Source organism: Zunongwangia sp. HRR-M8, from assembly GCF_027594405.1.
GTDB lineage: Bacteria > Bacteroidota > Bacteroidia > Flavobacteriales > Flavobacteriaceae > Zunongwangia.
Genome location: NZ_CP115161.1, coordinates 634,384 through 692,054, shown reverse-complemented (window position 1 = coordinate 692,054; position 57,671 = coordinate 634,384). Strand labels below are relative to the sequence as shown.

Below are 57,671 nucleotides of genomic sequence, written 5' to 3'. Positions count from 1 at the left end.
TTAAGTTTTTCTCTAGAAGTTGATTCATATTCAAAAAATCGTTCTCAAAATCTAGATAATATTCTACATTTTCCAACAGTTCTGTTTTCATTTTGGTGAGCACACCTTCGTATCTCATATCTTTTTCATTATTTTTAACTGATGCGTTTTTGCAGGCTTCAAAGTTTCGGTTATTTTTAACCTACCAACCAAAAAGCTCTGTAAAGAGTTGATAAATATATAATAAATAAATGCCAATTCCATTAGTAAATTCCATTGCTTCATGGTTTCTTAAGAAGCGTATTCACCAGATGGAATTATTTATAAAATACCCTCACGATGTACAGGATGAGCTTTTAAAAGGACTTATTTATAAAGCTAAAAACACAGAGATTGGTAGAAAATATGCCTTTTCTGAAATCAAATCCTATAAGGATTTCGCTTCTCGTGTTCCTTTACATTCTTACGAAAATTATTATGAAGCTATTGAAAGAAGTCGGTTAGGAGAAAATAACATTTTTTGGCCAACACCTATAAAATGGTTTGCAAAATCTAGTGGAACTACAAACGCTAAAAGTAAATTTATCCCAGTAAGCGAGGATTCTTTAGAACATTGCCATTATGCCGCTGGTAAAGATTTGCTTTGCATGTATTTAAACAATAATCCCGGCTCTCAATTTTTCACAGGAAAAAGTTTACGCTTAGGCGGAAGTAAAGAAATCTATAAAGAAAACGGAACAAGTTTTGGAGATCTTTCGGCCATTCTTATCGATAATATGCCATTTTGGGCCGAGTTTAGTAGCACGCCAAGCAACGAAGTTTCTTTGATGCACGATTGGGAAACTAAAATGGATGCGATTGTGCGAGAAACTATCAAAGAAAATGTAACCAGTCTTGCCGGAGTTCCTTCCTGGATGCTGGTTTTACTAAATAATGTTTTAGAACATACCGGTAAAGAAAGCATTTTTGAAGTTTGGCGCAATATTGAAGTTTATTTTCATGGTGGTGTTAGCTTTGATCCTTATGCAGCTCAGTATCAAAAAATCTTACCTAACGAAGATTTTAGATATTACGAAATTTATAATGCTTCAGAAGGTTTTTTTGCCTGCCAGGATCAAAATGATAACAAAGATTTGCTGTTAATGTTAGACTACGGAATATTCTATGAATTTATTCCTATGCATACCTACGGAAGCAATGAGGAAGAAATTATACCACTTTCTGAAGTTGAAATTGGTAAAAATTACGCCATCGTTATTACAACCAATGCAGGTCTATGGCGCTATAAAATTGGCGACACGGTTCGTTTTACCTCTACCAGTCCCTATCGCATAAAAGTATCTGGAAGAACAAAACATCACATTAACGTTTTTGGTGAAGAATTGATTATAGAAAATGCTGAAACTGCACTAAAAAAAGCATCGCTTACCAACAATTGCGAGATCGTAGATTACACTGCCGCCCCGGTTTTTATGGATGGTAAAGAAAAAGGAGCGCACGAGTGGATTATCGAGTTTAAGCATCCGCCAAAATCGATGTCGGAATTTAATGAAGATCTAGACCAGGCATTACAACAAGTAAATAGTGATTACGAGGCGAAGCGCTATTTAAATATGACACTTAATGCGCCTAAGATTCATGTAGCAAGAGAAAAGTTATTTCACGATTGGTTGAAGAAAAACGGTAAACTAGGTGGACAACATAAAATCCCGCGATTATCGAACTCTAGAGATTATGTGGAGGAATTGTTAGGGATGATGTAGGCGATTATTTAATAGTTCACGTTTTACAGTTATCAGTAAGCAGTGGCAGTAGGCAGTTTTCTTCAATATTCAATAAACAATTAGCGATTATTAGAAGAGTTTTTAGCTTTTCGTTCTCAGAGAGCGGCCTTCAACTAATTTTAAATTGTCGTCGTTCCGGACTTGATCCGGAATCTCATATTATATTGTAAAGCAAATTAAAGTGATAAGACCCTGAATGAAGCTCATATTAACCATACCTCATTATGACTTATTGCAAACATTCAATTTTGGATTTACAAGTCGAAGCAAAGAATAAATCTACCGGCGAAGTTCGAATATATAATATTCTAGGTTTTTTCTTTGATAATGGCTTTCTAAAATTCAAAATGATGATTTTCAAATAAAAACCTTTAAGTAATTCAGCAATAAAAAGCTTTAAAACTCACGTATTTTCTATATTTTAGTTTTAAATATTAGCTTTAACCGTGAATTATCTAAAACAACAAAATATGCGAAAATCCTTACTATTTCTTATTCCAGTTTTAATTTGCCTAATATCAGTTGGATGCGGTAAAGATTCTAAAGAAATATCACTTACTGAATTTAAAGAAGAAATTTTACCTTCCGAAGAAATCGAGAAAGTGGTAATCGAAGATCGCGAAGATATATTCATTTATACTTCAGAAAAGGCACCTTATAAACTTAAGGCTAGCGAAATAGGTAATATCGAAGAATTTATAGATAATTTACACTCTCAGCAAGAAAATATAGATATCACCTATAATACAAATGTTACTAATACAGGAATATTATTATGGCAACTTTTTAATCTTCTTGTTCCCATCCTCTTACTTATTCACATTATATTATTGTGGATTTCATTAAGAAAGGTCATTAAATCTACAGCTGGAGATTTAGAAAAAATCCTATATGCTATGATTTCAATACTCGTTCCTTTTTTTGGACCTATTATTTATCTTACTACGAAACGAAGATGACAATCTAAAAACAAAAAACCGGCATTCTGAAAAATCAAAATGCCGGTTGAATTTATATAAAATCGATATTAATCGAAATCTTTAGTTACTTTATCTACCGCTGCTATCGTTTTATCAAGATCTTCATAGCTTAAAGCTTCACTTATAAACCAAGTTTCAAAAGCACTCGGTGCGATATAAATTCCGTTTTCTAACATTCCGTGGAAAAAAGTATTGAATTTTCCATTTTTTGCAGCTTCCGCAGAAGTAGCAAAATCGCTTACCGCATCTTCAGAGAAATGAACCGAAATCATCGAACCTACTCGGTTAATTGTATGTTTTACTCCGTTTTCTTTCAATACCTTCTCCATTCCTTTATGAAGATATTCAGTCTTTTTATCGATACTTTTAAATATCTCAGGATTCTCAGACAATTCAGTTAACATGGCTAATCCTGCAGCCATAGCAAGCGGATTTCCACTTAAAGTTCCTGCCTGATACACCGGCCCAACCGGAGCCAGATAATCCATAATTTCATTTCTGGCAGCAAAAGCACCTACTGGCAAACCACCGCCAATTACTTTCCCAAAACAGACAATATCTGCGTTGATCCCTAATCGTTCCTGAACACCTCCTGCAGCTAACCTAAAACCGGTCATCACTTCATCAAAAATCAGTAAAATTCCGGTTTCATCGCAAAGCTTTCTCAAACCTTCCAAAAATCCTTCAGCCGGAGGAATACAACCCATATTTCCTGGAACAGGTTCTATAATAATGCAGGCAATTTCATCTTTATTTTGTTCAGCAATCTTCTTTACACCATCCAAATCATTATAAGCGGCTAGCAAAGTATCTTTAGCTGTTCCCTGGGTAACTCCCGGACTATTTGGCGTACCAAAAGTCATCGCTCCACTCCCAGCCTGAATTAAAAAAGAATCGCTATGCCCGTGATAACAACCGGCAAATTTGATGATTTTCTCTTTCCCGGTAAAACCTCTGGCCAATCTAACCGCACTCATACAAGCTTCGGTACCCGAATTTACCATTCTAATTTTATCGATATTAGGAACCATTTTTACCGCTAATTCGGCTATTTTGGTTTCAATTTCGGTCGGAGTTCCAAAAGAAGTTCCTTTTTTGGCTTTTTCGATCACGGCATCAACTACAGGTTTGTGTGCATGGCCAAGAATCATTGGCCCCCAGGAATTGATATAATCGATTAATTTATTTCCGTCTTCATCATAAATATAAGCCCCTTCTGCTTTTTCAATAAAAACAGGATCTCCTCCTACTGCTTTAAAAGCTCTAACCGGCGAGTTTACTCCGCCCGGAATCACTTTTTTAGCTTCAGCAAATAAGGCACTACTTCTTTGATAAATCATATAATTGCAATTTTCTTATGGTCGTTATTTTACTAATAAAACTTGTCCAATTTCAATATTGGTGCCACTTAAATTATTTAAACTTTTAATTTCTTCTACAGTGGTATTATAGCGTCTTGAAATAGAATATAAAGTATCTCCTTTTTTAACGATATAGCTATCGCCTTTTGCTTCAAATTCGGTTGTATAATTAGGAGAAGGACGATCTAAAACTTCCGCATCGTAACGATATAGCTCGTAACGTTCTATTAAATCTACAAGCTTTTGCGGGTAACGACGATCTGTAGCATAACCGGCCTGGCGTAAACCTTTTGCCCAGCCTTTGTAATCGTCTTGATCAAGATCAAAAAGTTCGGCGTAGCGCCGACGCTCTGCTAAGAATAATGAATGATCTCTAAAAGAATATTTTGGATGTCTATATTTTCTAAAACATTCCTGATTGCGATCGTCGTCGTGATAAATTTTATCGCCTTGCCAATCGTGGCACTTAATCCCAAAATGGTTATTGGCTTGTTGTGCTAATCTCCCTTTCCCAGAACCCGATTCTAAAATCCCTTGCGCCAAAGTGATGCTTGCAGGTACTTTATATAAATGCATTTCCTGCTGTGCTATAGGTGCATAATCTGCAATATAATTTTCTACCGTAAAATCGTAGGTTCTCACGGGCATGGTTTCAGCATCCACAATTTCAGCCGGAGTTTCGGTATTTCTATTTCCCTGATTACGGTTATTAATCACCGCTTCATTTCTATCTTTTCGGTTTTTACGTGTAGTCACCTTTTTTTTACTTCCGCAGGAAGCCATAAAAAGTGCAAATACCACTAAAACTAAATAAGGTTTCAACCTCATATTATTCAATAATTAAACTCATTTTCTTTTTCTCCAATCGTCGGTTCATCCCTGCAATTCCCTGCAAACCGCCCGTATGGATCGCTAAAATACGGGAATTTTCAGGAAATTGATTTTTTTTGATCATCTCAAAAACACTAAACATCATCTTGCCGGTGTAAACGGGATCAAGCTGAATCCTAAACTCGGTCTTAAATTCATTAATAAAACTTACCAGCTCTTCATTTATTTTAGCATAACCACCAAAATACTCATCGCTAACGAGTGTCCAATTTTTTTTATTGCTGAAACGGCCAATTTCATCTTTTAAAAAATCTCCTTTTAATGCTGAAAAGGCCAGAACATTTTGATTTTCAGCTGAAGCGTTTATCAATCCTGAAGCCGTTCCACCGGTTCCTGCCGCAACACAAATAAAATCAAAATTCTTATCTTCTTTACTTAAAATCTCTTCGCAACCTTGTATAGCAAACTCGTTTGTTCCGCCTTCGGGAACCAAATAAAAATCTCCGAATTCAGCATAAAGAGATTCGATAAAATCAGGATCATTTTTTCTTCGGAAATCTTCTCTTGCAATAAAGTGAAATTGCATCCCATTTTGTGAAGCAAACTTTAAAGTAGGATTTGATTTTAGCGTTTTTTGAAGGTCTTTTCCCAGCTCTTCCCCACGAATCACTCCGAATGTAGGAATATTATGAATTCTTCCGGCTGCAGCCGTAGCGGCAATATGATTAGAAAATGCACCACCAAAAGTCAAAATTCGTTTTTTTTGAAGTCTTTTTGCTTCTAGAACATTATATTTCAGCTTTCTGAATTTATTCCCTGAAACCTCGGGATGCAGCAGATCTTCACGTTTTAACCAGACTTCAATATTCTTATCTTCAAACTTTGTAATAAAGTCGTTTCGAGAAAAAACAGGCTCTTCTCTATGGAATATCGATTCGATGTTTTCCGAAGCATTCATATTGCAAAGATGAGAAAGGCGAAAATTGGAACAAAGATTTTAGCGATAATATTTTAGGAAGGAAAAGGGCTTTCTGGTTTCAAGATAATCTTCATCTTTTTCATTTGTATATGCTTCAACCTCAAAACTGATATTTTGATAGGCTGTCATCGCATTTTTATATTTTATCCAGCCAAAAAGAAATTCCGCAGCATAAAAAATATAAAAGAAAACAACTAAAAGCTCCAATTGCTGGCGTAAGTGAATTTTCTCGTGATTCACTAATAAATCATCTTCTTTGTACTTCGCAGATTTTACAAAGATCACGGGCCAAATGGTGACCGCAATAAAGTTTTTACCCAGAATATGTTTATTAATCAAAATCATTTTCTTCAAGTTAAGAATTGTAATTTTGTTTTCATGAGTTTTTCAAGAAAAAAAATACCTTTAGAAGACGGTGACTATTATTTAACGCCAGAAGGTTACAAATGTTTCACAGAGCAATATCATCTTAAAAGAGGCTATTGCTGTGAGAGTGGTTGCCGGCATTGCCCTTACGGCTATGATAAAAAGACTAATTCTCAATAAAACATAAGTGATGGCTATTTTATATAATTGTAAGAGATGGAGGCTTATTCGTATAGATATAGTGATTTTCAGAATAGATAAAATAGATTAATTCGGCATGATATTTGAGATTACAAATCAGTCTAACAAGTGTTTAGCATACTTGCTTAGCATTTTATAAATTATAAAATATAACACCTATGAAAGTTCTAAAATTTACTCCTGTGTTGTTGCTTTTGGCCATTTTCTTCACTTCTTGTAGCAGTGTGAGAGTAGCCTCTGATTATGATCGTGAAGCCAATTTTAATTCTTACAGCTCTTTCGCTTTTTTTAAGCCGGGAGTCGATAAAGCTGAAATATCTGATCTTGATAAGAAACGTATTATGCGAGCTATTGAAGCTTCCATGAATGAAAAAGGCTTCGAAAAATCACAAAGTCCAGATCTTTTAGTAAGTATTTTCACTAAGACACATGAGAATATAAATATTTATCAAAATAATCCTGGATGGGGTTATGGTTGGGGATGGTCTCCATGGTATTGGAATACAGGATTCAATACAGTAAATAGAACTAGCGACGGAACTTTATATATTGATCTTATTGATGCTGAAACTAAAGAATTGGTTTGGCAGGGAATGGGTACTGCTGCTCTTGCTGAAAAAGTGAGTAAAAAACAGGAAAGAATAAACGAGATTGTTTCTAAAATCCTAGAAAAATACCCTCCTGGATCTGAGGAATAAAAGAACATTTTGCAACTTTCAAAAATTAAATTTAGCCTTTCCTACGAAAGGCTTTTTTTATTGCCATATTTTTTAAATTCAACTTATTTCTTTTAAAATTTCGTATATTCAATACTAAAATACGCTACAACTTTATGCATAATTCAATTGAGTCCAATGAAATTTTAGAACGTTTACCAAAGCATCTTCAGCAATACATTAAACCACAAAATTATGAAGACTATACACCAATCAATCAGGCGGTGTGGCGATATGTTATGCGCAAAAATGTAGCGTACCTTAGCAAAGTGGCGCATAAATCTTATTTAGACGGACTTGAGCAAACTGGAATTTCTATAGATCATATTCCAAACATGTACGGGATGAATCGAATCTTAAAAGAAATTGGCTGGGCAGCGGTGGCGGTAGATGGGTTTATACCGCCGGCTGCATTTATGGAATTTCAGGCGTTTAATGTTTTGGTAATTGCTAGCGACATCAGGCAACTGGAAAATATCGAATACACTCCTGCACCCGATATTATTCATGAAGGCGCCGGGCATGCACCAATTATAGCTAATCCAGAATATGCCGAATATTTGAGGCGTTTTGGAGAAATTGGATGCAAAGCAATTTCAAGCTCTCATGATTACGAAGTTTACGAAGCTATTAGAAAACTTTCTATTTTAAAAGAAGCTGAAGGAACTCCGCTTAAAGAAATAGCTGCTATTGAAAAACTTATTGGTGAACTGCAGGACAAAAATGTTGAGCCGAGTGAAATGGCGCTCATTAGAAACTTACACTGGTGGACAGTAGAATACGGATTGATAGGAACTCCTGAAAATCCAAAGATTTATGGTGCCGGTTTGTTATCGTCGATTGGGGAAAGCAAGTCCTGCATGACCGAGAATGTAAAAAAAATCCCTTATTCTATCGAAGCTATGCATCAGGAGTTTGATATTACAAAGCCACAACCGCAGTTGTATGTAACTCCCGATTTTGCACATTTAAGCCTGGTTTTAGAAGAATTCGCTAATAAAATGGCGCTTAGAAAAGGCGGCTTAAGCGGAATTAAAAAATTGATAGATTCAAAAGGCTTGGGCACTATCGAATTTAGTACCGGCTTGCAGGTTTCAGCGAATTTTGAAAATGTGATCGAATTTGAAGGAAAACCAATTTATATTCAAACGAAAGGAAAAACAGCACTTGCTTCTAGAGAAAAAGAATTGATTGGACATGGTACAAAATCACATCCCGAAGGTTTTGGCTCACCTATCGGAAAATTAAAAGGTATCAATTTAGCCATTGAAGATATGAGTCCGCGTGACTTAAAAGCCTATAAAATTTACGAAGGAGAAAATATTGAGCTAGAATTTGAAGGTGGTATTATTGTTAACGGCGAAATAATTACGGGAACCAGAAACCTACAAGGAAAAATAGTTCTTATAAGCTTTAGAAACTGTACTGTAAAATATGAAGATCAAGTTTTATTTAAACCGGAATGGGGAAGATACGATATGGCCGTAGGCAAAGAAATAGTATCGGCATTTGCAGGACCGGCAGATCATCATTCGTTCGATTTAGTTACCCATAAAACGAGCTCAAATTCAATTAAACCTGATAAGACTTCAAAACAAAAAGAACTCGAAGACTTATACGAAGCTGTACGCAATTTTAGAGAAGGAAAAAACACAAAATTTAGCATTCAGGCTGCATTCGATATTCTTAAAAAAGACCACCAGAACGATTGGCTATTAACTACTGAAATTTATGAATTGGCGCTAGCGCATGATCCAGAATTAGCCAAAATATGTAAAGATCATTTAGAAAAACTTCAGCAAAAAAAACCTAAAATCGCTCATCTGATAGAAGATGGAATTGCTATGGCTAAAGATAAACTGGCTCCTAAAATCTAAAGTTTGATATCCTGTAAATCATTTTGAGATGTTACCGGCATGTCATTATATTCTAAGGTCCAGCCCATGGTATTTGTTAAAATATAGATTTTGGACAATTCGCTTACCAACCTGTTTTGAGCGTTCGTCTTAATAGTGGAAGCCTCTATTTTTTTCTTTAAAGAAGCGGTAACTTTCTTTTTAATCTTATTGTGATCTGAAGCGTCAAACTGATTTAGATAATCTTGTGTAACATCATAATATTGAATATCCGGATAAATATTGAGTTCTTGCTTTGGGATACTTTTTATGATAACACGCTTATTTTCTTGGTCGATCTCGGTTTCCAACTGACTTAGATCATAGCTTACTGTTACTTTTGCATTCACAACAATTAGTGCTTTTTTTCTTGCTGAAAACACATCTAAATAAAACTTTTTTGAATCTTTATACGACCAAACCTGAGAGAAATTACCTTCGGTAACCACCAGTTTACCTACATTTTTAATTTGTTCCTGAATAAGCTGAGAGTTTTGTTCTAATACTTCACGCTCATTTTGTCGATTTTCATAATAGCGATATCCAAAAACGATAAGTAAAACCGCAACCGCTCCTAACAGGAACTTTTTCATTGTATAAAAATTAAAGTTGAATTTAAAGATAGGAATTTAAAAATAGGAAAGTGTTATAAAAAACTTATGGACGGCCCCACCCGTCCATAAGAGTAAAATTTCTAAAATCTACCCCAAACAAATTTTAGAAAAGAAAGTTTAATTAATCATCGTATTCTTAAATCGAATACTTCAATCAATAAATTAGAATTAATTTACAGTGCGTAATTTACAATTATTTTATAATATTCAAAATATATATCACATAATTTTATTACATAACTGCCAAATTAGCTTTTAAAATAATAAATTCAGAATTCAATAGAAGGCATTTTATGCTTTAATCTTTCGATTTTCAGCTTAAGTTTTTCAAGAAATTCGCGATGTTTCGGGCTGTTTTCGTCAAAAGGGCGATGACTTAGACTTTTCTGAATACTATCCACTTCTTTCATTATTGGATAAATTTCATAATCTATCCAGGCTTCTTTAAATTTCTCCCATATATAATCTATAGCGCTTTCAGAAAGATGAATCATATCTTTTCCATAAAATCGATAATCGCGTAATTCATCCATTACAAGTTCGTAACTGGGAAAATATGCTGTCATTTCGTTCAATTTCAGCTTCTCCTCTTCTCTATATTCATGAACTGCTGAAATTAGATTTGCTTTACTACGTTGATTCTCTACAAAACCATCCTTTAAATGCCGAACCGGTGAGACGGTAAAAATAATTTTAGCTTTGGGATTAAGCTTCCAGATGATATTGGAAATTTCGAAGAGACTTTTTTTTATCTCATCTATAGAATAGATCCTTTTAGTAAAATTAGATTGCGCCACTTTATGACAATTTGCTACCAGACGCTGTTCTGAATTTAAAACATAGCCCCAGGCAGTACCTAAAGTTATAACTACATGTGTACTTTTTTCCAAAAAAGATCGCGTGCTCTTCAAAGAATCGTTTAAATTCAAAATCATTTCTGCGCGATCGGGACGATTCATTTGTGAATGCACATCGAAACAGCAAAATTGATCATTACGCTCAAAAATATCATGCTCTGAATATGAATAATTTTCTTCTATTCTTCGGAATAAGTTGAGCAGTGCCACGGGATGAAATATAATTCCGAAGGGATTTTGCAGCACATTGAATTTAAAATACTGAAGTTTATCACCAATATTTTCTACAAAACAAGATCCAAACAAGGAAATATTAGCATTGTAGTCGATCTTCGGCGATTGATTTCTAACGGGTACAATTGTTCTGAAATCCATATCAAATAAATAAAAAGGCGTACAGAAATGTTCTTCCATACGCCTATAATTTTATAAAAGAAAGATACTAAATTTCTTAGAATCTTACTATTCTATATATTTTTTAGCTTCAGCTAAAGCTTCTGGAATTCCTGCTGGATTTTTACCACCTGCAGTGGCAAAAAACGGCTGACCGCCACCACCACCCTGAATATGCTTACCAAGCTCACGAACAATTGTTCCCGCATTTAGCGCTTTGCTGGCAACTAATTCTTTAGAAACATAGCAGGAAAGCAATGCTTTTCCTTTTTGCTCGGTTCCAAAAAGAAGGAATAAATTATCGATTTCTCCACCTAATTGAAAGGCTAAATCTTTAATTCCGCCGGCATCAAGATCTACTTGTTTTGCTAAAAAGTGAACACCGTTTATTTCCTGAATCTCATTTTTAACCTCAGATTTCAGGTTTTTGGCTTTTTCTTTTAGTAAAGCTTCTACTTGCTTTTTCAGTTCTGTATTTTCTTCTTGTAATACTGAAATTGCTTTTACAGGATCTTTGGCGTTTTTCAACAATCCCTGAACCTCTTCTAATATTTCGGTTTTAGTATTAAAATAGTATCTAGCTGCATCGCCGGTAATCGCTTCGATTCTACGAATCCCTGAAGCTACCGCACTTTCCCCGGTAATTTTAAAATACCAGATATCGGCGGTGTTATTTACATGCGTACCACCACAAAGTTCCATAGATTCTCCAAAACGAATCGCACGAACGCTATCTCCATACTTCTCCCCAAAAAGTGCAATCGCTCCTTGGTCTAAAGCTTCCTGATACGCTATGTTACGTTGCTCCTCCAGTTTTAAGTTTTGCTGAATACGCTCGTTTACAAACTGCTCTACCTGTTCTATTTCTTCGGAAGAAAGCTTGCTAAAATGACTAAAATCGAATCGCATATAATTGGGTTGCACCATAGAACCTTTTTGCTCTACATGCGTTCCCAGTATTTGTCGTAACGCCTGATGCAGTAAGTGTGTAGCAGTATGATTTGCCGCTGTTTTTGCACGTGCATCAGCATCTACCACAGCCGTAAACTCTGCTGAAACATCTTTAGGCAATTTTTTAGCAAAATGTATAATTTGGTTACTTTCTTTCTTGGTATCGATAATGTTTATCTTCTCTTCACCAAGTTTTAAATACCCTTTATCGCCAACCTGTCCGCCACCTTCTGGATAAAAAGGTGTTTTAGTAAATACGATTTGATAAAGTGCTCCCTGCTTTTTGGTTTCAACTTTACGGTATTTGGCGATTTTAACCTTCGTTTCTAATTGATCATATCCTACAAAAGCATTTTCTTCAACTTCAGTGATTTCTTCCCAATCGCCAGATGTTACTTGCGTAGCGGCTCTAGAGCGTTCTTTTTGCTTTTTAAGTTCAGCTTCAAATTCAGCAATATTTAGACTAAGTCCTTTTTCTTTTAAAATAAGTGCAGTTAGATCGATCGGAAATCCAAAAGTGTCATACAATTCAAAAGCTTTCACTCCTGAAATTTCTTTTCCTTTAGCTTCGGTTACAATATTCTCTAACATCACCAATCCCTGCTCTAAAGTTCGAAGAAAAGAAAGTTCTTCTTCTTTAATCACATTCTGGATAAGCTGTTGTTGTTTTACCAACTCTGGGAAAGCTTCTCCCATTTGGGATTTAAGTCTATCTACCAATTTGTAGATAAAAGGTTCTTTAGTATTTAAAAATGTAAAACCGTAACGAATAGCGCGACGTAAAATTCTACGAATTACATATCCCGCTCCCGTATTGCTGGGTAATTGTCCATCTGCAATACTAAAGGCAACGGCACGAACGTGATCTGCAATTACACGAACCGCGATATTAACCTCTTCAGATTTACCATATGTGGAATTTGTTATCTCTTCTATCTCGCCGATAAGTGGTGTAAAAACATCGGTATCATAGTTGGATTGTTTTCCTTGCATAACCATGCAAAGACGCTCAAATCCCATCCCGGTATCGATATGTTTCGCCGGAAGTTCTTCTAAAGAACCATCTGCTTTTCGATTAAATTGCATAAAAACCAGGTTCCATATTTCTACAACCTGAGGATGATCGGCATTTACCAATTCTCTACCCGATTTTTTAGCTTTCTCTTCAGCAGAACGTATATCTACATGAATTTCTGAACAAGGCCCACATGGTCCCTGGTCGCCCATTTCCCAAAAGTTATCTTTTTTGTTTCCGTAGATAATTCGGTCTTCAGGAACAATTTTTTTCCAAAATTCTAAAGCTTCAGTATCTAAACCAACACCGTCTTCTTTGCTTCCTTCAAAAACAGAAACGTACAAACTTTCTTTATCGATCTTAAAAACTTCAGTTAATAATTCCCAGGCCCAGTTAATGGCTTCTTCTTTAAAGTAATCTCCAAAGCTCCAGTTCCCTAACATCTCGAACATGGTGTGATGATAAGTATCATGCCCTACCTCTTCAAGATCATTATGCTTACCACTTACCCGAAGACACTTTTGCGAATCGGTTACTCTTGTATTTTTAGGCACCGAATTCCCAAGAAAAAATTCTTTAAACTGAACCATCCCGGCGTTTGTGAACATAAGGCTTGGATCATCTTTAAGCACCATTGGAGCTGAAGGTACAATGCTATGTTGTTTTGCTTTAAAAAATCCTAAAAAGCTTTTGCGAATTTCCTGAGATTTCATGTACTGTAATTTCTTCTAAAAATTATTAAATTATGCAGGCTATAAAACAATTGCTATCTTTGTTCGTTAGCGTTTAAACTTGCACGCTTTTTGTGCATACAACGGCAACAAAAATACTATAAATTTAACTCATGTCGAAGGTTAAATATTATTACGATAGCGATACACTTTCTTACAAAAAAATCGAGCGAAAAAAAGGTCGTCGATTTGGAATTGTTTTGCTTAGCATCTTCGGAAGTTTTCTTGCCGGTTTTCTACTATTGTTAGTCTACCTGAATATTCCGCAGATCGAAACGCCCAAAGAAAAGGCACTTAAGCGAGAACTGCAAAATATGCAGTTGCAATATGGCTTGTTGAATAAAAAAATGGATCAAATTCAAAATGTGCTCGGCAATATCGAAGATCGAGATAACAATATTTACCGTTTATATTTTGAGGCCAACCCTATCCCTGAAGAAACTCGTAAAGCCGGTTTTGGTGGGATAAACAGATATAAAGATCTGGAAGGTTTCGACAACTCGAAGCTAATTAAAGAAACTACAAAAAGAATGGACGTACTTACTAAACAATTAGTAGTACAATCTAAATCTTTAGATGAAATTGCAGAATTGGCAAAAGAAAAAGAGGATTTATTAGCTGCAATCCCAGCCATACAACCTGTAAAGAATGAGAATCTTACCAGAATTGCCTCAGGTTATGGTTGGAGAACCGATCCCTTTACCAAGGTAAGGAAGTTTCATTATGGGATGGATTTTACTTCACCAAGAGGAACCCCGGTTTATGCTACAGGTGACGGTCGCGTAATAAGAGCAGATAATCATAGCACCGGCTATGGCAATCACATCAGGATTGATCATGGCTACGGGTACACTAGCTTATATGCCCATTTATACAAATATAATGTAAGAAGAGGACAAAAAGTAAAACGTGGAGATCTTATTGGTTTTGTAGGAAGCACTGGAAGATCTGAAGCACCACATTTGCATTATGAAGTTTACAAAGATGATGAGCATATAAATCCTATCAATTTTTACTACGGAAACCTTTCTCCGGAAGAATTTGACGAAGTATTGAGAAAATCGCAACAGGAAAATCAATCTCTGGATTAATGCAAGTCGACCTACCTGAAAAAAGATATTATAGCATTGGCGAAGTTGCCACTGCTTTTAAAGTAAACACGTCCTTAATACGATTTTGGGAAAAAGAATTTGAGGTTATTAAACCCAAAAAAAACGCGAAAGGAAATCGCAAATTCACACCTGAAGATATTAAGAATCTAGAGCTTATTTATCATCTAGTTAAAGAACGTGGTTTTACTCTGGAAGGTGCAAAAACACACCTTAAAGAAGAAAAGCAAAAAACACTGAGCAATTTTGATATTGTTCGTAAATTAGAAAAAATTAAATCAAGCCTAATCAATATTAAAAATCAATTATAGAAAATGAAAAAATGGTTAATCCCCGTAATCGTCCTAGTTGTTCTTGGAATTATAGTTTATAGTATGACCGCCGGAGTAAACAACACGGGAGTTGAACTTGAAGAAAACGCTAAAGAAGCATGGTCTAACGTAGAAAGTTCCTATCAACGAAGAAACGATCTTATTGGAAATCTTGTAAAAACAGTACAAGGTGCTGCCGATTTTGAACGCGGTACTTTAACTGATGTGATCGAAGCGCGTGCCAAAGCAACTTCTGTTAATGTTGACGCTTCAAATTTGAGCGCTTCGCAAATTCAGCAATTTCAACAAGCACAAACCGGTTTATCATCTGCCTTATCCAAATTATTAGTAAGTGTAGAGCGATATCCAGATATTAAAGCAAATCAAAACTTTTTGCAATTACAAGCACAAATTGAGGGTACCGAAAATCGTATTAATGTAGCGCGTGATCGCTATAATGCTGCGGTAACAGACTTCAACACTTATATTCGAAAATTCCCTAACAATATTTTTGCAGGTATGTTTGGTTTTGAACGTATGGAAAGATATCAAGCAGATGCCGGTGCTGAAAACGCTCCAGACGTAGAATTCGATTTTCAGTAATCAAAAAATTATAACTATGAGCCGTAAAGAATTTTCGCTAAGAACAGAGGATGAAAATGATATTGTAGAAGCGATAAGAACTGCTGAAAAAAGTACTTCTGGTGAAATTCGTGTGCATTTAGAGAAATCTTCAGGAGCACAAGATATTTTTGAACGTGCCATGGATGTTTTCCATAAGCTGAAAATGGATAACACAAAAGAGGAAAATGGCGTATTAATTTATGTCGCTACCGAGGATCGTAACTTTGTCATTTATGGTGATAAAGGTATTAACGATAAGGTAGAAGATGATTTTTGGGAAAGTACAAAAGATGTAATCCTGGAACACTTCAAAAAAGGAAATTTTAAACAAGGTCTTGTTGACGGTATATTAAAAGCCGGTGAACAATTGAAAAGACATTTTCCATGGCAAGAAGATGACGAGAATGAACTTTCAGATCAAATTTCAAGAGGATAAATGCTACAACTCAATAAAAAGATTGGCCTATTAAGCCTGTTATTATTACTTATTAGTTTTGTTGGATTCGCACAGCGCGATATTCCACCAAAACCAAGTAAACAAACCGCAGTTTACGATGAAGCTGATCTTTTAAATACTTCGGAAGAACAACGTCTTACCCAAAAGCTTATTAACTATGCAGATACTACTTCTACGCAGATTGTAGTTGCAACTATTAAATCTTTGCAAGGAGAATATATTGGCACATATTCAGCTAAGTGGGCTCATAAGTGGGAGATAGGACAAAAAGGTAAAGATAATGGCTTATTAATCTTGGTTTCTGAAGGTGATCATAAGTTATGGATAACAACGGGCTATGGTTTAGAAGAGTATATGACAGATGCTACTACTAAGCAGATCGTAAATCAAATAATTACTCCGGAATTCAAAACAGGCGATTATTATACTGGTTTAGATAAAGGAACTACAGCGGTTTTCGAGGTTTTAGCTGGTACGTTTAAAGGTACACCTCAAGCTCGTGGGGGTTCAGGAAATTCGGCAAAACCAATCGCTTTATTTATTATTGTTTTTATAATTATCATCATTTCGCTTATCGGTAAAAGTAGAGGTGGTGGCAAAGGCGGCGGTCGTCGTGGTCGCAGCACGCTAATGGACGCCATTATCTTAAGTTCGCTTGGTCGCGGTAGTTTTGGTGGCGGCGGCTCTGGAGGTGGTTTCGGCGGCGGCGGCGGATTTGGCGGAGGCTTCGGCGGTGGAGGCTTTGGCGGAGGTGGGGCTGGCGGAAGCTGGTAAAATCTAAACAAATAAAATCACTAGTAGAAATTACATAAAAAAATGCCCAATCTTATGGCTAAGATTGGGCATTTTTTAATCCAATTATTTTATAGACTACCTTCCTGGCGGTGGTGGCGGTCTTCTACCACCTCTTGATCCATAATTTTTCCCACCAAAATTCTTTAAGTTATAAGTAAAACTTAGCATTGCATACTGAGTAAGTACTAAACTGCTAGAATCCTGAATATAATCATCCCCAAATTGTCTGCGGGTATTTATTACCTGATCTAATACATCATAAACCTTTATCTTTAGGTTTGCTTTCTCATCCCAAAATTGATATCCTAAACTGGTATTCCAAAGCAAAGAAGTATTATCAAATTGAGAAGATACATTACCGAATTTGTTATAAGAAATATCATTACCAAAAACTACATTTTTAGGCCAGTATGTAGTCACCTCTAACCCTGCACGCTGATTAATGAATTCTCGGTCATTTGGATTACTAATACTATAATGAGAATTATTGTAACCTATACCTACCTCTGGATTAATCTCAATAATATCCTCGATGGCATATGTGATTCTTATCGAAGGATCAATAGAAACGGTCTCTGAATAAAATTTTATACCATTGGAATAACCCACATTTTTATTGTAGCTACTATTTAAAGATAAACGATATCTAAACTCGCTATTTTCATTCTTCTTTTGCTTGTTATAGAAAACACCTAAAGAAGCAGACATAGCGCCGTCAACATTCGTATACGTTGTTGTTCTGGAGAAATCTTGTGTATCTGTAATTGTTCTAGCTACAACATTATTTTCTGTAAAATTTAAATTGAAATAACTAAAAATACCGCTACGAGTTGAAAAATCGAAATTACGATATCCTCCTCGAATATTGTGAGTATAAGAAGGTCTCAAATCTGGATTACCAGTAATGATATTATTGGGATTAGTTTGATCGATAACCGGTTGTAATTGCCGTACTGAAGGCACATTAGCATCTGTAGAATAATCTATGGATAAACTTTTTGATCGCTCAACTTCATACCTAATTCTTGCTCGCATATAAAGATTATTATATGTGTTATCGAATGAAATATCAGATAGATAATTATTATTTTCTAAAGTGGTGTTTAAAAGACCAAAATTAGTATCTATTCTCCAAACATCCCCTTCATAGTTGATTCCGGCATTTGGAATATGCTGTCTACTTTTTACTTCAAAGTTACTGCTTAAGCCTTCATTCAAAACACTATAATCACCATTTTCGTCAGCTTCAAACACATAGCGCTCATTTGTGTTATTGTTTGAAGAAAAATCATATGATAAATCCAGAAAGAGATCATCAGATAGTACACTCCGTTGGGAAACACTAAAGGAATAATTTTCTGTATTTCCATCTTCATCTATATATTGATCCTGTATTTCTGTATTATTACCATTATCATCGTATACTACTCTTTCAGAATAAAAATAATTGTCATTTTCCTGATCGTCATAAGTGGTTCTAAACTCCAATTGCAGAAAAGCACCCCGATTCCCAAAACGTTTAATAAAATCAATGTTATTACTGAAGCTAGTACTGTGAATATCTTCAGATTCTTCGATTAAAGTAGTGTTTACCAATTCACCGTCTTCATTAGAACGATCAGAAGATGATCCTCGCTCCGAAATTCCTATGTTAGCGGTAAATCGAGGGGAAATAGAAAGTTTTGTAAGGGTATCAAATTCAATTTCGAATCTTGCATTAGCTCTATGACTATCATTTAAAAGATTACTATAACTATCTGAATTTTCAAAAAAGCTTATACTTGCCCCGTCTTCTTCAGTATTAGTTGAGTCTGCGATAGTATATTTAGTTTCTACTTCAGTTTCCTGCCGTGTATCGTTTCTTCCGAAGAAATAATCACCATTAAACTCATATTTATCATTCCACTCATTAGTATAATTTAGCCCCGCATTTTCTGCTTTGGTGATACCGCCACCGCCTCCAAAAACTGAACGTGCATTGCCTCCCCCCATCATTCCGTAAACCTCATCAAAACTAAAACCTGAACTATTAATGTTATTAGAACTAGCCAGAATGCTTAAACGCATATCGTCTTTAAAAATATTCCCAATTCCGCTAAGTTCATAACGATCATCGGTACCACCACCGGCAGTAGCTCTTGCGAAATAGCCTTTATTCTTATCTTCTTTTATAGTAATATTTATAGTCTTATTATCTGGATCTCCCGCTTTACCGGTAAATTCTTCAGACTTAGTTTTTTCGTTTGAAACCTGAATTTTCTCTATAATCTCTTTGGGAAGATTTTTAGTCGCAATTAGCGGATCGTCGCCAAAAAACTCTTTACCGTTTACTTTAATACTGGAAACTGGTTTTCCGTTGACGGTTATCGCGCCATCAGAATCCACTTCTACACCGGGCAATTTCTCTAATAATTCTTCAAGGTTTGCATTTTGCCGGGTTTTAAAACTATCGGCATTAAATTCTAAAGTATCTTTTTTTAATGTTAGCGGAGGTCTTGAAGCTACCACGGTTACCTCTCCCAATTGGTTATCCTCAAGTTCCATCTTCAAATCGCCTAGGTTTTGAGTTTCTTTCTTAATCTGAACTAACTTTTTAAAAGGCTTGTAACCCGCAAAAGATATTAAAAGATTTAAATTCTTTTCTTTAGATGAACCAGCAAGAGTAAATTCTCCAGAACTTTCAGATATTGTATACGTTACTAAAGTACTATCTGAGACTTTTTCTACATACACCGTAGCAGACGGAAGTGGATTGCCTTCTGGATCCAGTACCTTCCCAGACATTTCGAATTTCTGAGAGAAACTTATCGCGCTGATAAAAAGAAACGCGATTACAAAATAAAATTTCATTGATTGATGTTTAAAATTTTCGGTTTAGGTTAAAAACGTGGTGGTCATATTCAATTAGACTCTACTAAAACGAAAACGTTTAATAAAACATCATAGATTTTACAAAAAAGCATAAAAAAAGGATTCAAAAACCTTAAAATGGCTTAAGAATCCTTCACTAAACTATTAGAATATTTTTTTTATTTCTTTCTAAAATATATAGTAATAGGAACTCCTTTAAAATCAAATTCCTCACGTAATTTATTTTCTATAAATCGTTTATAAGGATCTCTTACGTATTGTGGAAGATTACAGAAAAATGCAAACTGCGGTTGTGGCGTAGGCAGTTGCATACAAAATTTAATCTTAACAAATTTTCCTTTATAAGCCGGTGGCGGATTATTTTCTATGATAGGAAGCATTACATCATTAAGCTCTCTAGTTTTTATTTTTTTACTTCGGTTTTCAAAAACTTTAACCGCTGTTTCTATCGCTTTAAAAATACGTTGTTTATTCAGTACCGACATAAATACAACTGGCACATCTGTAAAGGGTTCAATTTCGCGACGAATCTCCTGTTCTAAAGTCTTCATGGTATTGGTTTCTTTTTCTACCAAATCCCACTTATTTACAAGAATAACTATTCCCTTACGGTTACGCTGCGCAAGCCAAAATATATTTTGCACCTGACCATCGAAACCTCGGGTAGCATCTAAAACCAGTAAACAAACATCGGCATTCTCTATTGCTCTTACCGACCGCATTACCGAATAAAATTCAAGATCTTCCTTTACCTTCGATTTTCGGCGAATCCCAGCAGTATCTACTAAATTAAATTCAAAACCGAATCTATTATATTTGGTATCTATAGAATCTCTTGTTGTACCTGCAATATCAGTTACAATATATCTTTCTTCACCAATTAAAGCATTTATAAAAGAAGATTTACCAGCATTAGGACGTCCTACTACTGCAAATCTTGGAAGTTCACTCTCTTCAGCATTAGTTTCTTCTGGTAAAGCCTTGATAACGGCATCTAATAAATCTCCAGATCCGCTACCATTTGTACTCGCAATAGGAAAATAATCTCCTAATCCCAAAGAATAAAATTCAACAGCGTTTTCCAGACGTTTATTATTATCTACTTTATTTACGGCAAGAAATACAGGTTTATTTACCTTTCTAAGAAGTATTGCAACATCTTCATCCATCGGGGTTATGCCTGTCTCTACGTCTACCATAAAGATAATCACATCGGCCTCATCGATAGCAAGTTCTACCTGCTTATCTATTTCAGATTCAAAAACATCATCACTCCCAATAACATAACCACCGGTATCGATTAATGAAAAATGCCGACCATTCCAGTCTGATTTTCCATAATGACGATCGCGGGTTACACCACTTACAGAATCTACAATCGCCTCACGACGTTGTATTAAACGATTAAAAAAAGTAGATTTTCCAACATTAGGTCTCCCTACAATAGCAACAATACCACTCATAACTAAAAATTATTTGCAAAGGTAGTACTAAACAACCGATTTAGAAACAATAAACTTTCCTGAATTTAAAACCATAAACTATTCAGTGGCTTGTGCATTCTGTGTTTTTTCAATTAGTTTCCCAACAGTTAATCCTTGGACTAAAATAGCAAAGATCACCACAACATAGGTAATCACTAGAAATAGATCGCGATCCATATCTTTAGTTAGTCCTAAACAAAGTGCAATAGAAATACCGCCTCTCAAACCGCCCCACGTCATAATTAGATTGGTTTTCGGCACAAAGCCTAGTTTCTTTCTAAAAAACTCTATCGGCAATAATAAAGAAAGGTAACGACAAACAAGCACTACCGGAATAGCTAATAATCCGGCTAGAATATACTCCAGATCAAACGTAAGCACTAAAATTTCCATTCCTATTAATACAAAAAGTATCGTATTTAAGAGAATATCTATGAGCTCCCAAAATTTATCTACATAAGTCTCAGTCATTTCAGACATCGAGGTTTGTCGAACGGTATCTTTACCTACAAGTAAACCTGCTGTTACCATCGCTAAAGGAGCAGAGAAATGAAGTTTTTGAGCAACTGCTGTCCCAACCATTACCGCAGCAAGAGTAATAATTACTTCAGTATCATAATCATCAATCGATCGCATTAAAAGATAGGTGATATACCCAATCCCTAATCCTAAACCTACCCCACCAATAACCTCGGCACCAAAAAGTTCAAGAATATGCATAAAACCGGTACTTTCTTCACTACCACCAGATTCGGCGATATTAAAAATCGTTAGAAAAACGACTACTCCTACTCCATCATTAAATAATGATTCTCCTACGATTTTTGTTTCAAGCTGTTTAGGGGCACCAGCTTTTTTCAATATTCCTAATACCGCAATAGGATCTGTAGGTGAAATTAAAGCGCCAAATAATAAGCAATTTATAAAGTCTACCTCTAAACCAAATAAAGGTAACATAAAATAAACAAGACTACCTACTAAAAAGGTCGAAGTGAGCACTCCTATGGTTGCAAACACGACAACAGGCCATCGCTGTACTTTTAATTGTTCAAAATTTGTATGCAAAGCTCCTGCGAAAAGTAAAAAGCTCAGCATCACATCCAGTAACAAAGTTCTAAAATCTAGCTGAGTAATTATATACTCCTCGATATCGAGTAAGGTATCATCAAAAAAACTAATCCCAAAAACAATTAAACTGAAAATAATTGTAATCAGCATTAAACCAATGGTAGTTGGTAATTTTAAAAATCGAACATTTACATAGCCAAATAAAGCGGCTAATGCAATGATAATGGTTAGAATAATAAACGGACTCATATTTTTGCTGAAGTAATAGTTCAGCTTAAAGATATACGAATCGATTTGGGAATCAATTTAACCCGGGTCTTTTAACGAAAGATTAAAATAGCTAACGCACCAAATTAGTCTTTAGAATAACCAAAACGCTTTAATTGTCTATCGTTACTTCTCCAGTTTTTGTTCACCTTCACATAAAGTTCTATATGCACCTGTTTCCCAAAGAATTTCTCTAAATCGGCACGCGCCTCTACGCCTACACGTTTTAAAGCATTCCCTTTATGACCAATTATAATTCCTTTTTGCGTATCACGTTCTACCATGATCACACTACGCATTCTTATAATTTTTTCTTCTTCAAAAAACTCCTCGGTTTCTATTTCTACGGAATAAGGAATTTCTTTTTTATAATGCATCAAAATTTTCTCTCGAATAATTTCATTTACAAAAAAGCGTTCCGGTTTATCGGTAAGGCTATCCTTTGGATAAAAAGCAGGACTCTCTGGCAACAACTCAATAATACGACTAAAAACTTCAGCCACATTAAATCCTTCTAAAGCTGAGATTGGATAAATTTCAGCCTTAGGAACTTTCTCCTTCCAAAGCTGTACCTGCGATTCCAGCTGTTCTTGATTAGACTTATCTATTTTATTCAGCAATAATAAAACCGGAATTTCAGCATGAATAATTTTTCTGAAGAAAGCTTCATCTTTTAAATTCTGCTCGCCAATTTCAACCATATAAACTAACACATCGGCGTCTTCAAAAGCAGATTTCACAAAATCCATCATCGATGCCTGAAGTTCATACGCAGGTTTAATAATCCCGGGAGTATCACTCAAAATTGCCTGAAAATCTTCACCGTTAACAATCCCCAAAATACGATGTCTCGTAGTTTGTGCTTTAGAAGTAATAATTGATAATCGCTCTCCTACAAAAGCATTCATCAATGTCGATTTTCCTACGTTTGGATTCCCGATAATATTTACAAAACCTGCTTTATGTGCCATGCTGAATTTTTTACAAAGATATTTTATTTAATTACTGCAACCTAAAACCAAACGAAAAATTGATTTTTTTCAGAAAAGAAGACTTCCAAATTTCTAAAAATGACTACTAAATACATAATAAACAAGCTTTTATATTACGATACCATTAAAAATTGAATGCTTTTAAGCAGTCTTCTTTCTTATTAAATTAAATTATATAATTTTGCGGCTTCTAAAATTGAAGCCTAAGGCTTTAAATATCAGCAAAAAGACACAAAAAGCACTATGAAACAAGTCTTCAATCTCTTTGATTTCTCACAAAAAGTTAATTATAAAACCGAGATTTTGGCTGGGCTTACCGTGGCAATGACCATGATCCCAGAATCTTTATCTTTTGCCATATTAGCAGGTTTCCCTCCGTTAGTTGGTTTATACGCCGCATTTATCATGGGACTAATCACTGCTATATTTGGTGGTCGCCCGGGATTGGTTTCTGGTGGTGCCGGTGCAACCGTGGTTGTTTTAATTGCTTTAATGAACTCTCACGGATTAGATTATGTATTTGCCGCAGTGGCCATGGCCGGCGTCATCCAAATTGCCGTTGGCGTGTTTAAACTCGGGAAATTTATACGATTAGTGCCACAACCTGTAATGTTTGGATTTGTAAATGGTCTTGCAGTTATTATTTTTTCTGCTCAGCTAGAACAGTTTAAAGAAGTTGTAAATGGGCAGGTAGAATGGTTAACCGGTAGCCCATTATTAATTATGCTCGCTTTAGTTACTTTAACAATCGCTATCATTCTTATTTTCCCTAAAATAACCAAAGCTGTGCCACCATCGTTGGTAGCGATATTGGTGGTTTTTGCGATTGTTTATTTCTTCGGAATTGAGACCAGACAGGTAAAAGATATCGCTTCAGTAAGTGGTACGTTACCTCCATTTCACATTCCGCAGGTTCCATTTACTTTAGAGACGTTAAAAATTATTTTACCGTACGGACTTATCATGGCAGCAGTTGGTTTAACTGAAGGGCTCTTAACTTTAAATCTTGTTGATGAAATTACCGGAACCCGTGGTCGTAGTAACAAAGAATGTGTTGCACAGGGAACGGCTAATATCGCCAATGGCTTTTTCTACGGAATGGGTGGTTGCCCAATGCTTGCACAAACGCTCGTAAATTTATCTTCTGGATCTCGCGCCAGACTGTCTGGAATTATCGCAGCAATTACCATTTTAGTTATTATTCTTGTAGGCGCTCCTGTAATAGAACTATTACCCATGGCAGCACTTACCGGCGTAATGATTATGGTTGCTTTTGGTACTTTTGAGTGGGCAAGTTTTAAAACACTTACCAGAATGCCCAAGCATGATATTTTTGTGATGGTATTGGTAACCTTAATTACTATTTTACTTCATAACCTGGCACTTGCAGTACTAATAGGTGTAATTATTTCAGCATTAGTATTTGCCTGGGATAACGCAAAAAGAATTCGAGCTAGAAAAAGAATCGATGAAAATGGCGTAAAACATTATGAAATTTACGGTCCGCTTTTCTTTGGATCTACCACAGCATTTAATGAAAAATTTGATGTTTTGAATGATCCTGAGGAAGTGATTGTAGACTTTTCTGAAAGTAGAATTGTAGATATGTCTGGTATTGAAGCAGTAAACAAGCTTACTGAAAGATATGCTAAACAGAATAAAAAATTACATTTAAGACACTTAAGTGACGATTGCCGTCATCTTTTAAACAATGCAGATGCAATTATCGAAGTAAATATTATAGAAGACCCAACCTACCGCGTAGTTACCGATCGCGTAGATTAGTTTGATTTTTGATTATCCGTACATTGCTACGGACATTCAAATTTTATTTATATAAATTAAAAAAGCTCCCTAACTATCGAATTTCGATATTTAGGGAGCTTTTTATTTTAAGGCTTATCTATTTATTCTGAATCTTCAGCTTCGTCCATCGCACTAAAGGATTTGATGGCTTGATTTGGCTCCATTACATTGTATCCATCCCAAAATTCAGCATTATATTTTTTGAATTTCTTATAATCAAACTGGTTATTTACTTCTACTGAAGCATAAGCCTCTTTATCCATTTCCTCTTCATCATAAATAATCCACTGCCCTTTAGAAACATCACTTGCAACGATATCCATCTCTAGATCTAATTCTTTAAGACGTTTATTCCAATACCATTTTCCTTTTTTCACTAAGATCTTTAAAGGTCGGCTTACCCCAAAAGTATTCCCAGAGCTACGCTCTACATATTTTAGATTGTATTTGTCGTTTTTATCTTTAGCAAAAATCATTTTCCCCTGAAAAACGTCTTTCTTATTACTTACTCCAAATAGTTTGAATTTCTTTAGTGGTTTTACGTTATCATAATCCAAACGGTAAAGTCCAAAATCTTCTGTACTTACAAACATTTTCCCTTTAAAGTCGGCACCGCGTTTTGGTTTAAAATTAATTACATAGGCGATATCATTCCCAATCTGGGTATACCCTTCAACTTCAAATTCATATTTTCTTGATTTCTGAAAAACATCGAATGTAATATCATCCTTCCAAAACATTCCTTTTAGGCTAGCCAAAAGTTTTGACTGAATACCATTCGCTAAATTTTCATAAAGCATAATACTATCTTTCGTCTTTTCTTCGGCAGTTTTTTCTTTAGGTTCTTCCGCTTCCTCCATTTCTTCAAGAAACTCTTCGCTATCCATTTTAAATCCTAACAATCCAGATTTAATTTTCACGTAAGTATCTTCTCCAAGATTATCTTTGATTATTTGCTCCATACGCTCGCCAAGTTCTTCTACTCCCTGCTCGTTCGTTGGATTGTAAAGATTGGCGATTTTAATTACCTGAACTTTTTGATCCTCATAATTCCCGTAAAAATCACCGAGATACTCCATGTAACTATCTACGTAACGCGGAATTTGAGTTAGAGCATTATTCACAAATTTCTGATCGATTTCTGGAATGGTACTTTCTTCCACCTCCATATCCATACGTTTGATATCATTGAAGTAAGAACTTCGATAAAAAAAACGCTTCTTTGCGTAATTAAAATTATAATTAGAATCGATATTCGCTAAAACCTTCTCCAAAATTTCTTCACCGCTTAAGTCTTTATCAGAAAGGAAAACTTCTGTTAACGTAATTGAAGATGGTTTTATAAATAAGGTATCTTTTAATTCTGAAATTAGCATTTCGGTCTCCTCGTATCCTAGAGAAGAAACTTTTATTTTATTATTTTCTGAAATTCCTTCGGGTAGTACAAAAACGCCCTCGTCGTTGGTTAAAACTCCCTTGTTTTCTCCATACTGAATGGTCGCATAAGGAATAATTTCTTTGGTTTGTGCATCTGCAAGTACCGCAGAAATTTCGGTTTGCTGGCTAAAAACAGTTGCGGAAATAAATAAAAGTGCCTGAATAATTAATGTTCGCATTTTGATGATGATTTGGTTAGATGACTCATTTTTAAATAGCTGACTAAAAAAGTATAACTAAACTTTTAGATTTATTAAATATAAAGTAATGGATTTATTTACCTAACGCATAATCATAAATAAATATTATAAAATATCTAACATTGCTTTAGGGCGCACTCTTCAGAATAATTGTAATTTTAGGCAAACGAATGCCTAAAGGTCTAATCTATGCCAATTAATGTTCAGGGAGACAAGGAGTTTGATAAAATAACTTCTATTCAGAATAAAGCACTCCGCATTAATCTTAATGAAAATATTTACGGAACTTTTGCCGAAATCGGTGCCGGACAGGAAACAGTAAGAAACTTTTTTAGAGCGCCAAACCCTTCTGGGACCATTGCAAAAACAATGAGTGCTTATGATAAGGATTTTAGTGATGCTATTTATGGTGCCGAACCTGCCAAACGATATGTTACCGAACCTCGTCTTAAAGCCATGATGGCCTACGAAACCGGTCTTATCGAAAAACGGATATCACGATTAAAACATCCTAATAAACTCTTTTTTAGTTTTGCCAACACGGTTGCGACTATAGATTGGGCAAAAAAATACAAAGGCCATGGGTGGATAGGGATCAGATTTCAAACCAAGCCAAAGGAAGAATACAGTGAAATAATTCTACACGTGCAATTGCACGAAAACAAAGCTGCCCAACAACAAATAAGTCTAGGGATAATGGGCGTTAATCTTATTTATGCAGCCTATTATCATCACGACGATCCCAAAGTTTTACTTAAGCGTTTATACGATCACCTAAGTGCTGATAAAATTGAAGTAGATACGATCAATTTTACAGGTCCTGCATTTAAAGATGTTGATAATAGACTTATGAGTTTGCAATTGGTAAAAAACGGAATGACCGATGCGGTGATGTTCGCTCCATCTGGGAATAATGTTTTACCGGCAAATGTGCTCTACAAAAAAAATATTTTAACGCTGCGCGGAAGTTTTAGACCGGTAACCAAAGTAAACATAAGTATGTACGAGAAGTCGCTGCGTATGTTTATGGAAGATCATGACATACAACGTGCTGCGACAGAAGTTATATTTGAAATTACGCTTTTCAATCTAAAAGGTGAAGGCGACGAAATTGATGAACGAGATTTTCTAAATCGTGCTGACTTGCTTTGTGCTCTTGGCCATACGGTAATGATTTCTAATTTTCAGCAATACTATAAAGTAGTGAATTATTTTGCTCAATTTACCTCAGAGCAAATTGGTCTTACCATGGGAGTTACTACTTTACAGGATATTTTTGATAATAAATATTATACTAATTTGAGTGGTGGAATTTTAGAAGCTTTTGGTTCTCTATTTGCCCGCAATGTAAATATCTATCTCTATCCATCCAGAGATGAGGAAACTGCCGAAATATACACTACTAAAAACCTGAGAGTAAACAATAACACCAGAGGTTTATATAATTTCTTTAAGCAGAATGATCGTATTATCAACATTACAGATTACGATGAGGAAACTTTGGATATCAATTCCAGAAAAGTACATGAGATGATTACTGAAGAAAAATCGGGTTGGGAAGATATGCTACCAGAAAAAGTAACCGATTTGATTAAAACTCAGCAAATGTTTAGAAAGAAAAATTAGTGGCTAAAATTAAAAAATCCCGGAAAGACCGGGATTTTTTAATTGACTTTATAGGTTTCTAATTTTGATAGAAAGACTCAGCTGGCCAGCTATCATTAGAATAATCTACATCTGGCAAAATTTTATCTGGATCTATTTCGATACTTTTTGGAGCTTTATCTGTATCCACTAAGTGACTCCAACTATCGCCACGTTGCCATATTTCTATAGGAAGTGTTAGCATTTCTGAAGATCCATCCTGATAAGTAATTTTCATTTTTACAGGCATAGGCACTTCACCTTTATTAGCAACAGTAATAATAAAACCTTTGCCGTTTCTATTTTGTTTTACGCCTTCTATAGCAAGATCGATATTACCCGTTCCGTAGAACCAGCTTCCGAAGAACCAAGATAAATTCTCCCCGGCTACATTCTCCATGTGATTAAAGAAATCTTTAGGCTGCGGATGCTTAAAAGCCCAGGTTTTAATATACGATTTAAACGCGTTATCAAATCTTTCGTGACCTAAGATATATTCTCTAAGCATTAATAGACCTATACCTGGTTTATAATATGCCGTCATTCCAAGATTTCTTAAGTTAGTAACGTCTGGATATGTATCAATACCTTCTCTAGTTTCAGATTTAAACCACCCGGTAAGATTTCTAGTTTTGTCTAAACTTGCAGGATATTCACCAAAATCTTTGGTACTGTAATAGTTTATAAAGGTATTAAAACCTTCATCCATCCAAGCATATCTTCTTTCATTAGACCCCACAATCATAGGAAACCAGTTATGTCCAAATTCGTGGTCTGTAACACCCCATAGTGAAGCGCCCTTACTTTTCCATCCACAAAAATTAAGACCAGGATATTCCATCCCGCCAATTTCAGCAGCTACATTCGTTGCAACTGGCCAAGGAAATTCATACCATTTATTAGAATAATGCTCTATAGACTGCTTACTATATTCTGTAGATCTTCCCCAGGCATCATTGCCTGCACTTTCTTTTGGATAAACCGACTGAGCTAAAATATCTTTTCCGCTTGGCAAATCAATTTTGGCAGCATCCCATATAAATGCTTTAGATGATGCAAAAGCAATATCATGAGAGTTTTCCATTTTAAAATGCCAGGTAAGCGTTCCATCCTGCTTTGCTCTTAGCGAAGCGTCATTAATCTCATCTTCACCAATAATGGTTACGGTCTCATCACTCTTTCGTGCTTTATCTAATCGATCTCTTAATTTTGAAGAAAGGACTTTTCTTTCGTTCACCAATTCACCAGAACCAACTACGATATGATCCCAGGGAGCGGTAATTTCATAATCAAAATCTCCATATTCAAGATAAAATTCTCCTGCACCAAGATAAGGTTCTACATTCCACCCTTCGATATCATCATACACAGCGGTACGAGGATACCATTGCGCCATTGCGTAAATCGTACCATCTTCTACATCTAATCTTCCCATACGATCCATACCCTTAACTGGTATATTGTAGGTAAAGTTCATAGAAACTGTAGCAGTTCCGCCATTTGCTTTTATTGGCTTATCAAACCAAACCTGCATTCTGGTATCATTAATTAGATGCTTAGAAGAAGTGCTTCTACCTGTTTTAGCTTCCAGATTAGAAATCTCGTAACCTCCATCTACATCTCCATTATAGCGGTTACCGCCTATTGGAGTAGTTAAAGTTCCTCTGGAATTTTCGGTAAAACGATTTTGTTCAAGATACAACCAAATAAAAGGTAATTCGTCTGGACTATTGTTAGTGTAAGAAAGCGTAATTTCTCCGCTTAAGGTATGTGCCTTATCATCTAGCGTTGCCTTTATTTCATAATCTGCTTCGTTTTGCCAATAGTCTGGCCCAGGTACACCTGAAGCTGAACGGTAAGAGTTACCGCTACGATCCATAAATTCATCAAAATCTTGCTGATTGTTCTCTACCGCTTCCTGCGCTTGAGACACAAAGCTAAAAGCTCCTGTAAACGCCAAAGCTAGAACAGCCTTTGAAAAATATTTCATTTTACTAATTTTTATTTAATGACCGCTAATTTAAAGAAAGTATGAAGAAAATATGAGCTAATAGACATGTAAAATCTTTTTAGTAAATCGATTTATCAAATTATAGATATTGGCATTTATTTTTATAGAAAAATACGCAACGATTAGATATCTCTTCTGAATTCGGAAATTCTAATTATTTTATATTCTTAGCACTACGATCGTACATTATAATACTACCGGCTACTGAAACATTGAGGCTTAATGTAGATTTAAATTTCACCAGAAAATGTGATTTTTCAATGGCTTGTTTTGAAAGCCCATGATCCTCTGCTCCCAAAAGATAAACGCATCGGCGGGGATGTTCAAAACTTTCTAAAGGTTCCGCTTTTTCATCTAATTCTACGCCCACAAGCATAGCACCTTTAGGCAAGTGCGCATAAAAATCTTCAAAACTAGCGTAATGAAAATACGGCATAGCACCTACGGCTTTATGGGTATCGCACGCCTGTTTTGCATATCTATTACCAATGGTAAAAATAAAACTAGCTCCCATATTTTGGGCTGAACGCCATAAAACCCCCAAGTTTTCTGGAGTTTTTCCATTTTGAATTCCTATACCAAAAAAACCTTGTTGCAGATTATCCACTTTCATGGCTGCAAGATATTATTTTAGGCTGAAATCTGAAATGGAAACATGTTAGAGATGCCAAGTTTGTAGAATTACTGAACTAACATTTGACAGCTATTTCTGCTAAAATCTGAACAAGATTTGAAGTATTTCAGCTACTTCTTTTTCTCAAAACGAGTAAGAAAATTTTTAATAAGCAATTGCATGCTTCCTAATTCTTCTACCGGAGTATTGAGCACTCTGGATAAGGAAAAGGGAATCCTTTTTGCTTTTGCTTTTAAAGCTTTTCCCGTTTCAGTAATACTGATCTCATCCTCTAATGAATCCAACTGATCATTCTGAAGCGATACAAAGTTTTTTTGCTGAAGTCCTTTTAGAATAGGCATCAAGCTTTCTTTATTTAAATAAAGTTGCCTTCTAATTTGACCAATATTAACCTTATCCTTTTCCCATAACATCAGCATCACCATATATTCAGAGTAACTAAGCTGAAGTTTGGCAAGAACAGGCTGATAAAGACGAGATATGATTCTTGTAGAACCATAAACAGGAAAACACAATTGCTCGTTTAAACTGAGGGTAGATTTAGTTGTCATTTTGCGTTATTTAGGAGTTGTTTTATATCCTTTTCTATTTTTGCGGGTGAAGTTGTTGGAGCATATCTTTTGTAAGGTTCTCCGTTGGGTGCGATTAAGAATTTAGTAAAATTCCACTTAATTCTTTTCCCTAATGTTCCTGGCAAAGACTGCTTTAAGTATTTAAATATAGGATGCGTATTACTTCCGTTAACATCGATCTTCTGTGTTAAATGAAAAGTAACTCCGTGGTTTATTTTACAGGCTTCCTCCATCGATTCGTTGGTCTCTGGTTCCTGTCCTGCAAATTGATTACATGGGAAACCAAGTACTACCAACCCATCTTCTTTATAATCTTGATGTAATTTTTCTAAACCTTCAAATTGTGGCGCCAAACCACACTTGGTTGCTGTATTTACGATCAAAATTGGTTGATTTTTGAAAGCTTCAAGCTGAAGCTTTTTACCATTGGCAGTACTTACTTCAAAGTCATAGATTTTCATAGCAATAACTTTCCCATTTATTTTTCTAAATCAAATTTCTGCATTTCCCCCGTCAATTTACAACAATCCTCATAAATTAATTTTATGAGGATATTATATTTTTCATACTTCAGAATAAAATAAATTGCGACTTCAATTCCGAAGCAAAAATCAGTTCATTTAACTATGCAAAAATCTTTAAATTATTAACTAAAACAAATTGAATGCAACCTGTATCGCGCCATAATCTTGCACAGGATTCCAACTTGCTGTTGCTGAAACCGGGAGCGTAAACTTGTCAAAAACATTTAGATCTCGATTGTAAATCACTCCAATATTGGTAATTCCTGCTTCATCTCCATAAAAATGTGCGTCTTGTGGAGCAAAAGACCAGGATCCACCTACAAGACCTGATAAAGACCAGTCTTTTTCATCTAATATTACATAACTAGCTTCTACATAATTAGAAAATGCATTTCGCAATTGACCATTATCATTTACATAAGTGTCCCTTCCCTGCACTATCGTACTCCATGATAATTTTAAAGGAATTTTTTGAAATTGATATCCTAAAATAACATCTATAAAATGTGAAGTTTCACTACGGTCGTAATCAAAAATCTTAGCATCGGGATAATCGCTGTAATTATTAATATCCCAAATAGCCAAAGACCAACCATTATGCATAAAAGTTATGTAGTAATCAAATTCGGTATAATCGCCATTGAAACCTCTACCGCCCCAAAGTCCTGCTTTAAAGAATCCGTTTTTAGAAGTATAGTTGATATCTGCCGCCGTCATTGGCGCATCGGTAACATGCAAGCCTTTCCAAAGGTGCATGTTTTTAAGCTGAAGATTAAAATGAAATAATTTGGTATCATTTTCAACTTCATCTTCATTTCGCTCCTCTACGATATTTTCATCACTAACCTGAGCAAAAGAAATATTACCTGCCAACAAAAAAGTTAGCAGAAAAATAGCATGTATATTTTTCATAAAATTACTTTCCTAAAATTAAAAATAGAATTGCAGCAATGGCGGCTCCAATGATTGGTCCCACAATTGGAATCCAGGCATACGACCAATTGCTATCGGTTTTGCCTTTTATCGGTAAAAGGGCATGTACAATTCTTGGGCCTAAATCACGCGCTGGATTAATTGCGTAACCTGTAGTTCCTCCAAGAGAAAGGCCAATTCCCCAAACCATAAATGCTACAGGGATAGCCCCAATTGCGCCCAAACCAACTTTAGTTGTTCCTCCAGACTCTGTCTCGAAAGATGCATCTGCAAAATAAAACACGGCGATAACGAGAACGAAGGTTCCCAAAATCTCACTCATTAAATTTCTAAAATTGTTAGGGATTGCTGGATCTGTACAAAAAACGGCTCTCTTTAATCCAGCATCCTCGGTAGCATCAAAATGGTCTTTATACATTACATAAACTAACGAAGAACCAATCATGGCGCCTATAAATTCTCCTGCTAAATAAGTAGGTACATCTGCCCATGGGAAAAGTCCGCCAATGGCCAAGCCTAAAGTAACTGCTGGATTTAAGTGCGCACCACTGTAGGGACCTGCAACCACAACACCGGCAAAAACTGCTAATCCCCATGCGGTAGAAATACTTACCCAACCACCGCCATTACCTTTGGTTCCGTTTAAAATATCATTCGCTACTACTCCGCCCCCCAATAAAATTAGTAATCCTGTGCCTAAAATTTCGGCTATAAAAGGTGTCATAAATGCTATTTTAATTTAAAGTTTTGTCCATTCTTGTAAAGCATTTACTGCTCTATACCATCCATCGATACCCTCTTTCACAGCATCCTGATCTTCGGTAGGATGAAATTCTTTATCAATCTTCCAAATTTCTTCAATTTCTTCCATGCTATCCCAATACCCAACAGCAAGACCTGCTAAATAAGCAGCACCTAAAGCAGTAGTTTCAGTTACTTCTGGACGTACTGTTTCCGTATTCAAAACATCGCTCTGAAATTGCATTAACATATCGTTTACCGATGCTCCTCCATCTACCCGTAATTGCTTGATATCAATCCCGCTATCAGCTTGCATTGCTTTAAGAATATCCATGGTTTGGTAGGCTATAGCTTCCAGGGAAGCTCTTGCAATATGTGCATCTGTAGTTCCTCTGGTAATCCCGAACATTGTTCCTTTGGCTTTTTGGTTCCAGTGAGGTGCTCCTAATCCAGAAAATGCAGGAATAAAATATACACCATCAGTTGTGTCTACAGAGCTTGCAAGCTTCTCTACATCTGCAGATTTCTTAATGACACCTAAACCATCTCGAAGCCACTGTACCACAGCCCCAGCAATAAAAATTGAACCTTCTAAACAGTACTCTGTTTTCCCGTTAATTCTCCAGGCTACAGATGTAAGAAGATTATTTTCTGAAACGATTGGTTCTTCACCAATGTTCATTAACATGAAACATCCAGTTCCGTAGGTATTTTTCACCATTCCTTTTTTGGTACACATTTGTCCAAATAAAGCAGCCATCTGGTCTCCTGCAATTCCTGCAATTGGAATTTTAGATGCAAAAACGGTGGTTTTGGTATGCCCGTATATTTCGCTGGAATCTTTTACTTCTGGCAACATACTTTTAGGAATGTCGAAAATTTCTAAAAGTTCATCATCCCATTCCATCGTATTGATGTTGAAAAACAAGGTACGACAAGCATTAGTTACATCGGTTATATGCAATTCGCCTTTAGTGAAATTCCAGATTAACCAAGTATCTATAGTCCCCATAATAAGATCACCGGCCTCGGCTTTTTCTCTAGCTCCATCGACGTTATCAAGAATCCATTTTACTTTGGTACCCGAAAAATAAGAATCGATCACCAAGCCTGTTTTTTTCTTAATTATTTCAGCAGTGCCATCTTCCTTTAGTTCGTCGCAATAATCTGAAGTTCGCTTGTCTTGCCAAACAATAGCATTATATACCGGATCACCGGTTTTTTTATCCCAAACTACAACGGTTTCGCGTTGATTTGTAATACCAATCCCTGCGATGTTTTTCCCGTTCATTCCGTGTTTGGTGGTAGCTTCAGCAGCTACACCTGCTTGCGTCGACCAAATTTCTCTGGCATCGTGTTCTACCCATCCTGGTTGAGGAAAATGCTGCGTAAATTCTTTTTGCGCAACAGAAACAATTTTACCTTTCTTATCGAAAAGGATTGCGCGAGAACTTGTAGTTCCTTGATCCAATGCTAACATGTACTGATCCATAATCGCTATATAATTTAGCAGAGTTGCATTAGCAATGCAACCCTAAGCCCTCAATATAAACTGCGAGCTGTTTGGTTAATAAATTGGTTAAATTTTATATGGTATAATGATCTGCTATTTCTTTAAAATCTGAAATTTGCTTGTTAATCCACTGCTCATCCTTACCTGTCTCCTTAGCCAATAATTTTGCAACTTCAGGAGCACATTCTATGGCCGCTTTAGCATCCATAAATAACATTCGCACTCTTCTTGCTAAAACATCATCTATTGTTCTTGCCAATTCATGACGTACTGCCCAAACAACTTCAGCCTTTAGAAAATCCAATCTTGGATGAAGTTTTTCACCTAAAGTAGGATCTTCATTAATTAAGTTATGAACTTGTGGCTGATCACTTCCGTAGATATAAAGATGATTAGTTAAATCTGGATTTTCTTTAGCTCCATGAATTTTTAGATCCATAGTCTTACATTCTTTCTTCGGAAGTTTTCCTAATGATATCGCTTTATCTACAGTATCCTGCGCCATTCGCCTAAAGGTGGTCCATTTTCCTCCGGTAATGGTAATTAAACCGGTCTCTGAAACTAAAATTTTATGACTTCTAGAAATCTCTTTTGAGCTTTCTGATCCATCTTTTGGTGCAGCAAGAGGTCTTAATCCAGCATAAATACTTCGAATATCATCCCGGGTAACTTTTTTCTCTAGGTAATTATTGAAAGTTTTCAAAATAAATTCTACTTCCTTATCTAAAGCCTGAGGTTCTAAACAATGCTCTTCTAAAGGAGTATCGGTTGTTCCTACAATAACTTTATCATGCCATGGCACAGCAAATAATACACGGCCATCATCTGTTTTAGGAATCATAATGGCATCTTCTCCTGGTAAGAAAGACTTGTCGAATACCAAATGAACTCCCTGACTTGGTTTTACCATATTACGGGCATTTGGATTAGCCATTTTTAAGATATCGTCTGTAAAAACGCCCGTCGCATTAATTACCGTATCACCTAAAAATTGATGATCTTCACCAGTCTCCATATCTTTCGCCGCAACTCCTTTAATTACTTTATCTTCAATAATCAGATTATTTACTTTAAAATAATTAAGAATCGATGCTCCATGCTCTACACAAGTTTGCGCGACGTTTATCGCTAAACGCGAATCATCAAACTGACCATCTTGGTAAACAACCCCACCTCTTAATTTATCCTGCCGTATAGTTTTTACACGTTTTAGTGTCTCCTCTTTCTTTATATGCTTAGATTTACCTAAACTCAATTTGCCTGCAAGAAAATCGTACGCTTTTAGCCCAATAGTGTAATACATGCCTTCGTACCACCTATAATTAGGAATTACAAAACTTTGATTTTTCACTAAATGTGGAGCATTTTTACTTAATAGACCGCGCTCATATAAGGCTTCTTTAACAAGATCAATATTTCCTTGTGCCAAATATCGCACACCACCGTGAACTAATTTTGTACTACGGCTAGAAGTACCTTTTGCAAAATCTACCTGCTCTAGCAGCAATGTTTTATATCCTCTAGTAACACTATCTAATGCTACACCAAGGCCTGTTGCCCCTCCACCTATTACAATCACATCCCATTTCTCTACATCTTTGGCCGATTCGACAAGTGTATTTCTAGAATATATATTTTTAGCTGCCATAATTATGTAACTTCTAATTTTCAGCTAATTTAAAAAAAATGATTTAAAACGAAATATTTCGAAACAAAAAAATTAGTTAAAGAAAGAAAACGAAAGTGTTAATAATTATCTTTTCAGTCTAAATTCTCGTGAAACTTAAGTTAATTAACTTTAACTTTCATTTTATTTCGTTTATTATTAAATCGTACAGAAAATCGATTTTTATATATTTGCTAGGCTTTATTTATTTTGAATATCATGAAGAGACACCAGTTAATTCTTGAAAAATTACAGCAAGAACAGCACATTGAAGTTTCAGAACTTTGTGAAGAACTGGGTGTATCTGCCGTGACTATACGAAAAGATCTTAAACTGCTTGAAGATAAAGGCCTTTTGCACCGCACCCACGGCGGTGCTTCTTTAGAAAATCCATACATCAATGACCGCCCGGTAAATGAGAAAGAAAAAATTTCTGTCTCTCAAAAAGATGATATTGCTAAAAAAGCTGCAAGCTTAATTAAAGATAACGATTCAATTATGATTGCCTCTGGCACAACTGTGCAGCAACTGGCAAAATCTATTACTAATAAAGGGGCATTAAACGTGATTACCTCTTCTTTAAATGTGGCTTTAGAATTGTTGAATCATCAAAACATTCAGGTAATTCAACTTGGTGGAAATTTGAGGCATAGCTCATCTTCAGTGACCGGCCATTATGCTGAACATATTCTAGATCACATTTCGTGTAACCAACTATTTCTTGGGGTTGATGGTATAGATTTAGAATACGGATGCACTACCACAAGCTTAGAAGAAGCATTACTAAATCAAAAAATGATTGAAGCATCGCAACGCACCATAATCCTGGCAGATTCCTCTAAATTCGGCAAAAAAAGTTTTGGGAGAATTTGCAGTTTAGAGCAGGTAGATCATATTATTACAGATAAAGGTATTTCTACTAGTCTTTCAAAAAAAATAAAAGATCTTGGTATTAAGCTAAGCATCGTTTAAAATCTATTAACTCACTTATTTCCTTAATTACCAAAACCTCAAACATAAGCTTCTTTTTAATTCTCTTTTTGACTTTTCTAATTTTAACTAAACGCTAATATTAATTTAAAAAGTTCAGGATATAGAATTAAAACAGTAATTTAATGCCACGAATGTATAGAGATCTTCTTAAGAAATATGAAGATTTTTCATTTAGATGGCTAACTACCTTCTATAACACTAACCAATTATTTTAAGCTTTTATGAAGCAGAATGTACAGCTATATTCTTTATTTACAGATTTTGACATTTCATTATTTAAGGCAGGAAAACATTATCGAATTTATGAAAAACTTGGATCACATATTTTAGAAATTAATGGTGTTAGAGGAACCTATTTTGCGGTATGGGCACCTACGGCTAAAAGTGTTTCTGTAGTTGGAGATTTTAATTATTGGACAGAGAACGAACATCCTCTATTTGTGCGCTGGGACAGTAGCGGTATTTGGGAAGGATTTATACCAGGAGTTGGGAAAGGCTGTAAATACAAATATAAAATCAATAGTTCAATTGGCAATATTGTAACTGAGAAAGCAGATCCTTATTCCCGTAAAAGCGAACATCCACCGGCTACCGCATCGATAGTTTGGGAGGATGAGTATTCCTGGAAAGATAAAAAATGGCTTACCACCCGTGCAAAAAAAAATGCGCTAGATCAACCAATTTCGGTTTATGAAATTCATCTAGCAAGCTGGAAACGTAAATACGAGGAAAACCGCTCGTTGAGTTATGTAGAAATGGCCGATGAGTTGGTTAATTATGTTAATGATCTAGGTTATACACATGTAGAATTTATGCCGGTTATGGAGTATCCTTACGATCCTTCGTGGGGATATCAGGTAACCGGATATTATGCTCCCACTTCAAGATTTGGCAATCCAGACGAGTTTAAACTTTTAGTAGATGCTTTCCACCGAAAAAATATCGCTGTGATCATGGATTGGGTGCCATCTCATTTTCCTGAAGATAAACATGGTTTAGGTAGATTTGATGGATCACACCTTTACGAACATCCAGATTATAAAAAAGGATATCACCCCGATTGGAAAAGTCTTATATTCAATTATGGACGCAACGAAGTACGCTCTTTCTTAATTAGTAATGCTATTTTCTGGATCGAGCAATATCATATTGACGGTTTAAGAGTTGATGCCGTCGCTTCTATGCTTTATTTGGATTATTCTCGTGAAGAAGGCGGATGGGAGCCTAATATTTTTGGTGGAAATGAGAATCTGGAGGCCATATCATTTCTGAAAGATTTGAATATGGAAATCTATCAGAGTTTTGATGGCGTACAAACTATTGCTGAAGAATCCACAGCGTATCCGGGTGTTTCTAAACCTATTTACCTTGGCGGTTTAGGATTTGGTATGAAATGGATGATGGGCTGGATGCACGACACCTTAGAGTATTTCAAAAAAGATAGTATTTACCGCCAACATCATCAAAACGATATCAGCTTTAGTTTAACCTATGCGTTTACAGAGAATTTCACCCTTCCTTTAAGCCACGATGAAGTGGTTTATGGTAAAAAGTCACTACTTGGTAGAATGCCAGGTGATGAGTGGCAGCGTTTTGCAAACCTCAGGTTAATGCATGCCTACATGTATTCACATCCGGGAAATAAATTATTATTTATGGGTGGTGAAATTGCGCAGTATGGTGAATGGAATTACAATAGCAGTTTAGACTGGAATTTATTGGATTATCCTTTTCATAAAGGAATTCATAGCCTAATAAAAGACCTCAACAAAACCTACAAAAAACACCCTGCACTTTACCAAAAGCAATTTTCCCCTGAGGGTTTTGAATGGATCTCTTACGATGATAATCAAAACTCAATTTTATCCTACTTAAGAAAAGGAAAAGAAGAAAAAGACGATTTAGTGATTGTCTGCAATTTCACACCAAATGTTTTAAATAACTATCGCATAGGTGTTCCCAGATCGGGAAAATTAAAAGAAATTCTAAATACAGACGATTCAAAATACGAAGGTTCTGGTGTAAAAAATAAAATTATAAAAATTGATAATCAGGCATTTCATGGGAGAGATTATTCTGCAGCTTTAACAATACCACCCTTAGCTTCGGTATTTTTTAGTTTCAATTAGCCATCTCAAAATGTTACTTAATAATTAGAATATGATTACAAATACAGAATTAGAAAAGAAAGGAAACCTTTTCCCCTCAAAATTGGTTTCTTATGAGCAAAACGGAGATTCTATTTTGTTTCTTTCAGAAAACGGTGTACATCTTATAGTAACTGTACTACGAGATAGCATGCTTAGATTTAGGTATGCAACCCATGGAGTATTTGAAAATGATTTCTCGTACGCCATAGATAGCGATCATTCTCACGGATATTCAGTATTAGAAATTATCGAAGATGAAACCTCTATTTGGATCGTTACCGAACAGATTAAATGTAGAATTAACAGAAGCGACCTAAAAACGGCCATGTTCGATATCGAAGATGAATTGATTCTTCAGGATGAACTTGGATTTCATTGGGAAGAAAGTTTCGAGTTTGGCGGTAATTATGTAAAAATGAGCAAAAGCACCGTTGAAGGAGAAAATTTTTACGGCTTGGGCGACAAACCAACACACTTCAATCTAAAAGGAAAAAGAATTAGCAACTGGAATACCGATCAATATGCTTTTGGGAGAGATTTACCAGAATTATATAAATCAATTCCATTTTATATAGGTCTTCATCATGCGAAATCCTACGGTATATTTTTCGACAATACTTTTAAAACGCACTTTGATTTTTGCCATGAGCGACGCCACGTTACAAGTTTTTGGGCAGATGGCGGGGAGATGAATTACTACTTTATTTACGGCCCTAAGATTGCTGAAGTTGTTACCAAATACACTAATCTTACCGGGAGACCAGAATTACCACCAATGTGGGCTTTAGGATATCATCAAAGCAAATGGAGTTATTATCCAGAAGCAAAAGTTAAAGAATTAGCAGCTAGTTTTAGAGAAAATAAATTCCCTTGTGATGCGCTTTATCTAGACATTGATTATATGGATGGCTTTAGATGCTTCACCTGGAATAAAGATTATTTTCCAGAGCCTAAACGAATGGTAGAAGAATTAGAAGAAGACGGCTTTAAAACAGTAGCAATCATAGACCCTGGTATAAAAATAGACAATACGTACGAAATTTTTACCGATGGGCTAGAAAAAGACTACTTCTGTAAACGGGCAGACGGTCCTTATATGCGTGGGAAAGTCTGGCCGGGAAATTGTGTTTTTCCAGATTTCACAAATCCAGAGGTTAGAGAATGGTGGGCAGATCATTACAAGACTTTAATTGCCGAAATAGGTGTAAAAGGTGTTTGGAACGACATGAACGAACCAGCGGTTATGGAAGTGCCCGGAAAAACTTTCCCTTTAGATGTTCGTCACGATTACGACGGAAATAGATGCAGCCACCGTAAAGCACATAATATTTATGGGATGCAAATGGCCAGAGCTACCTATGAAGGAGTTAAAAAATATATTTTCCCCAAAAGACCTTTCACAATAACACGCGCCAGCTACTCGGGTGGGCAACGTTATAGTTCTACCTGGACGGGAGATAACGTAGCCACCTGGGAACATTTGTGGTTGGGAAATGTTCAGATTCAACGCTTAGGAATGAGTGGATTTAGTTTTGCGGGTACCGATATTGGTGGGTTTGCAGATCAGCCAACAGGAGAGTTATTTACAAGATGGATTCAGCTTGGTGTTTTTCATCCATTTTGCCGTGTGCACTCTTCTGGAGATCATGGAGAACAAGAACCTTGGTATTTTGGCGAAGAAGTATTGAATATAACCCGTAAATTCGTAGAATTACGATACCAGTTACTTCCCTATTTATATACTGCTTTTTACCAATATTGTGAAGATAATATCCCAATACTTAAGCCATTAGTTTATTTTGACCAAGAGGATATACAAACACATTACCGCTCTGATGAATTTATCTTCGGAAATCATTTTCTAGTATGCCCAATACAAGAACCAAATGTACAGGGAAGAAGAATGTATATTCCCAGAGGACGTTGGTATAACTTCTGGAACGATGCTGTAATCGAAGGCGGAAAAGAACTTTGGGTAGACGCTCCTTTAGATAGCATGCCGATATTTGTAAGAGAAGGTGCCATTGTACCCAAATATCCTGTACAACAATATGTAGATGAAATACAGATTGAAGAACTACGTTTGGACGTCTATTACAAAGAGGGAAAACAAAATTCTATTTATTACGAAGATAATCATGATGGTTACGACTATAAGATGGGTCTTTTTAATCTTAGAACTTTTAAACTTACCGGAAAAGAAAAAGAAATCATTATTCAGCAACACGTTGCCGGCACTTATAAATCGAGTTTAAAAACCATGAAAATCTGTTTACATGGCTTACCATTCGACATCAAATCGGCCAGTGTAAATAATGAAGATGTTACCTTAGAAAGTATAGGTTACAATAAAGCAGAAAATTTTATTGTTTTAAACGAAAACTTTACAGATTTACGCCTGGTAAGCGAATAGAAAATAGAATATCATTTACTGAATAAAAAAAAGAAAACGGATTGGCTTGACCTAGTCCCCACCAATCCGTTTTTCTTAACCAAATTAAACTCACTTTGTTCAGGGCAAAAAAGTGTCTCTTCGCTACTCCTCTACTAAGAAATGATATTGCAAATCGTAGGGCGACTGGCTCATTAACTCTATAAAGAAGGTTTGCTTATTTTTAAATCTATTTTCAGCAAATTGTTCTATTGATCGAGTACATATTGAGATTGCTTCATGTTCAGAAACTTCAAATTTTTTACGCGTTTTAGGATCTATAAAAGCTTTTATTATTTTATGATTATACGCTAATTCTGGTTTCGTTTCTGGATTTTTAGCTCTCGCATATGTTCCTTGCATATTTTCAGCTTCACAGCAGTTTACAAACTGTTTATTTCTGTATAGCTCGATGTTCACATCGATCATTTCTCCGTTTGTATTTTCAACTGCTATATTCATAACTCCTCTTATCTACACCCTAAAATTAGACTGAAAAAGAAGAATAGATAGAACTCTTCGATGTACTACTTTTCTTCTATCGATGAATGGTAGCCATAAAAAGTTGGTAGGAATTAATCGAAACTATCATTTCCGTTGAAATTGTTATTTTTACGCTCTAATTTTCACAAGATGTCTAAAGGCTTTATTGCAGAAGGAGAAAAATATATACAAGAAGAGAGTTTTATTGAAGCAGTAACTATCGACTGTGTGGTATTTGGCTTCAATGAAGGTAAAATGGAAGTTCTTCTGGTAAAGCATGCCGAAGGAATTAGTAAAGATAAATGGGGTTTACCAGGCGGATGGATTACCGAGAAAGAATCTATAGACCATTCTGCTAAACGTGTTCTTAGAGATCTAACCGGCTTAGACAACATCTTCTTGGAACAACTACAGGCTTTTGGAGAGCCTAACCGGTTTCCCACCAGCCGTGTGATCACTATCGGATATTACGCATTAGTAAAAAGCGAAGACTACGAGATTGCTGCTGGTTTCACCGCATCAGAAGCGAAATGGTTTTTGGTTGAAGAAATTCCAGATCTTATTTATGATCATAGAATAATTTTTGAGGCAGCACTTGAAAAACTTAGAAACCGCGTACGCCAGGCTCCTATAGGTTTCAATCTATTACCAGAAAAATTTACTTTACTCCAGCTAATGCAGCTTTATGAAGAAATTTTGGATGTAAAAATGGATAAACCTAACTTCCGTAGAAAATTTTTAAAGATGAAACTCTTGGTGGATATTGGTGAAAAACAAAAGGATGTTTCCCATCGCGCAGCCAAGCTTTATAGTTTTGATGAAGAAGTATATCAAAAATTAACTAAGAAGGGCTTTACATTTGAGTTTTAACCAAACACTACAATTCTATTTCTTATCTAATTTTTCAGAAATTATTCATTTTCTAAAATGACAGATTGCAGAGAATCTTTTTCATCCAAAGCTTTTACCAGCTCTTCCACATCAGGATAATTTTCAATGATGTTTTGAGCATTCAAAGAAAAAAATATTTAAAAAAACGGAAGTATTACTAATCGCTTCATTAGTGGCTGGCTAATCTGGAATTTTAGTAACTTCCATAGCGGCCTCGCCGGTAAGACTTAAATAAATATAAAGCTCCTGTGGCGCAAATTCGAAATGAGAAATATTAAGCTGATCTAACTGAGCATCTACCAGCAAACCTTCAGCAGGACGATTATTTTCCTGAAGCTTAGAATTGATCTTTTTTAATTCTTGCTGTAATTTCTCTGAGAGATTTTGTTTTGATTTTTGCAGTATTTTCTTCTGAACAAATTTATTCAGAATAACCTGTACAATTTTATTCATCAATTTGTTATCGTTCTCTCCTACAGCCTCGTAATCTGCTAATGAAAATTGATTGGTTACAGGATCAAAATCAAACTTAAGATGAATCTTAAGCTCTAATTCTTTATTTTTAAACAAGAATGTTTTGGCTTTTAATCGCAAACCAAGCGTAATATCATAATCTACCTCTGGATTTTTTTCTAACCACACGAATTTAACATCCGCATATTCGCTAATTCCGTTGCCCTCCTCATCTTCTTCCTGCATTTTCTCCTCTATAACCTTCTCCAAAACGGCATAAGGCAGCTTAACCGGAATATTCAGTATTAATCCTTTTTGGTAATCTTCATTCATAATTTACGTGCTTTCTTTTAAAGGTAAAAAAGAAACAATATCCTAAATCTAATATTAGGTTAAAATTGACGCAAATCTAACGAATCTGGCTTAAGACTGAATTGCAGGTTTATTATATAGTTTTTCTCGAAGCCAGAACGAAATGCGCACTAAAAGAATAAGCGCCGGGACTTCGATTAAAGGCCCTACGATCCCAACAAAAGCCTGACCTGAATTCAACCCAAACACCGCAACAGCCACGGCTATAGCCAGCTCGAAGTTGTTTCCTGCTGCGGTAAAAGAAACGGCAGCATTTTCATCATATTTCGCTCCTGCCCAATGGCTGGCAATAAATCCTATTAAGAACATTAAAGCAAAGTATATCATTAGCGGTATTGCGATAAGCACTACGTCTTTCGGAATTTCTACAATTAATTTTCCTTTTAAACTAAACATCACCACAATAGTGAAAAGCAAAGCAATTAAGGTAATTTTGGATATTTTAGGAATAAATTTTTCTGAATACCATTTCTCACTTTTCAACTTCACTAAAACTAAGCGACTAGCAATTCCCATTAAAAACGGAATTCCCAAATAGATTGCAACACTTTCTGCAATCGTAGTTACAGAAATTTCAACAATGCTTCCTTCATAACCAAAATAAGACGGAAGCTTAGTTATAAACAACCAGGCATAAAACGAATAGGCAAAAACCTGAAAAATACTGTTTAGAGCTACTAATCCTGCACCGTATTCTTTACTTCCAGCAGCAAGGTCGTTCCAAACCAGAACCATCGCGATACAACGCGCCAAACCAATTAAAATTAAACCGGTCATATATTCGGGATGATCTCCCAAAAACAAAAGCGCAAGCGAAAACATTAAAATCGGTCCAACGATCCAATTTAAAATTATCGAAATACTTAAAATCTTCACATTTCTAAACACCTTAGGCAACATTTTGTAATCGACTTTCGCCAAAGGTGGATACATCATCAAGATTAATCCAACCGCGATTAGAATATTGGTAGAACCAGAACTATATGAATTAATAAGCTTAGGCACCGCCGGAATATAATAACCAAGACAAACACCAACCGCCATAGCTATAAAAATCCACAGGGTAAGATAACTATCCAAAAAACTTAATTTCTTTTTCATTATTTTTTATTCTGAAAGTTCTTTTGCTTTGGTAAAAACATAAAGAAGATCATTAGCGATTTCCCTGGATTTTTCGAGATATTTTTCAAACTCTTCCTTCTTACCGTCGCTTATTTTTGGATCTTCAAAGGTAAAAGGTATTCGTACCTCGGCGCCCGGCACAAAAGGACAGGCTTCATTGGCCTGAGAACAGGTCATTACCGATACAAAGTTTTTCTTAGGATTAAATGCATGATTATAAACTTTCGAAAAGCTGAGAATTGGTAAAGCATCTTCCGAGAATTTTAAAAAATAAAAAGGATTTTTTTCTTCGGAAAGATGCCCTACTGAAAAACCAACATGTTCAAAAGTCTTTAAAACAGAAGAATAAACTGCGGTAGCTTCTGTTCCTCCTGAATAAGAGTTCACATTTTTAAGTGATAGATAATCAGCGATCGTCTGCGCCCAGATTTGAGAAAAATGACTTCTTCTTGAATTATGGGTACAAATAAAATTCAGGTTTACTGTTTCTTTATTTTTAATTTTTTCAGCAATAAACCTTATAAAAACTTCCAGCGCCTTTTTACGCTCTTCACTAATTGTAGTGATATCTAGAGAAGTTATAAATTGTTGAACAGAATTATACATTTTTAAAAACTATTTTTAATTAGCAACAACCCGATCCCGGTTTACATGATTTGGTTTCAACTGGAGTAAGATTTTTTAAACTTTTTTTCGGTTTTTCAGAAGATTCGGCTGGAATCCCGCATTGATCTTTAGCTAAACAGGTAGTAAATTTATTAACTAATAAAAATCGTTCACCATTAAATTCAAGATCGTATTTACCAATAGTGCTTTCCTGATATTCTACCTCTATTTCTGAATTTTCATCAAGCTTTAGTATTTTTTCTGAAAGTTCTATGATCGAAATTAATTTTTCTGGATGCAAGCGGTGGTCGTAATCATTAGCTTCCCATAATTGAAAACTAGCTTTGTATTCTTCTCTAAATGTACCGCCGCAGTCTATAAATTTCTTTTCTACACTACCAATTTCGGTTACATGAAAATGCGATGGTACTAAACTGCCATCCGGCAGTTCAAATTCGATAGTTTCCTTTTCTTTTAAAATCCTCTTAATTTCCGCTAATTTCATAAGTCAAAATTTTATTTATCGTAATATTACGATAAATATTAATTGCAATATTACGATAATTAAATCAAGTAATAAAAATAGCTATCAATTAAATTCTCGAAGACTAATCTTCAGGAAAATAGCAATCGTGCAACATTTTGTATATATCTGGATGTTTACGTTGCATACGCTTAGGGTTTTCAAAGAAATATTCGCTGGCTGTGGCAAGAAATTCAGCTTCATTAGTTCCACCATAATTTCGAATATCTGATTTATTGGCATTAATTTCTTCCATTTCTTTATGTACCATTTTAAGCCACGGAATGGTATAAGTGTGTTTTAAAAGCCGCTCTGGCACACCATCGGTTTGCCCGTCCATTTTATCGATTAAATGAACAAATTCGTGAATACCGGTATTTAACCGGTCATTGTGCTTAGCAAATCCATCATGCAACGCGCGTCGCGAAAGAATCATTTGGTGCTCGAACCTACCGGTTCCCACTAAGCCCATCACTATTTTATCTTCTCCGCCATTATCGAAAACAAGATTTTTATTGAAATGATTGGGATATAAAATTACCGTACTTAAATTGGAATAATGCCAGTGTTTGAATCTAAATACTGGAATTACCGCACTACAAGCGACTAAAATCTGATCTATATCTTCAAGTTTAAAAGAAACGCTCTCGATATAGACTTCATTTAAAAATACCATGACACGCTGCTGAAATCTTATTTTTTCGACTCTAGTTAATTCAGCATAAAACTCTACATGATCTAAAAGCAGCTGATGCCAGTTTGCGGGAAATGGTGCTACTTTCTTTTTCTTTTTTTTGGTAATTTTATATATGACCATCGCCGCAAGCACAACAACCACCAGAATAGCTTGAAAAAATTTACTCATTACAAAAATCTAAGTCTGCAAAAAAATACGGACTAAAAATACCGAAAATAAAGCCTATTTATAAGATTTAAATCTTCAAACATTTCTTCTGAAAATTGCTCAAAGTAATTCCGTAGAATCTTAAAGCAAACGGAAAATGTGATTCATTCGCAAAACCACTGAATAAATAACCTAAACAAGACCGATTAGTTTTGATAGTTGTAAAATCTTATAGTAGCCCATAAAGTTGCTTATTATTCTTTAGCTGAATAGGAATTTTTAAATGTTTCCATTTGTTTGTCCTTAAATACTAAAGTTCGGTGTGGGAAAGGAATTTCTACACCTTCAGCATCAAATCGTTTTTTTATACTTTCGTAGAGTTCACATTTCATCACAAAAGCAGAAGCGTAATCCCAAGCCCAGGCCCAGGCACGAATAGTAACTGAAGAATCCCCAAGATCTATAACACGAACAATTACCAAAGGAACTCCATTTCCAATATCCTGATTAGTGCGATTATCAAAAATATTAGGATGATTCTCGCATTCTTCTTTCATTATACTTTTGGCTAAATCTATGTCACTATCGTAAGAGATCCCAATTTCAATCCATTGGCAGATTTTCTTTTCTTCCAAATCATAATTGGTCACCTTTTCTTTATTTATTATCGCGTTGGGAATCACAATCATTTTGTTTTGATAATTCTGAATCACCGTATGCCTTAAAGTTATATCTGTTACAGAACCAACAAGTGTGTCTGAAATTTTAATGACGTCGCCTACTCGAAAAGGTTTAAAGGATATAATGAAAATGCCACCAATAATATTTGCCAGCGCTTCCTGCGAGGCAACACCTAACACAAGCGCTAAAATCCCCGCCCCACCTAATGCAGTTTGCGCCACGCCTCTTAGAGCAGGAAAGGCCAAAGTAGCAAGAATAGCACCGAAGAAGTAAACACCAAATACACTTAAATACCGCAAAAATTTATAGCTGGTAGGATCACCATCTGAAGCTATAGTTTTCTTAATAACTCGGCCAAATAATGTATCGACAACACTTGATCCAATTATCGTAAAAACCAATACAAAACCAACATAGACGATCTTTTCAAAATTTTTAGCGGCAACGGCATATTTATCTTCAGAAATAAAAACAAAACTTAAGGCTGCCACACCTAGAATAACCCATAATGTGTTAAGTACTCGTTTAACAAGCTTTATAGTGGTAGGTTTCTCGTTAGGATATTTTTTTAAGGTTTTTTTTATGAGCCATTTATAAAGTAATTTTGTTGAAGCTAAGAGCAATAGAACAGCGCCTATAACGACAAGCACATATATAATTAATTCGCTATTAGCACTCCAAAATTCTACCATAATATTTTTTTATTTAGAATAGGTTTTTAATAAGAAAAAGTTGAATAGCTAGATTTTCTAAAAGAATTTAGCTGCAATTGCATAGTATGCCATTGTATTTAATATGTTTGGGAACCTACCTGCACAACCATTCTAGCGTATATAAGGTTTGAACGGAATTGATAAAATTAATTTTTTTCGTCCATTTGCAGTCATTAATTTTAAAAAAATATTTCGTTATTACCGATATTCTGATGAAGATATCCAAGGAATCATGGATCTATTTTAGAGATAAACCGCTGCTGTTTTTATAATATGATTTCGCACAGCTAGTGCAAGGATTTTGAATCACTACTCTTAAAGATCGAGCTATCTTTATAAATGTTATCCCTTTAGTTACAAATATTCCCAAACTTTTATAAATTCCAATTACAGGTTTCTTGAAATAATTCTTAATACAACCTAATTAGTGAAATACTAATAGGTTATGTTGTTTTATGTAGTTTGAAAAAAGATCGATACCTATTCGTAGTATTTTATTTTTGATGTATCCCCCCGCTAAAAAAAATTACTCTAAAAAGATAATAAAAAAAGGCTTCACAAAATTGTGAAGCCTTTTCTAGTAGCGGGAACTGGACTCGAACCAGTGACCTTCGGGTTATGAGCCCGACGAGCTACCTACTGCTCTATCCCGCGATATATATTTTAATATCTTTATTTCAGTATGTCTTGATAGCTATTGTTTCGCTATCGGGATGCAAATATACGACTCTTTTTTACTTCTCCAAAACTTTTTTAAAAAATTATTCAGTTATCCAATTTAGAGCTTGCAGGCGTTCGTCATTATCAAAGGCTCTTATATCCAAATCCACTAAATTATCCTTAAAATCTGCAAAGCTTCTAAACCACTGTATATCTGTAACCAAAGCCACCTTATTAAAATCATCGGCGTGCTTACATTTAAATAGCATATCTTTCCAAAAAGCTGCTAAAGAAATTTTATTTCCATCTTTAATTTCCAGAAAAAATCTAATTTTTTTATTGCCTTTTATTCGCTCTTCAATTTCTTTTAGAATTTCTTCCATAACCTGAGTTGAAACGTACCGATCTATAATAATACCTACAACATTTTCAGATAGCTCGAAAATTGTTTTATCGCCCATTTTACTAATAAAATACTGTTATTATTGCTCTATACTTCGAGCTTCAAATTCGGTAATTTCTCCATTCTGAAAAGCTACATCGAATTCTATTGGATTGCAACAATTTTCACAATCTTCAATATATGTTTGCTTGGAAACCGAAGGATCTAAAAGTACAGAAATTTCTTCCCAACAATAGGGACATTGAAAAAAATGCTCGTACATATCAAAAATCAATATTCAATAGCTGGCCGGTAAGTTGCAATAATTCCAATTCAGCCAACTTTGCATCATATTTGGCTAAGTTAAGACTCGTTTTAGCATCAAGCAAATTAATTTGGGCCTGCCTAAACTCTATAGAAGAGATCTGTCCTAATCGATATTGCTCTTCAGATCGGCTAAAATTATCTTCATTTGTCAAAACATTTTCTTCCTGTACACGAAAAATATAAAGCTTATTCTCATAGTTTCCTAAAGCATTTGCAATATCCCGCTCTACCTCTAATTCTATTTGCTTTTTCTGAAGTTGTTGATTCTCTTTATTAATTTTAGCATTTTGAATGGCTACACTGGTTAGACCACCATCAAATAAATCCCACGATAAACTTAATCCTGCAGATAAGCCATCGGTAGTTGTTTTGGATCCCGGAAAAAAGGCGGTAGCTGCACTTATATTTCTATTCCATCCATAAGAACCGGTAAGACCTACCGTAGGCAAATAACCCGATTTACTTACCTTAATATCATAATCACTAAGGATAATATTACTTTTTGCCTTAAGAAGACTTACATTATTATAAGTAGATTGCTCTAGAAAGGAATCTATTCGTAGCTCGGTAATAAAACTTACAGAAGTATCTACTTCAAAAGCTCTATTATTGACATCTCTATTGAGAATAACATTTAAATCACGTTTGGTATTGCGTAGTTGCTGTCGCGTTTCGATAAGATTAATACTATCGGTATTCACATCTACGCGAGCATTTAGGACTACTAAATTATTAGATTGCCCATACTCAAATTGATACTGTGCACGCTTTACTCGATCCTGAGAAATTTTTAAAGTTTCTTTTAAAACTCCCATATTCTCACTTAATCTCGCTATTTCATAATATACCGTTAGCAATTGAAGTATGGTATTCTCGATAGTTTCTCTGGCTTCTAATTGCGAAAGATTATATTGCTCTTTTAAACTTTTATAATTATAAAATCGTCCCAATCCATCAAAAAGCGTGTAGTCTAAATTAATAGAGGCGCTATAGGACTCGCCTTCGATCCCGCGTTGATCTACATTGTCTCCTTCTTCTGGTTCGGTTAGCCGATTATTAAGGTCGTAATTATAACCACCTGCTCCTCTTAAAGACGGAAGATATCCAGAGTTTAAGATACTCTGATTATTTTCGGCAACTTCAACGTTGTTATTAGCCATTTTTATTCCGAAGTTACTATCAAGAGCTCTTGCTATAACTTCATTTTTGGTTAATAAAGAATCCTGAGCTTTTGTAGCAAGCCCAATAAACATGAAAAAAATGACAGTAAAATAGGTGATTTTAATATTCATCTTTATTTTTTTCTGCTTCTTTTAATTCTTTTATTGTTCGCTCTACAGACTCGCGCTCCACTCTATTACCTGTTGCCAACCATTTACCTTCCACTTTTATACGATTAGTAATAGAAAGCAGTAGGGGTAATAAAAATAAGGTTAATAACGTAGCTATACCAATCCCGTAACTTATGGATATAGCCATAGGTTTAAGGAATTGCGCCTGCCTACTTTTTTCTAACAGCAAAGGTGCCATACCTGCTATGGTGGTTAAAGATGTAAGAAAAATTGCCCTGAAACGAGATTTTCCTGCTTCGTAAATTGCCTGTTTAAACTTCATGCCATCTTGTAGATTACCATTGTATTTCCCAATAAGTACCAGGCCATCATTAACCATTATTCCCACCAGCGCTATAATCCCTAATGCTGAAAGCATATTAATTGGAAAATCGTGAATCCAATGTCCCCATGCAACGCCAATTACACTAAAAGGGATCATAATCATTAGTAATAATGGCTGACTATAACTTCTAAACGTAAAAGCTATTGTAGCATAAATCAAAAACAAAATAATTGGCAATACAGTACTGGCTGAATTTATCAATTTGTCAGCTTCACGATTTTGTCCCTCGTATGAAACGCTTAAACTTGGATATTTAGTTAATATTTCAGGCATTACATTTTCACGAATATCAGCTAAAATATCTGTTGAACTTCCGTTGGGATCTTCCATATCTGCGCTTACCCGAATCTCTCGCATTCCATCAAGGTGACTAATCGACTCGGTTCCTCGAATAATTTCATAATTCGCTATTTCATCAAACGGAACGCGGTTTCCAGAAGGGGTTAGAATACGCATATCATCAAGATCATTAATAGAAGATCTATTTTCCAAATCATAACGCACCCAAACTCTAATTTCGTCCTGTCCTCTTTGAAATCGCTGAGCCTGTGTCCCAAAGAAACCATTTCTAACCTGCCCAATTACATCGGCGAGATCTAATCCTAACGCATATGCATTATCTTTAAGGAAAATATTAATTTCTTTAATTCCCTTAGGATCACTATCGTTTACATCTTTTAGTAACGGATTATTTTCAAAATTGGCTTTTAATTCTTCCTTTGCGGCTTCTAGTTCCTCGAGATTATTCCCCAACAAGGAAACAGAAACAGGATCTCCTCCAAAATTACCGCCCGATCCAAACGTTAAGTTTTCTACGCCATATACTGGCCCTACTTTATCACGAATTGCATTTGTAATTTCAGGCGCACCAAAATCACGTTCTTCACCAGGTAATAAATTTACCTGTATCGACGCCTTATTATTTCCTGGGCCAACCCTCTTAATGGTATTTTCTATTACAGAGAGATTACCAGTTTGTTCTTCAGAAAAATCTTTATTTACTTGCCAGGTGGCTTCTTCGACCATTGTAATAATCGAATCTGTTCTTTCAGGATTAACTCCTTCAGGCATTAAAAGATCGATAGAAATTCGATCACTGGCTACGCTGGGAAAAAGTGTTATTCTTATAATATTACCGCCAATAGCTCCAAAAGTTAAAATAAGGACCGCTAAAAGAATTCCTATACTTAATATTTGTTGTTTCAGTATAAAATTTAAAACCGGACCATAAACTTTATCACGGAGAAAAATCATCAATCGATCTCCAAGTTTATTTATATTCCTCATTTTACCGAAGAATTTACCTATTACAGATTTTGGTTGCGAAACGTTACGCTTTAGTGCTTTGGAATGCGCAATATGCGCAGGTAAAATAATGAGTGCTTCAATTAAAGATACCACCAGTGTAAGCATCACCACAGTAGATACTTCTCCAAAAAACTCGCCTATTCTACTATCTAAAAATAGGAAACTGGCAAAAGCCAAGATGGTAGTTATTATAGCCGAAATAATTGGAGGAACAACTTCTATCGTACCGTCTAGTGCTGCTTTAATGGGATTCTTACCCATTTCGAAATGTTGATAAATATTTTCTGAAATAACAATCCCGTCGTCTACCAGAATACCAATAACGATAATCATCCCAAACAGCGATAATACGTTAATAGTAACATCAAACTGTTCAGCAAAAATAAACATTCCTAGAAAGGCCACCGGTAAACCAAAAGCCACCCAAAAGGCTAATCTTGTATTTAGAAAAAGGGAAAGAAAGAACAGGACCAAGACTATACCCATGATTCCATTTTCCACTAAAAGCTGCGTTCGTTGCTGTAATCTTATGGACGAATCGAAAACAACATCTAAACGAACATTGCTACTTTTTTGATTGTATTTTTGGATATATTCATTCACCTGCTCTGCTGCTGCAAGTAAATCTTCAGAATTGGTATTACTTATTGTAATATTTACACTTTGATTGCCATTGAAAAATGATGCATTAGGTGTTTCAGAAAATTGGTCGGAAACTCTGGCAATATCAGACAATCTGATAATTTCTCCATTCGTAGTAGATTTTAATACCAGATCTTCTAAATCGTCTGCGTAGTAAGACCGGTTATTCGCCCTAATTAAATAATCCTCGCTACTGGTTTTAATCGTCCCTCCAGTGGTAAGAATATTTGCTCCTGAAACCGCCTGAGCAACATCCTGAAATGTCAAATTATAAGCCAGAAGATCATTTTCTCTAACTGCAATTTCTATTTCTTCTTCGGGGAAACCGTCAATTTCAATCTGAGAAATACCATCCATCATTCGCAAATCATTTTCGATTTGCTCACTTATTCTTTTTAAGGTAACCAACGGGATTTTCTCGCCGCTAATTGCAAATCTAATGGTTGGTCTAACCGATTCTTCTTTGGCAACTACCAAAGGCTCCATACCGGTTGGAAAGGTTGGCACGCGATCTACTGCGTTTTTAACCTCGGTGAGCATTACATCAATATTTTCGTCTCGCTCAATCTCTACGGTGATAGATCCTCCACTTTCTCTGGCAACCGAAGTTACGCGTTCTATACCTTCCAGGCCTTTTAGATTGTCCTCTATTTTAAGGATTATTCCCTCTTCTATTTCTTCGGGCGCAGATCCTGGATAGGTCACGCTAATATTGATCATTCGGCTATCCTGCAAAGGAAAGAAAGAAGACTTTAAAGTAAGTGCACCAACTGCTCCGAATAGTAAAAAAGCAATGATTACGATATTTACCGCAACCTCATACTTTATAAAATAACTAATAAGTTTTCTCAAGATTATTCGTTTTTAGCGGTATCTTTTACTTCTTCAGCATTAACTAACTGCCCAGCATAAGCTCCCGGTACAGATGCTGCTAACATTTTAGTACCATCTTCAAGGCCTTTTACCACAACACTTTCGGTACTAAAATAAACGGGTTGTACGCTTACCAAATCTAAAACACTGTCTCTAACTACGTAAACTTTAGATCGTTCCACCAATAATTCTCTCGGGATTTCTAAAGCGTTTGGTTCTTTTTTAGCATCTAGCATTGCTTCAAGATACATTCCTTCCTGTATGTTTTCTCCTTCTACACGAATGAATACCTGAATGGTTTGCGTTTCCAGATTCACTCTACCATTAATTCTACTAACGGTTCCGCTATATTTTTGGGTTCTATCTAAATTTTGAAGTTTAACCTCTTCGCCAATCGCTAAAAGATCGCTAAATTTCTTAGCTATAGAAACCTGTAATTCGTAAACAGAAGGATCTATATATTCACCCAGCTTTTGTCCAGACCTAATTAATGTTCCTTCCTTTACCAAAGCTTCGGTAAGTATCCCATTGAATGGCGCTACTATTGTATATTTTCTTAAACGTTCTTCAAGATTTTTTATGGTATAGTACGAAGAAACAATACCACGACCACTTATGAAATATTTTTCTTTATCAGTTTCGATTTCAGGAAGTTCAGGAACCGATTTATTAATATCAAAATTGCTTAAATATTGCTGCCATTTCTCAAAAGCATCTGGATAATCTAAGCGTAGATCAGGCATAATAGCAGTGATACTATTATACAAATCACTTTTAGCAGACTGCACACTGGCAGCATATTCTGCGGAATCAATATTCAGTAAAATCTGACCTTTTTTATACTCCTGACCTGCCAAAAAGTTTTTACTACTGCTTCTAAAAATCCCCTGAACTTCTGAATAGAGTTCGAGCTTTCTTAATGCAGTAACATTTCCGTTAGCGGGAATGCTTATAGGAACGGTGTCATTTTTAACTGTTTTGACGAATACATTTTTTACAACCTTCTGTATTTCTGGATCTTTTTTAACATTACTGTCTATGATCCATTTAGCTGCAAATACGGCTCCCACAATAAGCAGAAGTCCAAGAACTGAGAGAATTATCTTGCGTTTATCCATAACTTAGTTGGTTGGACTCCTAAAACTAGATAAAGTTTAATCGAATATCTTAATTTTTTTAAGAAATTAACTAATTTCATCTATTTCTAACTGCAATCCCTCCCATTCCTGAAATAATTTCTTTAGATTTTTTTTCTTATCGTTATAACTATCTAAAAAATTGGACTGCGCAATTGTCTTCTCATAATTAGTCGCCAATTCGTGATCTTTACGTTTTAGCTCTTTTTCTAATTTGGTAATTTTCGACTCTACCTTACTCAACTTATTGTTTAGTGCTTTTAATTTTTTCTGGTCTTCGTACGATTGTTTTTCTGTAGCTACCTTTTTAGCTGCACTTTTAGGAGCCTTATCTTTTTTCTCTACAGCACGCATATCTTCCAGTTTACGCTGCTCCAAATAATAATCTATATCGCCTAAATATTCTTTGATCTGTTTATTTCTGAATTCGTAAACCGTCTTGGTTAATCCCTGAAGAAAATCTCTATCGTGAGATACAATTATTAAAGTACCTTCAAAATTCCTACAGGCTTCTTTTAGCACATTTTTAGATTTAATATCCAAGTGGTTGGTAGGCTCATCCATTACCAGCACATTAAAAGGCTGTAATAGCATTTTACAAAGTGCTAATCGGTTTCTCTCTCCCCCAGATAACACTTTCACTTTTTTGTCTACATCATCACCACGAAACAAAAACGAACCTAGCATATCGCGAACTTTAGATCGATTGCTTTCGTTCGCAGCATCGACCATAGTATCGTAAATACTTTTCTCTCCGTCTAAATAATCAGCCTGATTTTGCGCAAAATAACCTAGCTGAACGTTATGACCAAGTTTTAAATCTCCAGTATGAGAAATTTCATCTATAATTATTTTTGCCAAGGTTGTCTTCCCCTGCCCGTTTTGACCAACAAAAGCGATTTTGCTTCCACGTTCGATAAGTAGATTAATATCTTCAAGTACTTTATGATCTCCATAAGCCTTCCCAACATGCTCTGCTTCAACAACAACTTTACCTGGTTGTACTGAAACAGGGAAACTAATATTCATCACCGCATTATCGTCTTCATCTACTTCAATACGATTAACTTTATCCAGCTTTTTAATTAAAGA

General features: G+C 35.4%; 50 protein-coding genes and 1 tRNA gene (2 of these 51 only partly in view). 16 read left to right on the top strand and 35 right to left on the bottom strand.

Annotated elements, in window-relative coordinates; genetic code table 11:
• A protein-coding gene (locus PBT89_RS03045) for a DUF2797 domain-containing protein (RefSeq protein ID WP_270059220.1) crosses the window boundary here: on the bottom strand, positions 1-118 show its 5' portion. Its footprint begins 677 nt before the window's first position; 118 of the gene's 795 nt are visible here — the first part of the coding sequence; it begins with the start codon at positions 116-118; its stop codon lies beyond the left edge, outside the window.
• A gap of 112 nt (positions 119-230) precedes the next feature.
• Here PBT89_RS03045 and PBT89_RS03040 point away from each other — a divergent pair, with 112 nt between their 5' ends.
• On the top strand, positions 231-1,742 hold the full coding sequence (locus tag PBT89_RS03040; protein WP_270063337.1) for a GH3 auxin-responsive promoter family protein: 1,512 nt from the start codon (positions 231-233) through the stop codon (positions 1,740-1,742).
• Positions 1,743-2,233: 491 nt separating this feature from the next.
• Positions 2,234-2,722 (top strand): ATP-dependent metallopeptidase FtsH/Yme1/Tma family protein, encoded by a 489-nt coding sequence (locus PBT89_RS03035; protein WP_270063336.1) that lies wholly within the window; start codon positions 2,234-2,236, stop codon positions 2,720-2,722.
• Between the two features lie 68 nt (positions 2,723-2,790).
• On the opposite strand, the gene hemL is transcribed toward PBT89_RS03035, so the two are convergent.
• Genes hemL through PBT89_RS03015 form a run of 4 tightly spaced genes read right to left on the bottom strand, consistent with a single transcriptional unit; the run spans position 2,791 to position 6,259 of the window.
• Positions 2,791-4,083: a glutamate-1-semialdehyde 2,1-aminomutase gene (gene hemL / locus PBT89_RS03030; RefSeq protein ID WP_270063335.1), complete on the bottom strand. Its 1,293-nt coding sequence runs from the start codon at positions 4,081-4,083 to the stop codon at positions 2,791-2,793.
• Positions 4,084-4,107: 24 nt separating this feature from the next.
• A complete protein-coding gene (locus PBT89_RS03025; protein WP_270063334.1) occupies positions 4,108-4,932 on the bottom strand; it encodes a glucosaminidase domain-containing protein in 825 nt (274 codons plus the stop codon).
• Position 4,933: 1 nt separating this feature from the next.
• Positions 4,934-5,893 carry a 1-aminocyclopropane-1-carboxylate deaminase/D-cysteine desulfhydrase gene (locus PBT89_RS03020; protein WP_270063333.1) on the bottom strand — a complete coding sequence of 320 codons (960 nt, stop codon included), beginning with the start codon at positions 5,891-5,893 and terminating at the stop codon, positions 4,934-4,936.
• Positions 5,894-5,932: 39 nt separating this feature from the next.
• Positions 5,933-6,259, bottom strand: coding sequence for a hypothetical protein (locus PBT89_RS03015; RefSeq protein WP_270063332.1), 327 nt, complete (start codon positions 6,257-6,259; stop codon positions 5,933-5,935).
• Positions 6,260-6,292: 33 nt separating this feature from the next.
• On the opposite strand from PBT89_RS03015, the gene PBT89_RS03010 reads away from it, so the two are divergent.
• From PBT89_RS03010 to PBT89_RS03000, 3 genes are all read left to right on the top strand, one after another.
• Complete coding sequence (locus tag PBT89_RS03010) at positions 6,293-6,460, top strand: DUF5522 domain-containing protein (protein ID WP_270059227.1); 168 nt, start codon at positions 6,293-6,295, stop codon at positions 6,458-6,460.
• Positions 6,461-6,639: 179 nt separating this feature from the next.
• Positions 6,640-7,179 (top strand): DUF4136 domain-containing protein, encoded by a 540-nt coding sequence (locus PBT89_RS03005; protein ID WP_270059228.1) that lies wholly within the window; start codon positions 6,640-6,642, stop codon positions 7,177-7,179.
• A gap of 134 nt (positions 7,180-7,313) precedes the next feature.
• Positions 7,314-9,074: an aromatic amino acid hydroxylase gene (locus tag PBT89_RS03000; protein WP_270063331.1), complete on the top strand. Its 1,761-nt coding sequence runs from the start codon at positions 7,314-7,316 to the stop codon at positions 9,072-9,074.
• Here the strand turns inward: PBT89_RS03000 and PBT89_RS02995 are convergent.
• From PBT89_RS02995 to alaS, 3 genes are all read right to left on the bottom strand, one after another.
• Positions 9,071-9,685, bottom strand: coding sequence for a DUF4230 domain-containing protein (locus PBT89_RS02995; protein ID WP_270063330.1), 615 nt, complete (start codon positions 9,683-9,685; stop codon positions 9,071-9,073). The two genes, PBT89_RS03000 and PBT89_RS02995, sit on opposite strands and share 4 nt — an antisense overlap.
• A 290-nt stretch (positions 9,686-9,975) precedes the next feature.
• A complete protein-coding gene (locus tag PBT89_RS02990; RefSeq protein ID WP_270063329.1) occupies positions 9,976-10,977 on the bottom strand; it encodes a GSCFA domain-containing protein in 1,002 nt (333 codons plus the stop codon).
• A gap of 48 nt (positions 10,978-11,025) precedes the next feature.
• On the bottom strand, positions 11,026-13,635 hold the full coding sequence (gene alaS, locus PBT89_RS02985) for an alanine--tRNA ligase (protein WP_270063328.1): 2,610 nt from the start codon (positions 13,633-13,635) through the stop codon (positions 11,026-11,028).
• A 131-nt stretch (positions 13,636-13,766) separates the two neighbouring features.
• On the opposite strand from alaS, the gene PBT89_RS02980 reads away from it, so the two are divergent.
• From PBT89_RS02980 to PBT89_RS02960, 5 genes are read left to right on the top strand one after another with little or no spacing between them, the layout of a single operon-like run.
• The gene (locus PBT89_RS02980) at positions 13,767-14,744 is read left to right on the top strand and encodes a M23 family metallopeptidase (protein WP_270063327.1); all 978 of its coding nucleotides are present in this window, start codon (positions 13,767-13,769) and stop codon (positions 14,742-14,744) included.
• Positions 14,744-15,073 (top strand): MerR family transcriptional regulator, encoded by a 330-nt coding sequence (locus PBT89_RS02975; RefSeq protein ID WP_270063326.1) that lies wholly within the window; start codon positions 14,744-14,746, stop codon positions 15,071-15,073. The genes PBT89_RS02980 and PBT89_RS02975 overlap by 1 nt, the downstream gene beginning before the upstream one ends.
• 3 nt (positions 15,074-15,076) lie before the next feature.
• Entirely contained in the window at positions 15,077-15,676 is a 600-nt protein-coding gene (locus PBT89_RS02970; protein WP_270059235.1) for a LemA family protein, read from the top strand.
• Between the two features lie 16 nt (positions 15,677-15,692).
• Positions 15,693-16,133, top strand: coding sequence for a TPM domain-containing protein (locus PBT89_RS02965; RefSeq protein WP_270059236.1), 441 nt, complete (start codon positions 15,693-15,695; stop codon positions 16,131-16,133).
• Positions 16,134-16,928 (top strand): TPM domain-containing protein, encoded by a 795-nt coding sequence (locus PBT89_RS02960; protein WP_270063325.1) that lies wholly within the window; start codon positions 16,134-16,136, stop codon positions 16,926-16,928.
• Between the two features lie 96 nt (positions 16,929-17,024).
• Here the strand turns inward: PBT89_RS02960 and PBT89_RS02955 are convergent, their stop codons facing one another.
• From PBT89_RS02955 to era, 4 genes are all read right to left on the bottom strand, one after another.
• On the bottom strand, positions 17,025-19,733 hold the full coding sequence (locus tag PBT89_RS02955; RefSeq protein WP_270063324.1) for an outer membrane beta-barrel protein: 2,709 nt from the start codon (positions 19,731-19,733) through the stop codon (positions 17,025-17,027).
• Between the two features lie 245 nt (positions 19,734-19,978).
• Positions 19,979-21,283 carry a ribosome biogenesis GTPase Der gene (gene der / locus PBT89_RS02950; RefSeq protein WP_270063323.1) on the bottom strand — a complete coding sequence of 435 codons (1,305 nt, stop codon included), beginning with the start codon at positions 21,281-21,283 and terminating at the stop codon, positions 19,979-19,981.
• A 78-nt stretch (positions 21,284-21,361) separates the two neighbouring features.
• On the bottom strand, positions 21,362-22,621 hold the full coding sequence (locus PBT89_RS02945) for a cation:proton antiporter (protein ID WP_270063322.1): 1,260 nt from the start codon (positions 22,619-22,621) through the stop codon (positions 21,362-21,364).
• 104 nt (positions 22,622-22,725) lie between these two features.
• Positions 22,726-23,610, bottom strand: a complete 885-nt coding sequence (gene era, locus PBT89_RS02940) for a GTPase Era (protein WP_270063321.1) — start codon at positions 23,608-23,610, stop codon at positions 22,726-22,728.
• Positions 23,611-23,874: 264 nt separating this feature from the next.
• Here era and PBT89_RS02935 point away from each other — a divergent pair, with 264 nt between their 5' ends.
• Positions 23,875-25,416 (top strand): SulP family inorganic anion transporter, encoded by a 1,542-nt coding sequence (locus tag PBT89_RS02935; protein ID WP_270059242.1) that lies wholly within the window; start codon positions 23,875-23,877, stop codon positions 25,414-25,416.
• A gap of 122 nt (positions 25,417-25,538) precedes the next feature.
• On the opposite strand, the gene PBT89_RS02930 is transcribed toward PBT89_RS02935, so the two are convergent.
• Entirely contained in the window at positions 25,539-27,053 is a 1,515-nt protein-coding gene (locus tag PBT89_RS02930) for a carboxypeptidase-like regulatory domain-containing protein (RefSeq protein ID WP_270063320.1), read from the bottom strand.
• A gap of 210 nt (positions 27,054-27,263) precedes the next feature.
• On the opposite strand from PBT89_RS02930, the gene PBT89_RS02925 reads away from it, so the two are divergent.
• Entirely contained in the window at positions 27,264-28,700 is a 1,437-nt protein-coding gene (locus PBT89_RS02925; RefSeq protein WP_270063319.1) for a TonB-dependent receptor, read from the top strand.
• 58 nt (positions 28,701-28,758) lie between these two features.
• Here PBT89_RS02925 and PBT89_RS02920 read toward each other — a convergent pair whose 3' ends face one another.
• The 8 genes from PBT89_RS02920 to PBT89_RS02885 form a co-directional block, all read right to left on the bottom strand.
• Complete coding sequence (locus PBT89_RS02920) at positions 28,759-30,708, bottom strand: M1 family metallopeptidase (protein WP_270063318.1); 1,950 nt, start codon at positions 30,706-30,708, stop codon at positions 28,759-28,761.
• 175 nt (positions 30,709-30,883) lie between these two features.
• Entirely contained in the window at positions 30,884-31,342 is a 459-nt protein-coding gene (locus PBT89_RS02915; protein WP_270063317.1) for an RNA methyltransferase, read from the bottom strand.
• Between the two features lie 131 nt (positions 31,343-31,473).
• A complete protein-coding gene (locus PBT89_RS02910; RefSeq protein ID WP_270059247.1) occupies positions 31,474-31,914 on the bottom strand; it encodes a MarR family winged helix-turn-helix transcriptional regulator in 441 nt (146 codons plus the stop codon).
• Positions 31,911-32,396: a glutathione peroxidase gene (locus tag PBT89_RS02905; protein ID WP_270063316.1), complete on the bottom strand. Its 486-nt coding sequence runs from the start codon at positions 32,394-32,396 to the stop codon at positions 31,911-31,913. The genes PBT89_RS02910 and PBT89_RS02905 overlap by 4 nt, the downstream gene beginning before the upstream one ends.
• A 189-nt stretch (positions 32,397-32,585) precedes the next feature.
• Positions 32,586-33,371 carry a hypothetical protein gene (locus PBT89_RS02900; RefSeq protein WP_270059249.1) on the bottom strand — a complete coding sequence of 262 codons (786 nt, stop codon included), beginning with the start codon at positions 33,369-33,371 and terminating at the stop codon, positions 32,586-32,588.
• Between the two features lie 4 nt (positions 33,372-33,375).
• Positions 33,376-34,116: an MIP/aquaporin family protein gene (locus PBT89_RS02895; protein WP_270059250.1), complete on the bottom strand. Its 741-nt coding sequence runs from the start codon at positions 34,114-34,116 to the stop codon at positions 33,376-33,378.
• A 15-nt stretch (positions 34,117-34,131) separates the two neighbouring features.
• Positions 34,132-35,625 carry a glycerol kinase GlpK gene (gene glpK, locus PBT89_RS02890; RefSeq protein WP_270063315.1) on the bottom strand — a complete coding sequence of 498 codons (1,494 nt, stop codon included), beginning with the start codon at positions 35,623-35,625 and terminating at the stop codon, positions 34,132-34,134.
• Positions 35,626-35,719: 94 nt separating this feature from the next.
• Positions 35,720-37,294 (bottom strand): glycerol-3-phosphate dehydrogenase/oxidase, encoded by a 1,575-nt coding sequence (locus PBT89_RS02885; protein WP_270063314.1) that lies wholly within the window; start codon positions 37,292-37,294, stop codon positions 35,720-35,722.
• Between the two features lie 237 nt (positions 37,295-37,531).
• Between PBT89_RS02885 and PBT89_RS02880 the strand changes: the two genes are divergently transcribed.
• The 3 genes from PBT89_RS02880 (at position 37,532) to PBT89_RS02870 (ending at position 42,868) form a co-directional block, all read left to right on the top strand.
• A complete protein-coding gene (locus tag PBT89_RS02880) occupies positions 37,532-38,284 on the top strand; it encodes a DeoR/GlpR family DNA-binding transcription regulator (RefSeq protein WP_270059253.1) in 753 nt (250 codons plus the stop codon).
• A gap of 242 nt (positions 38,285-38,526) precedes the next feature.
• Positions 38,527-40,434: a 1,4-alpha-glucan branching protein GlgB gene (gene glgB, locus PBT89_RS02875; protein ID WP_270063313.1), complete on the top strand. Its 1,908-nt coding sequence runs from the start codon at positions 38,527-38,529 to the stop codon at positions 40,432-40,434.
• Between the two features lie 31 nt (positions 40,435-40,465).
• Positions 40,466-42,868: a glycoside hydrolase family 31 protein gene (locus PBT89_RS02870; RefSeq protein ID WP_270063312.1), complete on the top strand. Its 2,403-nt coding sequence runs from the start codon at positions 40,466-40,468 to the stop codon at positions 42,866-42,868.
• Between the two features lie 123 nt (positions 42,869-42,991).
• Here the strand turns inward: PBT89_RS02870 and PBT89_RS02865 are convergent, their stop codons facing one another.
• Positions 42,992-43,348 carry a hypothetical protein gene (locus tag PBT89_RS02865; RefSeq protein WP_270059256.1) on the bottom strand — a complete coding sequence of 119 codons (357 nt, stop codon included), beginning with the start codon at positions 43,346-43,348 and terminating at the stop codon, positions 42,992-42,994.
• Positions 43,349-43,519: 171 nt separating this feature from the next.
• Here PBT89_RS02865 and PBT89_RS02860 point away from each other — a divergent pair, with 171 nt between their 5' ends.
• Positions 43,520-44,239, top strand: coding sequence for an NUDIX hydrolase (locus PBT89_RS02860; RefSeq protein WP_270059257.1), 720 nt, complete (start codon positions 43,520-43,522; stop codon positions 44,237-44,239).
• A 201-nt stretch (positions 44,240-44,440) separates the two neighbouring features.
• On the opposite strand, the gene PBT89_RS02855 is transcribed toward PBT89_RS02860, so the two are convergent.
• The 13 genes from PBT89_RS02855 to abc-f all read right to left on the bottom strand — a co-directional run.
• On the bottom strand, positions 44,441-45,046 hold the full coding sequence (locus PBT89_RS02855) for a DUF4403 family protein (protein ID WP_270063311.1): 606 nt from the start codon (positions 45,044-45,046) through the stop codon (positions 44,441-44,443).
• Positions 45,047-45,136: 90 nt separating this feature from the next.
• Positions 45,137-46,186, bottom strand: a complete 1,050-nt coding sequence (gene arsB, locus PBT89_RS02850) for an ACR3 family arsenite efflux transporter (protein ID WP_443089604.1) — start codon at positions 46,184-46,186, stop codon at positions 45,137-45,139.
• A 6-nt stretch (positions 46,187-46,192) separates the two neighbouring features.
• The gene (locus PBT89_RS02845; RefSeq protein ID WP_270063310.1) at positions 46,193-46,813 is read right to left on the bottom strand and encodes an arsenate-mycothiol transferase ArsC; all 621 of its coding nucleotides are present in this window, start codon (positions 46,811-46,813) and stop codon (positions 46,193-46,195) included.
• Positions 46,814-46,832: 19 nt separating this feature from the next.
• A complete protein-coding gene (locus tag PBT89_RS02840; protein ID WP_270063309.1) occupies positions 46,833-47,318 on the bottom strand; it encodes a DUF6428 family protein in 486 nt (161 codons plus the stop codon).
• Positions 47,319-47,421: 103 nt separating this feature from the next.
• On the bottom strand, positions 47,422-48,201 hold the full coding sequence (locus tag PBT89_RS02835) for a zinc-dependent peptidase (RefSeq protein WP_270063308.1): 780 nt from the start codon (positions 48,199-48,201) through the stop codon (positions 47,422-47,424).
• Between the two features lie 233 nt (positions 48,202-48,434).
• Positions 48,435-49,553, bottom strand: coding sequence for a mechanosensitive ion channel family protein (locus PBT89_RS02830; protein WP_270063307.1), 1,119 nt, complete (start codon positions 49,551-49,553; stop codon positions 48,435-48,437).
• A gap of 602 nt (positions 49,554-50,155) precedes the next feature.
• Positions 50,156-50,228, bottom strand: a tRNA-Met gene (locus PBT89_RS02825).
• Between the two features lie 107 nt (positions 50,229-50,335).
• Entirely contained in the window at positions 50,336-50,695 is a 360-nt protein-coding gene (locus PBT89_RS02820; RefSeq protein WP_270063306.1) for an STAS/SEC14 domain-containing protein, read from the bottom strand.
• Positions 50,696-50,716: 21 nt separating this feature from the next.
• Positions 50,717-50,899, bottom strand: coding sequence for a CPXCG motif-containing cysteine-rich protein (locus tag PBT89_RS02815; RefSeq protein WP_270063305.1), 183 nt, complete (start codon positions 50,897-50,899; stop codon positions 50,717-50,719).
• Between the two features lies 1 nt (position 50,900).
• Positions 50,901-52,235: a TolC family protein gene (locus tag PBT89_RS02810; RefSeq protein ID WP_270059267.1), complete on the bottom strand. Its 1,335-nt coding sequence runs from the start codon at positions 52,233-52,235 to the stop codon at positions 50,901-50,903.
• Positions 52,225-55,422 carry an efflux RND transporter permease subunit gene (locus PBT89_RS02805; RefSeq protein ID WP_270063304.1) on the bottom strand — a complete coding sequence of 1,066 codons (3,198 nt, stop codon included), beginning with the start codon at positions 55,420-55,422 and terminating at the stop codon, positions 52,225-52,227. Before PBT89_RS02805 ends, PBT89_RS02810 begins: the two co-directional genes overlap by 11 nt.
• Before the next feature lie 2 nt (positions 55,423-55,424).
• Positions 55,425-56,561 carry an efflux RND transporter periplasmic adaptor subunit gene (locus tag PBT89_RS02800; protein WP_270063303.1) on the bottom strand — a complete coding sequence of 379 codons (1,137 nt, stop codon included), beginning with the start codon at positions 56,559-56,561 and terminating at the stop codon, positions 55,425-55,427.
• Between the two features lie 66 nt (positions 56,562-56,627).
• On the bottom strand, positions 56,628-57,671 hold the 3' portion of the coding sequence (gene abc-f / locus PBT89_RS02795) for a ribosomal protection-like ABC-F family protein (protein ID WP_270059270.1). The gene runs 873 nt beyond the window's last position; the window shows 1,044 of its 1,917 coding nt (coding positions 874-1,917); its start codon lies beyond the right edge, outside the window — the gene reads right to left on this strand; the stop codon is at positions 56,628-56,630.

Bases quoted from the DNA above. Each gene is read 5' to 3' on its own strand.
- PBT89_RS03025 (WP_270063334.1), bottom strand. From the start codon at position 4,932: ATGAGGTTGAAACCTTATTTAGTTTTAGTGGTATTTGCACTTTTTATG.
- PBT89_RS02810 (WP_270059267.1), bottom strand. From the start codon at position 52,235: ATGAATATTAAAATCACCTATTTTACTGTCATTTTTTTCATGTTTATT.
- PBT89_RS03020 (WP_270063333.1), bottom strand. From the start codon at position 5,893: ATGAATGCTTCGGAAAACATCGAATCGATATTCCATAGAGAAGAGCCT.
- PBT89_RS02990 (WP_270063329.1), bottom strand. From the start codon at position 10,977: ATGGAAGAACATTTCTGTACGCCTTTTTATTTATTTGATATGGATTTC.
- PBT89_RS02970 (WP_270059235.1), top strand. From the start codon at position 15,077: ATGAAAAAATGGTTAATCCCCGTAATCGTCCTAGTTGTTCTTGGAATT.
- PBT89_RS02965 (WP_270059236.1), top strand. From the start codon at position 15,693: ATGAGCCGTAAAGAATTTTCGCTAAGAACAGAGGATGAAAATGATATT.
- PBT89_RS02800 (WP_270063303.1), bottom strand. From the start codon at position 56,561: ATGGATAAACGCAAGATAATTCTCTCAGTTCTTGGACTTCTGCTTATT.
- PBT89_RS02920 (WP_270063318.1), bottom strand. From the start codon at position 30,708: ATGAAATATTTTTCAAAGGCTGTTCTAGCTTTGGCGTTTACAGGAGCT.
- PBT89_RS03010 (WP_270059227.1), top strand. From the start codon at position 6,293: ATGAGTTTTTCAAGAAAAAAAATACCTTTAGAAGACGGTGACTATTAT.
- PBT89_RS02860 (WP_270059257.1), top strand. From the start codon at position 43,520: ATGTCTAAAGGCTTTATTGCAGAAGGAGAAAAATATATACAAGAAGAG.
- hemL (WP_270063335.1), bottom strand. From the start codon at position 4,083: ATGATTTATCAAAGAAGTAGTGCCTTATTTGCTGAAGCTAAAAAAGTG.
- PBT89_RS02880 (WP_270059253.1), top strand. From the start codon at position 37,532: ATGAAGAGACACCAGTTAATTCTTGAAAAATTACAGCAAGAACAGCAC.
- PBT89_RS02820 (WP_270063306.1), bottom strand. From the start codon at position 50,695: ATGGGCGATAAAACAATTTTCGAGCTATCTGAAAATGTTGTAGGTATT.
- PBT89_RS02995 (WP_270063330.1), bottom strand. From the start codon at position 9,685: ATGAAAAAGTTCCTGTTAGGAGCGGTTGCGGTTTTACTTATCGTTTTT.
- PBT89_RS02900 (WP_270059249.1), bottom strand. From the start codon at position 33,371: ATGAAAAATATACATGCTATTTTTCTGCTAACTTTTTTGTTGGCAGGT.
- PBT89_RS02960 (WP_270063325.1), top strand. From the start codon at position 16,134: ATGCTACAACTCAATAAAAAGATTGGCCTATTAAGCCTGTTATTATTA.
- PBT89_RS03000 (WP_270063331.1), top strand. From the start codon at position 7,314: ATGCATAATTCAATTGAGTCCAATGAAATTTTAGAACGTTTACCAAAG.
- PBT89_RS02895 (WP_270059250.1), bottom strand. From the start codon at position 34,116: ATGACACCTTTTATAGCCGAAATTTTAGGCACAGGATTACTAATTTTA.
- PBT89_RS02925 (WP_270063319.1), top strand. From the start codon at position 27,264: ATGCCAATTAATGTTCAGGGAGACAAGGAGTTTGATAAAATAACTTCT.
- PBT89_RS03005 (WP_270059228.1), top strand. From the start codon at position 6,640: ATGAAAGTTCTAAAATTTACTCCTGTGTTGTTGCTTTTGGCCATTTTC.
- PBT89_RS02830 (WP_270063307.1), bottom strand. From the start codon at position 49,553: ATGGTAGAATTTTGGAGTGCTAATAGCGAATTAATTATATATGTGCTT.
- PBT89_RS02885 (WP_270063314.1), bottom strand. From the start codon at position 37,294: ATGGCAGCTAAAAATATATATTCTAGAAATACACTTGTCGAATCGGCC.
- PBT89_RS03035 (WP_270063336.1), top strand. From the start codon at position 2,234: ATGCGAAAATCCTTACTATTTCTTATTCCAGTTTTAATTTGCCTAATA.
- PBT89_RS02835 (WP_270063308.1), bottom strand. From the start codon at position 48,201: ATGAGTAAATTTTTTCAAGCTATTCTGGTGGTTGTTGTGCTTGCGGCG.
- arsB (WP_443089604.1), bottom strand. From the start codon at position 46,186: ATGAAAAAGAAATTAAGTTTTTTGGATAGTTATCTTACCCTGTGGATT.
- PBT89_RS02840 (WP_270063309.1), bottom strand. From the start codon at position 47,318: ATGAAATTAGCGGAAATTAAGAGGATTTTAAAAGAAAAGGAAACTATC.
- der (WP_270063323.1), bottom strand. From the start codon at position 21,283: ATGAGTGGTATTGTTGCTATTGTAGGGAGACCTAATGTTGGAAAATCT.
- PBT89_RS02855 (WP_270063311.1), bottom strand. From the start codon at position 45,046: ATGAATGAAGATTACCAAAAAGGATTAATACTGAATATTCCGGTTAAG.
- era (WP_270063321.1), bottom strand. From the start codon at position 23,610: ATGGCACATAAAGCAGGTTTTGTAAATATTATCGGGAATCCAAACGTA.
- PBT89_RS02910 (WP_270059247.1), bottom strand. From the start codon at position 31,914: ATGACAACTAAATCTACCCTCAGTTTAAACGAGCAATTGTGTTTTCCT.
- PBT89_RS02945 (WP_270063322.1), bottom strand. From the start codon at position 22,621: ATGAGTCCGTTTATTATTCTAACCATTATCATTGCATTAGCCGCTTTA.
- glgB (WP_270063313.1), top strand. From the start codon at position 38,527: ATGAAGCAGAATGTACAGCTATATTCTTTATTTACAGATTTTGACATT.
- PBT89_RS02915 (WP_270063317.1), bottom strand. From the start codon at position 31,342: ATGAAAGTGGATAATCTGCAACAAGGTTTTTTTGGTATAGGAATTCAA.
- PBT89_RS02815 (WP_270063305.1), bottom strand. From the start codon at position 50,899: ATGTACGAGCATTTTTTTCAATGTCCCTATTGTTGGGAAGAAATTTCT.
- PBT89_RS02870 (WP_270063312.1), top strand. From the start codon at position 40,466: ATGATTACAAATACAGAATTAGAAAAGAAAGGAAACCTTTTCCCCTCA.
- PBT89_RS02975 (WP_270063326.1), top strand. From the start codon at position 14,744: ATGCAAGTCGACCTACCTGAAAAAAGATATTATAGCATTGGCGAAGTT.
- glpK (WP_270063315.1), bottom strand. From the start codon at position 35,625: ATGGATCAGTACATGTTAGCATTGGATCAAGGAACTACAAGTTCTCGC.
- PBT89_RS02955 (WP_270063324.1), bottom strand. From the start codon at position 19,733: ATGTCTGGGAAGGTACTGGATCCAGAAGGCAATCCACTTCCGTCTGCT.
- PBT89_RS03040 (WP_270063337.1), top strand. From the start codon at position 231: ATGCCAATTCCATTAGTAAATTCCATTGCTTCATGGTTTCTTAAGAAG.
- PBT89_RS02980 (WP_270063327.1), top strand. From the start codon at position 13,767: ATGTCGAAGGTTAAATATTATTACGATAGCGATACACTTTCTTACAAA.
- PBT89_RS02845 (WP_270063310.1), bottom strand. From the start codon at position 46,813: ATGTATAATTCTGTTCAACAATTTATAACTTCTCTAGATATCACTACA.
- PBT89_RS02905 (WP_270063316.1), bottom strand. From the start codon at position 32,396: ATGAAAATCTATGACTTTGAAGTAAGTACTGCCAATGGTAAAAAGCTT.
- PBT89_RS02930 (WP_270063320.1), bottom strand. From the start codon at position 27,053: ATGCGAACATTAATTATTCAGGCACTTTTATTTATTTCCGCAACTGTT.
- PBT89_RS03015 (WP_270063332.1), bottom strand. From the start codon at position 6,259: ATGATTTTGATTAATAAACATATTCTGGGTAAAAACTTTATTGCGGTC.
- PBT89_RS02935 (WP_270059242.1), top strand. From the start codon at position 23,875: ATGAAACAAGTCTTCAATCTCTTTGATTTCTCACAAAAAGTTAATTAT.
- alaS (WP_270063328.1), bottom strand. From the start codon at position 13,635: ATGAAATCTCAGGAAATTCGCAAAAGCTTTTTAGGATTTTTTAAAGCA.
- PBT89_RS02865 (WP_270059256.1), bottom strand. From the start codon at position 43,348: ATGAATATAGCAGTTGAAAATACAAACGGAGAAATGATCGATGTGAAC.